The following is a 57,671-nucleotide window of genomic DNA, read 5'->3' on the forward strand; positions in this document are numbered from 1 at the left end:
TGGATAACACCACGACCTGATGTTGCTGAACAATATCTTGTATTTGAAAGAGAGGAACGCCCATTTTGATGCCCAGCGCTTTGGCTTCATTACTTCTTGCCACAGCACAGCCATCGTTATTGCTGAGCACAATCACAGGTTTATTGTTTAGACTGGGATTAAATACCCGCTCACAACTGACATAGCAGTTGTTAATATCAATCAGGGCATAAATCCGCTCGTAGCTGTTCATCTGAACTTCTTGATCACACTGGTGACCACACCCCAAATCAGCATGGTTTGATTATCTTTCAAATGGATATCAGCAAAATCAGGATTGGCTGCCTGCAACCAACATCGATCACCCTCAATCATCAAGCGTTTGATCGTAAAATCATTGTCAATCAAAGCCAGAACAATATCCCCATGCTTGGCTTCAATACTGCGGTCAACAATCAGCTTGTCATTCAGATCAATCCCTGCATCACGCATGGATAAGGATTCCACTTCAACGATAAAGGTTGCCTGTTGGTTTTGAATAAGGAACTCGTTTAGATCAAGGGTCTTATCGATATAGTCCTGAGCAGGGGAAGGGAAGCCTGCAGCCACTTTTTGCAAGGCAACAGGAATTTCATAATTCGTTTTTGCCTCTAGCAATGTGATGGAAGAAATATCGTTAAACTTTGGAGTGTCATTTTTCTTCAGGTATTGCTTGATTTCCAATACACGAGACTCTGGCACCCGAATGACCTTGGTCGGTTCATTATAGGCAAAAGGGCGGCCTGACCCTTTACGTGTACCACCATGCTTATTTTGCGTCATTTTTATTATCAATCTTGATTATGTAACATAATTAGGATTATAGAAAACTCAAAATATAAAAACAATATGAGTCGTTCTCTAAATTTATTCAGCGATGGGATCACTCAGCTGTTCAGGGAGAGAGGTGGTAGTTCAGTTGGTGGTTTTTGTATTGTGATCTACAGGGTTGTTTTGTACTATCGATTAAACTCATTCCGTTGATTCATTTATGTCAGAGATCCAACTAACTATTACTGGTACTGCAATACCAATCGCGGTGATCCGTTGTATTCCATGGATTAAGAAGTCAAGATCAGCATTCACCAATTAACCAAGACAATCCAAAAAAAAGTCGTAACAGGTGAGTGCTATTATGTTTGGGGCGAAAATATGGTGTGGCTTCTTATTACTAGACTTATGTGTAAAAATGGCTAATAAATCTATTGATTTAAATATTATAAATATCTTTTTTATCAAGATTAGTTGCTGCTTTGTAGCAGAAAAAACAACTCCTCTTTGATTGTAAAGAAGATAGATAATTTGGATTAACTTAGGGGGCAGCGTGTCACAGCAAGAAAATTACGATTGGATAAAAGCTTTTAAAGAACTTAAAGAGTTAGTAAAAGGTTATCGTAATAACCAAAAAGGACTCATTAAACTTCTTGAAACGGCTGGCATTGATGTTCCATCTGATGAGTACCCAGAAAAAAATAAGGTTCCATTGGAGCACATGGATCCATTTTCTTTTTTATCTTTAATTAATAAACATCCAAATGCTTATAGACGGTCAGAATTTGTCAATAAAATTTTAGGTAAAGAGATCCTTAATACAGAGCTTGAGCACTTTGCTGGTGTACCGACGTCACAGGGCACAGCTGCGCTATTTTTCCCTTATAGATACCATCGAAAAGATGGAGACATAGAAAAACTATGGGATTTGTTTGAATGTATGGATGACCCATCCAAAATTACAGCGCAAATGTTCCAAGAGGTTTTGTCTATCCACTCTGTTGGTTTTTCAAAGCTGACACAGGGTTTATTTTGGTATGCACCAGAGCTTTATCTACCTATTGATGGACAGACCACACCTTATTTAATCGATATTAACTTTCCACAAGCCTATAAAATTAAGAATGCGAATAGCTACAGTGTTGCATGGCAAGAATATCAGCGCTGTCTCAGTCAGATTAGACAAGCATACACACAGCCTTTTGCTAAAATTTCCTTTGAGGCGTGGTTGCAAAATGGGAAAAAATATTCTGCGGCACAAGCCATTCAATATTTGGAAAAAAGGTATGGAGCACCAATCGGCTCAACGCATATTCAAGTTTTTAAAAATAGACTAAACCGTGAAATTGCTGTAGACCCTAGCCTAAAAAGTGTCAAAATTTTTATTGAATTAATGCCAACAGTCGATTTTTTCCCCAATATCGATCGGGTGTATGGTATTTCGGATAAGCGTAATCAACATTTAGATACGTATAGTGAACATCTTGGTACTGTAAACTCAGCGGTACTGTTGAAAAATTTAACTGAAGAGACGCTTAAGCTTTTGTGTGACTGGTACGAGCGACCTGAATCTGGTGGTTTAAAAGAACGAGTCGATCAATTCTTATCGCAATGGGCTGTGTCTAGCATTTCAAAATTAAAATTTAAAAATTATTACCAGTTAAACCAATATGACAGTTTCGCAAGATGGATTGATCTCTTTGATATCAGTATGGGGGCGACCTATGGAAATAACTTCCATGTATGGCAACCTCAAGATGAGAAAAAAGAACATCGCGAGCATATTGTTTATCAATATGAAAATAAATATGCATGGCAGAAATCATTTGGTCAAACCTTTGATGAGGCTTTTGAAACGGTTAAACAACGTGTACAAGCCGTAGTAGAATTTGTGAGAAATGGTCAATTTATTGAGATTGAAAAAATCGAGTTAAATGACGCATTAAAGTGGAAAATTGCATTTGTCTATCAAGATTTTGCAAAACCTAAGGTGTATCCATTCTTTAGTAAAGAAGACCTTAAACGTTTAGGTTATAAGAGCATTGTGAATTCATCTTCGTTTAGCTATATGGCAGCTTATGAACAGTTGGACGTAGATAGACAAGGAAAAGACTACTTTGAATATGTAAAGCAACTCAACCAAAGAATTTTAGAAGCTAGAATGCATGAAATGGGTAAGAAAATAGCAAAAAAAAATAATATAGATGAAGGTCAGCAAGATATGAACAAAATAAGTCATGCGTTAAATCGTATTCTCTTTGGTGCAGCGGGTACAGGCAAAACTTACAACACGGTTAACCATGCTTTAGCAATATTGCAAGGTACAGATATTGAGACCATCAGAGAAAAAGAAAGAACGGATGGACGACAGCAGCTCAAGAAGGACTTTGAAAAATTTCGAGCTGATGGCCGTATTGAATTTGTGACCTTCCATCAAAGTTTCAGCTATGAAGATTTTGTGGAAGGCATTCGAGCTGAAACCGATAATGGCAGCATCAGTTATAGCGTCCAACCGGGGCTATTTAAAATTATTTGTGACCGAGCAAGAGAAAATAAGAAGGTCATGAAAGATTTAGGAGTGCGATCTGAAGCGAATGTATGGAAGCTTTCAATAGGGGATCTATCCACCCGTCAATATTGTTTTGCTCATAATGAGATTCGAGTCGGTTGGGGAGAGACAGGCGATTTATCTCTTAAAGAAACCAAATATAGTCAGGGATACACACAGTTTAGTTCAACAGATCACCATACCTTAGAACAGTTTATCAGTGGTGTAGAGATTGGAGATGTTGTTGTCTGTTTAAAGAGTACCAGTGAAATTTGTGCTGTTGGGGTAGTCACAGGGGATTATTTTTTTGATACACAGCTTCCAAGTGAGGTGAGAGAAGATTATCTACACTGCCGTAATGTGAATTGGATTTTAAAAGATTTGGAATTCAATATTCGGGCATTGAATGGAGGTGTTGGGCTGACTTTAAAAACGATGTATCGCTTGTGGCGTTTTACATGGAATGATTTATTGCAAGCATTAAATCAGGAGGGATATCTCTTAAGTCAAGATAATGAAAATCCTGAGCCTTTTGTACTGATTATTGATGAAATTAACCGCGGTAATATCTCTCGTATCTTTGGCGAGCTTATTACCCTGATTGAGGATTCAAAACGTGCAGGAAATGAAGAGTCTCTTTCGGTTAAATTGCCGTATTCTAAAAAAGAATTTAGTGTGCCGAAAAATCTATATATCATCGGTACCATGAACTCTTCTGACAGATCTTTAACAGGGCTAGATATTGCTTTGCGCCGACGTTTTACCTTTATTGAAATGCCACCGAAGCCTAAGCTTTTAAAGAATGTAATTATAGAAGGAGTGAATATTGGTAAGTTACTAGAAGTTATTAATCAGCGTATTGAGGTGCTATTAGATCGTGATCATTGCATTGGTCATGCCAATTTTATGAGTTTAAAAGAAAATCCAACGCTAGAGCATTTAGCTGGTATTTTTAAACAAAAAATCATCCCACAGCTACAAGAATATTTCTTTGATGATTGGGCAAAGATTAATTTAGTATTCTTTAATAATGGAATGATTGTGGAAGATAAAGAAATCAATATTTCAGGGTTATTTCCCGCTAATATAGAACAAGATATGCATTATTCTGAACAAAAGAAAATTTGGAAAATAGAAAGTGAGGCATTCAAAACTATTGATGCTTTTACTAAAATTTTAGGATCAAAAAGCTAAAAAGTTATGCCTGATTTTACCGTTCGAGAATATGCTTATATCAGCATTGTCTATGAAGGCTGTCCTAAATCGTGTTTGGAGCATGCTTATATCCCTGAAAAAGCATTTGAATATTTATGTGGGCTATCGGCCTCTTTTTCTAAACATGGAGCTAAAGTATTTGAACTAGCTGGGCGTAGAAAACTCAAACTTGATCAATTTGTAGGTGTTATCGAAACACCTTGTGGTACACGCATTGAGATTTTGCCAAAGCATATAGTAGTGGATGAAGATCAACAGGTAGAAGACGTCGTTCAAAAAGAAAGACGTCTTCTACAGGCAATGCTCCGTACAGCATTGGATCTCAATTATCGAGAAGCGGGTGAGGCATCTTTAAATAAGTTTGTTCAGCCTTTGCATGAGTGGATTATCAGGCAATTTTTGAAATGTTTTGAAAGTCTAGTCCAGTGGGGTTTACGGTTTGACTATAACAGTGTGCAAGAAGACCAAAAGTTCTTACGTGGACAATTGCAACATGCTCGTTATATGCGACAACCTCCATCACAACGTCATATCTTTCCAATTGAGCATGATGTCTATGAAGTCAATCGACCCGAAAATCGACTAATACGTACAGCCTTAGAAGTGGTCTGTAAAAAGACCAAAGATGCAGCGAATTGGAAGTTGGCTCAAGAGCTACGCTTAATGACGAGTGAGATTCCCAAAAGTAAAAACATTCAACATGATTTTAGACAGTGGCAGTCAGGGCGATTGTTGGCGTTATATGAGCAGATCAAGCCATGGACAGAGCTGATACTCGGTGAATATATGCCAGTCTCTACTCAAGGAGTAGCACAAGGAATGAGTCTATTGTTCCCAATGGAGAGACTTTTTGAAGTGTATGTCGGACGTAAAATGCAAAGATTACTGCCTGAATGGAATGTCTCTTTACAAAAGCAAGATCGCTATATGTGTGAGCAAGATGGGCGGTCTATGTTTAAGTTAAAACCTGATATTTTCATGCAACATAAATTCGGACAGAGTCTGAAGGTTGTAGATACCAAATGGAAGTTGCTCGACCAGTTAGATCGCACAGCAAAATTTGGAATAAAGGATAGTGATATGCAACAGATGTTTGCTTATAGCGCTTATTATTTAGGCCTAGAGCATGAAGTCGTTATGATTTATCCGGCACGCAAAGGTATGTTTGACCAAGCTTTGCCTGTGATGAAGTTCAAGCACGGTAATTCAAAATTGAGAGTGATTCCGTTTGATTTGGATGGAAGTCTTGAAGGAAAGCATTTTTCATTTATTAAAGCCTTAATTTATTGATATCTTAGATATTAGACCTCTTGCGAAAGTATTATTTTTGACTTTGATATTTATTTAAAAATCAACGTTTATCACTGATTAAATTTTGACTAACGCAAGAGGTATATTCATAAGTGAATTTTTATAATTAACTTAAAGTTGCAATTAGAGATAGGGTAGTTATTTGAAATAGCATACTTTTTCTAGACAGTAAGTTTTTAGGAGGTTCTAGTTTGAAACTACTTCGGCTTCTGATGGTTAATATTGGAAAGCTAAAAATTATCAGTTTAAATACTAGTACATGGTCTCTTATAGAGGCAGATCAAAACTTAAGTTTAGATTCGACTTCTGATAGCTGTACATTGATTCGTAATTTGCTTTGTAGAGCCATCTTCAAATAACAAGGTATTTTCGGGAAAACGTAAAGCACAAAGTTGGTTTGAAAAGGCGCGTTGCTTATGACGATCTAAATATCGTTTTCCAACGGAGTAGTCCACACAAAAAACATTTTGATTTAAACCAAACCATTCCAATGGTTCTATATATTTAAAAAGCCCATGCTTTTGATCTGGAGAATTAAAGTTGCGCCAATAATGCCCAATAACGACAGGAATATTATCCTGATAGTGATCCCACCAAGCTAAACGATCGACCATCCGCCATTTCCCACCTGCAAAAAAAGGTTCTTTTGCTAAAACTTCAGCCCCAGAAGTCAGGACTTTAAAAGGATTCATCATTTGCTCAAGTAAATCTTGCTGTCCTAGGTTTTTTAATAAAGGCAGTGTGGCTAATGGATTTTTTAGCTGAGAGCTATATTGCTGTTTTTCATGTTGTGCCCGTTGGGCAACATCTGAATTTTGAAGATATCTTTCCGTTTGCTGGACAAAATAATCATAAATTTCTTTGAGTGAGCGCATTTGGGATTGCTTGAGTGTGTCGATAGACTGTTGATCCCAACAAGCATGTACAATTCTTAATTGATCTGATTCCAGTACCAAAGGCAGGCTATTTAAAAACTCGATAATCCATACTCGATCTGTATCAGATGCAGGCAGAGATTGAAAAGGTTTCTCATCATCTTCGTGTGGCGATCCAAAAAACCATCCATTGCCTTCACGTTTGGAATTGATTAATAAATTTAACTCGTGATTTCCCAAAACACATTGCGCATTGCCATGTTCGATTAATGTTTTAACCAATTGAATGACAGCAACACTTTGTGGGCCACGGTCACATAAATCACCAACAAAAATGAGTTTACGATGTTCAGGATGGTTACCTTGTTGATCATAACCAAGCTTGGTTAGTAAACTTCGTAATGCTTTGATTTCTCCGTGAATATCACCAATAATATCTAAATTGGCATTAAAAAGTGTTTGAGAGATTTGATACGACATTTTATTCCTTAATTTATTTATTCAGTCATTTTCAAAAAAAATAGGAGAATAAACCAGCTGAGCAACACATTCTCGATATTCAGTCTCATCATATACAACCTGACCAAATTTGGAAAAAACATCAGTGTCAGGATGGTTTAAAGTGAGTAGAATTATTTTAGGTATACGTGAGCTGAGCAGGCTTAAGTCGATTTCTTTGATATCAGGATAATATAAGCCATAGCCTAACCAATATTTTACAGCAATATTTAGAACTATATTATTTTCCGCAGGATATTCTGCTATCAATGCCGTGTCTGATGGCTCTAAAATTTTGATTTTAGCCTCATAATCATCATTACTATCAACATGAAATTGTCTGATTTGAGATTTATTATTTGAAACTGCAAATGCATTAAATATTAGCATTTTATACTTCTCACGTTTGAGTTAGTACCTAATTTGGTTATTTATGGCAATTAGCCTGTTCTAGAGTTTTATGATCTCAGGTCGTAATTGAACATCTTGTTAATAGGGAATTAAAATTAAACAGATCAAAGACAAGCTAAGTTTTACAATTGACTTTAACATAATTATATCAAAAAAACTGCCATAATAGGATCTTTGCGACAAAATGTGTCGCTTTGTTGAATTGATGACACTAGGTGCACAAAGCAATTCTGAACAACTTACTTTCCAAAATAACTTACCAATATAAATATTTATTCTACTTAAATCAGTGTGTAATTTGGTTTTTGCTGGTCTGAAAGACGTGGTTAAATCAATACTTTAAATTGGTTGGGCTCAGGCTGATTCGGTTGTGTGGTGCGTGAGTAAGATTTTTTAATAAACTAAGAATATAGAGTTTTCCATGAATTTTTATCAGATTAATTTACGTTAAACCAGCATAAAATATATTAGGAGTTTTAGGTGTAGGTAGAATAATTATTTTAGCTGAGTCGAGAAATTATCGTATGTTAGGTTTACTTTTGAGCATAGAATTATTTTTTAAATAACTAATCTTTTTAATATAACTTCAAAAATTTTGTTGACTAGTAATGTGTAGATTTTGCATTTATAAATGATATTTTTTGAATATAGAAAAATTGTGACATCAGCTGTCAACCTTAAGCGAAATAATAGCTTTGGACATTACAAACTAAAAATACTTTATAGAGGTTATAAAATTGAAGGGAAAAATTTTAGACTTTTCCATTCAAACCAATAGTGGTTTGATCGCGGGTGAAGATGAAAAACGTTATACATTTTTTGGTAGTGAATGGAAAGAAAATACTCCTCCGCAGCGAGGAGTGTACGTGGACTTTGATCTAAATCAAGTTGGGCAAGCCATTGGAGTATATAAAGCATTAGCTCAACAAGCTGTACCAGTGAGTTTTAATGTTGAAGATACAGAGGAAAGCCAATATCAGTTTTTGGATTGGTTTATTAAATGCATAAAAAATTATGTGAATTTTAGTGGTCGAGCAAGACGAAAGGAATATTGGTTTTTTCGCTTAACCATCTTTTTATTAACTTTAGCGATCGTGTTCGTTGAAAGTGCTCTTGGAACAGATGGAATATTCTTAGGATTATTTTTGTTAGCAACCTTTTTACCTGATCTTGCTGTCACTGTGCGTCGTCTACATGATGTTGGTCGTTCTGGTTGGTGGTTGTCGATTGTATTCGTACCTATTATTGGTGCAATTTTAATACTCATTTGGTTTGTCACTGAAGGGCAAAAAAATGAAAATCTATATGGAAGCTCTCCAAAATAAATGCATCGAACTATACATTTTTTATTTAATGAAAGCCGTATTATAAGTATTTAGAAAAATAAGTGCGAGAGATACGGCCTACATTTTAGAGATTATTGATGGGGTAGAAATTTTATAGGGTGGGTAGTCTAGCAAGTAGTTTTTGTATTGTGATAAACAGTGTTGTTTTGTACTATCGATTAAACTCATTCTATTTATTCATTTATGTCAGAGACCCAACTAAGCCTTAGTGAATACCTTGCCAGTGTACAGGAAGTCGTTCAGCTCACTTTCAGTGAAGCAGTGTGGGTTAAAGCTGAGATTCGTAATTTAAGTATTAAAGGTGGTCATTACTATCTTGAATTGGCTGAGAAAGATGAAGAAACCCATAAGGTGATTGCTAGCTGTAAAGGCACCATTTGGAAATTCACGGCACAAAAAATTGTTTTAAAGTTCGAACGAGAAAGTGGTATTGAGCTGGCTAAAGATCTAAATGTTCTGATTAAGGTTAAAGCGAGATTTGATCCTCAGTACGGTTTTTCTGTTAATGTCGAAGACATTGATTCCAGTTTTACTTTAGGTGATATTGCCAAACGCTATCAGCAAATCATTCAGCGACTGACTCAAGAAGGTTTACTCACTAATAATAAACAGCTGCCAACACCTTTTGATGTTCAAAATGTTTTGGTCATCGCACCAGAAAACGCAGCAGGTTTGGGTGATTTTAGAAAAGATGCTGATGCCTTGGAACAAGCTGGTGTCTGTTATTTTGTTTATCATACAGCGACTTTTCAGGGCAATACGGCGCCGATTAGCATCATACAAGCATTGAGTACTGCATTAAAACAATGGGCTGCCGACTATTCAATCGCTCCAGATTTGATTGCGATTATACGTGGTGGGGGAGCAGTGAATGATTTGGCCTACCTGAATGACTATGATCTAGCGGCACTGCTATGTAAAAGAACTGTGCCGATTTGGGTGGGTATTGGTCATGAAAAAGACCGTACCATTTTGGATGAAATCGCTCACCGATCTTTTGATACGCCAAGTAAGGTGATTGCAGGAATCCGCAACCTGATTGTGGAACGAGTCAATGAAGCTAGTACGGCTTTACAAACGATTAAACTGTTATCACAGCATCAATTGACCGCTTATCAGAGTCAGAATGATCAGTGTCTTAAAACCATCAAAACCATGGCACAAAACCAAATCAATGAGGCTCAACGTAGTGTTGATCACCTAAAAAGTGACACCCAATATCTTGCACAACTGCAAATTAAACAGGCTTCGCAGCGTACAGAATCACTGATACGAGAAACCCTGCTACAGAATCCACGCAATGTCATGGCTAAAGGCTATGCCATTATTCGTAGCCGAGGGAAAGCGATCCGTTCAATTCAAAAGATAATTGACCCGCAACTTCAGATTGAACTACAAGATGGCATCATTCATGCCACCGTGACAGAGGTAATAGCACATGAATAATGAAGAATTAAGTTTTAAGCAAGGTTATGAGATTCTGAAAAAAAATGCAGAAAAACTCGAATCACAGGAAGAGCCAGATATTGATAATCTAATGGCAATTGTTGAAGAATCAATGAGTGCCTATAAAGCTTGCAAGTCTCGTATTGATGCTGTTCAACAGGCATTGAATGATACTTTTAAAGAGTAAATGGATATATGTAGCAGGGGGCTTAAATATTTTTAAGCCTCAAAATCAAATTTACGATGTTCAGTGTTTGAATGCATGGTGCGCAAGTTGATCATAAATTTGAAGCCACTTTTGAATACTGTAATTTTTTCAATCTTTGTGTAATAAGGCTAGTTTAAGTAGGAAAGCCGAGTATAAGTTGGCGTTTCGACTTGTTGAAAGTTGAGATTGAAATATCTAGAGAGCAAAAAATTTAGTTAAAAATTATTTAATAGAGCGACGTTTTATGACGTTTTGAGCTTTTATGCTTATTGAAAATTTAAAAATATCTTTTAAATTTAAACCATATTTTTCAAAAGTTCGAAAATTATCAGTATCATAGATTAAACTTAAAGTACCATATTTAGCAATTCAGTCCAACATAAGCAAATGAGTTGACTATCTTAGCCATCCCAAGAGAATTTATGTGCGTTTGTTTAGGTGATTTTCTGACATGTTAAGTGATCGATAGTTTTCGGATTTATAGAGTTAAGTTATTTAGGGGATCTGAACCGTACCGGGTTTGTCGGAGAGTCAATATTCTGAGAGACTATTCCGATGAAAAAACCAAACTATACCCCCGAAATCAGAGAAAGAGCGGTTCAATTACTAATTGAATCTGAAAAAGATTATCCTTCTACTTGGGCAGCAATCACAGCTATTGCTCCTAAAATCGGTTGTACTCCTGAAACATTGCGTGTTTGGTATTTAAAGCATATGGATCAACTAAATCCTGCCAAAGTACAACAGATATCTGACCAAGAAAAAATGAAGCAAATGGAACGTGAAATTAAAGAATTAAAGCGTGCCAATGAAATTCTACGCAAAGCAGCCGCTTTTTTCGCCCAGGCGGAGCTCGACCGCCCACACAAATAATGGTGGATTTCATCCATAACAATAAAGACTTATATGGAGTTGATGCGATTTGTAGGATTTTACCGATCGCAGCTTCAACCTATTACCGAACTTTAGATCTCGCTGACAATCCAGAACATCGAGCGAAACGAGATCTACATGATGAGCATCATGCTGAACAAATTAAACGAATTTGGAAAGAAAGTTCAGGTCGATATGGTGTGCGTAAGGTCTGGCAACAATTAAAACGTGAAGGTTATGTTATCGCACGTTGTACAGTTGCTCGATTGATGCAGAAGCTAGCTATACAAGGTGTTTGGCGTGGTAAGAATAAACAAACCACCCGTAGCCGAGATGATCAAAAAAGAGCAGATGATTTAGTGAAACGTAATTTTAATGCTGATCATCCTGACCCTTGCTAAGCAGTGCTCAGGTGAGTGACTTTACGTATATTCAAACTCATTCAGGCTGGGTCTATACCGCCTTTATTATTGATGTGTTCTCACGAGTAATTGTTGGATGGAAAGTATCGACACGGATGAATACAGATATGGTGCTCGATGCATTAGAGCAAGCATTGCACGATCGAGGCATGCCAAAGAATGTGATTCATCATTCCGATAGAGGTGTTCAATATCTTTCTATTCGCTATACCAATCGTTTAGAAGCTGCAAATTTACGAGCATCAGTCGGTACGACTGGTGATTCATACGATAATGCTTTGGCTGAAATAGTGAATGACTTATACAAAAAAGAGGTGATTGAATATTTAAAAGCAGATTGGCAAGGTTTAGCAGATGTACAACTTGCGACACTAAACTGGGTAGATTGGTTCAATAAAAAGCGTGTACACAGTGCACTGGGTTATGTATCGCCTTTTGAGTTTGAAGCAATCTACTATGATAAGATTAACCTATTAAGTCAGGTGGCCTAACTTAAATAAAAAAGTCTCCGACAAACCCGGTACGGTTCATTATTTTTCAAGTCTATTTCTTATCCGCGATTCGGGTTAGAATAAAGATTGAATTTTAATATCTATGTTTAATTAAGAATTTTTTATATGTTAGATTTTTTGCATTATATTGCTATTTTTGTCATTGCTTGTTTAATGGTTAATTTCTTACTGCAAGATAGGAAATCTAAAAAAGCTAATCCCCAATTCCCAAGTTTGTTAATTACAATAGGGATAGGTTTCACATTTTTAGGGGTGGCTTTAGGGCTTCGTAAATTTAATATAGATGATCCAACAGCAAGCTTATCAACATTAGTTGATGGAATTAAGACAGCCTTTTGGGGGTCTTTAGCAGGAGTTTTTGCATCAATAATAATGAAGTTTCATTCATTAATTGCTTTAAAAGAGCAAGAGAGTGAAAAAGAAATAGAAAATCAGATAGATAGTTTTTATAAAGAACATAAGGAACTGGTTGATAATTCAGGATATTTGGAATCTATTAATACAAGCATTAATGAAAATAACTCTAAATTAATTTCAGCAATTCAGGAGTTCGGAGTTAATTTAGATACTAGTAATAAAAGTAGTCGTCAAGATATATTAAATACGGTCGTAAATAGTTTGAATGGAATAGAACAAATTCAAAGAAGTACTCAAAGTCTAATTGCAGGTGAAATTTCTGAATTAAGAATTGAATTTTCCCAGTTTGCACAGAGGCAGGCTGAACAAAATACAGAAATATTTATTCAAGCTTTAGAGAAGGCAATAGATCGTTTCAATGAGAATTTAGCAAACAGTCTAGGGGAGAATTTTAAACAATTAAACCAATCTGTTAATCGTTTGGTGGAATGGCAAAAAAATTATTCTCAGCATGTGGAGGATCAAACTAATAAATATACTGAAATGGTGCTTCAAGTTGAAAAAATAAAAACTGATTTTTCTCAATTACTTAAACACACTGATACATTTGCAAAAGTACTAACCCAACTTGAGATAACCTTGCAATCAATTGATGATAGAAATTCGGAATTTAATACTCGAATTGAAGGTTTTTATGGTGCGCTAGATTCAAAAGTAGTTGATATTGAAAATACCAGAAAAATTTTAGAAGCTAGCTTTAGTAAAGTTGAAGAGCAAATGAATTTCACAAAGCAAACTTCTCAAAACATTTTCAAAGATATCAATAATTTTATTGAGAATAGTCACAAAAATAGTCTCGAACTTCAAAGACAAACAGATAAAGAAATTCAAAATTTAACTAAACAAATGCAAAGTAGTTTTGAGCAGACCCAAAAATTGTTGAATGAAAGCTTGGGTACTATAGAAAGTAAGTTACAGAGTACATTAAATCAATCATTAATGACTTTAGGTCAGCAGTTAGGTTCTTTATCATCTAAATTCGCGAGTGATTATGAACCAATTACTGTCAACTTGAAAAATATTTTAGATACATTTGATAAAGGGGTAAAATAATGCTTCCTTTTTTCAGACAGAAATCGAATAGTGCTGACCATTGGATTAGTTTAAGTGATATAATGACTGCTTTGATGATGGTTTTTTTATTAATTAGTATTATTTACATGATACGTGTGAAAGAATCTGTTGATATACCAAGAATTTTTAAATCAGATGAGCAACAATTGTATTCTCAGTTACAAAATAAATTAACCACCAAACTAACTAAATGGGGAGCTACTTTAAGCCCAGATTTGACAGTTAGATTTAGTAATGAAGATATCCTTTTCAAAGTGGGTTCAGATGAGCTACAACCTGAATTCAAACAAGCCTTAAATGAGTATTTCCCTGTTTATCTAAGATCCTTAATGCAAGATAAATTTATTGATAATATTAAAGAAATTAGGATAGAAGGTCATACTTCGAGTTTCTGGGCAAAGGGCGCAAGCAGTGAAATAGCGTATATAAACAATATGCAACTGTCACAACAAAGAGCACAAAATACTTTAATCTACTTATTAACAAGTTCAAATCTTACGACAAATGAGAAAGAGTGGTTGAAAATAAAGTTTAGGGCTATTGGTTATTCATCTGCATTAACTTTAGGGAAAAATGGCAAGCCTTCTTCTATAAATAATCCAGAAGACTTTGGAACATCTCAACGTGTTGAGTTTAGAGTCGTAACAAATGCTGAGGATAAAATTAGAGCAGTAGCATACGGTAATTGATATGCAGTTATATGATTTCCTTCAAGATGAAAATTTAAATTCTATCCGTGAAGAAATGAAAGCCCCTCTTATTGATGCTTCTGAATTACCTTATAGACCAGGTTTAACTTATGCTGATGTATTTGAAATCTTTGATGAACCAGAAAGCAACTTTGAAGAAATTGAAGTTAAACAAAATGGTCTTCTATATTATAAAGGTGTTTTAATTTCTTTAAATATTAAAGATGTTAATCAAACAACAGGAGAGGAAAATTTACCCAAATTACATATTTCTTTTTGCAAAGCTTTACACAATATGAAAGCTGCAGGTAGATTTAAGCGTTATATCACTTCTTGTAAAACTACTTCTTTTAGGAAAATTAGATTTGTTTCAGAAAGTTATGTGAATAGTTTGAAGATAGTTGATTGTAAGCTTGATGTCTGCAAATACTGTTTAGAAAAGATCCAATGGAAACAATATACAAAAACAATGTCTCATGAAGAGAAACAATTTATAGTGGAAAATTTCGATTTGAAGGAATTTTATCAAACATTTGAACCTCAATTTTATACCGACTTTAAGGGGATTCTTTATAAAGAGGAAGATAGGAGTCCAGTTAATATTTATCAAAAAGATTGGGGTTATATTTCTTATCGTTATCGAAAGTCAAAAAATTGGCATTGCGAACTATGTAAAAAGTCTTTTGAAAAAAACAAAGCTTATCTGCATGTACACCATATAAATGGAATTAAATCTGATAATAACTTAGCTAATCTTAGAGCTCTGTGCTATGTATGTCATTCAAAACAACCACACCATGAGCATATGCAGATTAGCTAGGTATATCATATTTTTTAATTAAAATGTAAGAAATAGTATTTCTAAGGGATAGTATTTATGATTTATTTTTTGGGTTTTATTGGGGTGTTAATTATATTGTTAATGCTATATATGACTATTAAAACTCGAGGGCGGTATCCTGTTTACAAACTAATGTTGATACTTTGGCGAGTAATGCGGTTAAAATATTTCTTAAGTCCTCAAATTAATAAAATTAAGAAGGAACATGGTAAACTTTATATCACTCCAGAAACTATTTGTTTTATGGATGTTTTATGTCAATTGCGGTTTCGTGGGTTGGATTTTTTAGATCAACGCGATATAGCAGTTTTATATTTAGTTATTCTAGATATCCCTAAGGATAAAACTGATAAGTTTTTTCAAATTTTTTTAGATTGGAGGGAGAATAATGGAATTGAGAATCATGATTATATTTTTGATAAATACTTAAAGATTCTAGGTGAAGAGTATCATGTACATCGTAAATTTTCCCATTCTTTTTATGATTTTAATTTGAGTATGAAGAGAAATGATAAATTTACGAGTTTTTTAAATTATCTCATTGTTGAAATGTGATGAAATTAATTCATCTTTCCAAACTATGTTGTTAAATGAGTTAATTGTTTAAAACTTTAAATAAGACAGGTTGTAGATCTTTAAATGTGCGAATCATAGACATCATTTCAATATAATGGGTGTCTATGAACAGAGAGATTCAACAAAGACTCGTATGGGTTAAATTATTTGAAGAGACCAATGATGCTGGCCTGGTTTGTCGGAGATGTGGCATTTCTAGACTCACGTTAAGCCAGTGGTGGAAGCGATAGTCTATGCAAGGTTTGCAAACAGAATTAATGAGGATGCACTGAGTCTCGTTGTCCTTAGCGACTATTCTCCTGCAATTAAGTCTTAATCAATCGTGAGAATCTCTCGACATTGATTGATTCTCATCCTTAATTTTATGTCCCATCACAAGGGCGCAAGTTCGAAATCAAACTAACTCTGATACATTAATTCAATGCTGCCTCATGATGAAATTGCTATTTCTGGTCTCTTCGCGCATGATGACAGGCTTTGTGCAAAGTCTAATAAAACTCTGTGGCTAGACACTCCCTAATATCAATGATATTCGTATTCCACTCTCTGCAGATGATAAAAGCATATTGATATTTCAATTCGTGATAAAAAAGCAGTGATAGACTTCATCTATTCAAAGTTTTAAAATTTTTAGTGAAGTAGCAAGATTATACCGATTCTGTGTTATTTTAACTCATTTAGGTGTTGAAATAGTTGATTCAAGATATTGTTTTCTTTAGCTTTTATATTTATTGTACTTAGGTGGCTTATTAATCTTTAGAAAGATATTTTAGATTATGAATAAACGACTTATTTCCCCTGCAAAGGAAGCGTGGAATAAATTACGACAGCCTTTAGAAGCTGGTGAAAAAAAATTTATTGAATATTTAGATGCTCATCTTCCTCACGGGTGGGAGATATACATTCAACCTCATTTGAATGGCTTATGTCCTGATATTGTCATTTTGCATCCAAAAATTGGTATTGGTTTATTTGAAGTAAAAAACTGGGACTTCAAAAAGATGGAATATGGAGTGGAAGAATTTAATAATGGGAAGAAGCATCTATATGCGATAAACTCACTAGGAGAAAAAATCTCATATGTGAAAAAAAATCCTGTTGATCAATTACTATTGTATCGAAAAGAGATTTTAGATCTTTATTGTCCTATTTTAAGTCGTTTAGGATATGGTGTAGTCGTTTCTTGCGGATTGGTTTTACCATCGGCTTCCGAAGAGGATATTAAACAATTATTCCTACCGATATTTGAGAGTCGGAATCGTAAAACATTTAAACTAAATGAAAAAGATAAACATAACAGTTATGTTATTTTTGGAAGAGATAATTTTAATAAGGGAATTGTAGAAAATTTTCCTTCTGGTATATCGCGTTATACTTCTAAATACATGAATAATATCATTGCTGAACAATTAAGAGTATGGCTTCGAGAGCCAGAATCAAGTAAAGAGCAGCGTGAGTTATTAAATTACAATCCACAACAACTTAAATTTATTAAAGAAAGAACAGACTCTGGTTTTAGACGCTTAAAAGGGCCAGCTGGATCCGGAAAATCAGTTGTTGTCGCTGGGCGAGCAGCAACTCTATTGAGCGAAAATAAATCTGTCCTGATTGTGACTTTTAATATTACGCTATTAAATTATTTACAAGATTTAGCTGTTCGTGAGTATCCTCACATTCGTAGAGATGCTACGTGGATTAATTTTCATTATCTTTGTAGACGTTTATGTTATGCAGCTGGGTTAGATCGCGAATATGCTGATGTTTATATACAAGCTAAGCAAATGGCACAAGAAAGACTTAAGCAAGATCCCAACGCAAAAGTTTCGGATTTTCCTGATTCTGCTGAGCTTTGTGATGTTGTAAGAGACGCAATAAAAATCAGTGAGCCTGAAAAATACGATGCGATCTTAGTCGATGAAGGCCAGGATTTTAATCCTGAATGGTGGGAGATATTAAAAAGCCTCTTAGCTGAAGGTGGTGAAATGTTACTCTGTGCTGATACTACACAAGATATTTATGCATCAGCCGATCTTTGGACTGATGATGTCATGAAGAATGCCGGTTTTCGAGGTGCTTGGGCAGAGCTTAAACAAACCTATCGATTGCCTGATAATTTAATTCCACTAGCAAATAAGTATGCTGAACTATTTTTACCACTAGAAAAAGTTATTAAATCTGAATCTAAAAATGAGCCTCAAGGGTCATTAGATTTTGGAATTATTGAAGAAGCTAAACTGATTTGGAAAAATATCGCTGAAATTAATGAGGCGACCTTTTTAGCTGAGTTTAAAGAGTTTAGAAGTCAGGTTGTTCATTTAGCACTGAGTAATTCAGACATTACTATACTCGTCCAGTCACATGAAATCGGTATGTTAGTTTGCCAGGCTTTAGATCATTTGAAATTGAAATATATAGACATTTTTTCTAAAGACCCAATTGAGTCACGGCAAAAGAAAATGTTTTTCTTTAAGGGTGATCTACGTATTAAAGTATGTACTATACATAGTTTTAAAGGTTGGGAAGCTAAGGCACTTTTAGTGGTCTGGGATAAAGTGCATCAAACTAAAGATCATGCTTTGTTTTATACCGCAATCACGCGCTTGAAAACGGGAAAAGGTAGTATTTTATACGTTGCAAATGCAGAACCAAGTTTGGTTGAGTACGGAAAAGAATGGAGTTAATAAACTAAGTTTATTTTGGTTGATTTTCTTAATTTGTACTAGCTCAACAGTTCCCTTGTTCTCAACTAGAACCAAAAACACAGGAAATACCTAATGAGTCAAAACAAGCAGCATCCAACACAAGAGCAACTAACTCAGTTCGTGGACAGTCAGTTGAATCTAAGGAAGGAGAGAACGACTCCACTAAGCGAGATGGAGAAAGAACTAATAGAAAAGATAAAGACAGCAAAAACATTAGAGGAAGTGATGGATCTAATCAAGCAAGCTCCAGAAATATAAAAAGTATTACTCCTGTACCTTATGAGGGGAGTGTCTCTATAGATAAAGAAGGTAAAACTATTACTTGGTTTCATGGAACCAAAGACGATTTTACTGAATTTGATCTTAACCATCCTAATAGTAAAGATCACGGGTGGTTAGGTACAGGTGTTTACCTTACCGATTCTGAAGGTGTTGCAACGGAATACAGTAACCGTAAAAAAGGGGAAGGAAAACCTCGTGTATTAAAATTAAATGTAGATGAATCCAAGTTACTTAAATTAACTATGGAAGATCGTAATTTAATAGCTAAGTGAACCGTACCGGGTTTGTCGGAGACCACTTTTCTTGAGATGAGAAGCATTGCTTCGCAAGACGTAGCGAAGCGTAGTGTCCCGATGAAAAAAGTAAAATACACCCCTGAAATCAGAGATAGAGCGGTTCAATTATTGATTGAATCTGAAAAAGATTATCCATCGAATTGGGCTGCGATCACAGCTATTGCTCCTAAAATCGGTTGTACTCCTGAAACACTACGTGTTTGGTATCAAAAATATTTAGATAAACAAAATCCAGTTAAAGTACAGCAGTTTTCAGACCAAGAACGTATCAAACAACTCGAACGGGAAAATAAAGAACTGCAACGCGCCAATGAGATTCTACGTAAAGCAGTCGCTTTTTTCGCCCAGGCGGAGCTCGACCGCCCACACAAATAATGGTGGATTTTATCCATGTAGCGTGTCGTGAAATATAAACATCTATATGCATATATTCAAAGAAAGCCTGCAACTTGCAGGCTTTCTTATGTCTTGGATTTTAAAAAATTAATACTTAGTTGCGAACCACATTTAAGAAATATAAATGCCGTTCATATTGTTCCAAAATATCTTGAAGTAAGTCTTCTTGGGTCCATTCCATCACATTGTAGTTTTTACCGCCTTCCCGTAAAAACACTTCAGCAATATAAGACTGCTGAGTATCTTCATTTTGATCTTGAAGCATAAAACTTGGAGCGAGAGTTTTACTTACAGCTACTTGGTAAATAAAATTAATTTCATCATGATGATTGACTTTGAATAGTAAGCCTTGATCACTTTCGACAATTGATACATCTTGTTGGCGACGTTGAAATTCACGCTTTAAATTCTCAAATGCTTGACGTACATCCTGTTCAATATAGGCTTTGACTTCGGATTCGCTGTGAGGCGAATGCATAATTAAACTTAAACGCTGTTGCCAGCTTCTCGGATTATGTATAGCACGTGGTGTGATTCGAGCACTTTGTAAAGCTTGCATCTTAGTTACATCTAAACGTAAGGCTTTAATGAGTCCGATGCACAGTAGCAGCATAATAAAAGTGAACGGTAGGGCACTCATAATAACTGCAGACTGCAAAGCTTCTAAGCCACCTGCAATCAATAAAATAATAGAGAGCACAGCAATGGTTGCTGTCCAAAACAGTCGTTGCCACGCAGGAGAATGTTCAGTTTTTGCTGTTAAATAATCGGTGATTAAAGACCCAGAATCTGCAGAAGTCACAAAAAATAGAAACACTAAAACCGTTGCAAGTAAGCTAGAAGCACCAGAAAATGGCAAGTGCTTTAAAAACTCAAATAAGGCAACAGAAGAGTCTTTTTCTACAGCAGCAACTAAACTTGTCTGATTTTCAAAAAGAATACTAAATAGCGCGGCATTGCCCATAAAACCCATCCATACCAAAGTGAAACCTGTGGGAATGAGTAATACTCCTACAATAAATTCACGGATGGTACGTCCACGGGAGACACGAGCGATAAACATACCAACGAATGGCGACCATGAAATCCACCAAGCCCAATACATGATGGTCCAACCACCAATCCAGCCTGTAGGCTGATAGGCATACAGATTAAAGGTCATTGCAAATAAATTGGAAACGTATTGACCAATGTTCTGAATGGTGGTTTGTAAAACATAAATACTTGAACTGGCGAAAAATACAAATGCGAGTAGTATTACGGCCAAAATGATATTTAGTTCAGAAAGTCGTTTAATGCCTTTATCGAGACCAAGAAAAACTGAAAATGATGCGAGCGCACTGACTAAAATAATTAAGATAACTTGGGTTTGAATACTATTTTCAAAATCAAATAAATAGTTTAGCCCAGAGCTAATTTGAGTTACACCAAAACCTAAAGTGGTTGCGATACCGAAGATTGTGCCTATGGTTGCAAAAGTATCAATTCCATCGCCAATCGGGCCATAAATTCGCTTGCCAATAATTGGATATAAGCCTGAACGCACCTTTAAAGGTAAGTTATGTCTGAAAGAAAAATAAGCAAGACTTAACCCCACTAAAGCGTAAATAGCCCAGGCATGCAATCCCCAGTGGAAAAAAGTAATACGCATGGATTGCTGAGCAGATTGGATGGTTTCAGGTGTTCCTGTCGGTGGGCTGACATAGTGCATAACAGGTTCGGCGACACCAAAGAACATTAAGCCAATACCCATTCCTGCGGTAAATAACATGGCAAACCAAGAACTATTTTTATAATCAGGTTCGCTATGATCTGGACCTAATTTAATACGACCCATTTTAGACAAGGCGATACAGGTGAGTGCGATCAGAAAAATGGCGACAGCAAGTACATAAAACCAGCTAAAAGAAGCTGTGATCCATTGGTTTAACTGGTTTGTGAGCAAGTTGAAAGCATCTGGTGTAAATATCACTAATGCTAAAAAAACAGAAATAATAATCACGGTGCTAAAAAATACATTTGGATTGACGTTATCAAACCAAGATGCTTTTTTGGAAGGCATAATTCCCCCGTATTTTTTCGTAGTTTAGTGCAATAAGATAAAAAATTTCACATTGAGTGAAAAGATAGGAAATCATTCCTTTGATGAGTGTTCTTGGTACAGGGTTATCGGCAGAATAACTGGTTTTCGATTGTACCATTGAGTTTGCCTTTTAGTAAAATTTAACATTCTGGGGGTAAAAATGCCTTTCAGTATTTTATAACGGTAATTTTTTAGGCGACAGCTTGCGTCGTTTTTGAAGATTTTATCTCATTAAAACTTTTAAATTGAATGATCCTACTTACTAACGACACAATATGACGTGCCGAAATTTGTGTTTATTGAAAATTCCCCCAAATAATTTAAATTACTGTAATATTTTCCAATAGTTAAAACATTGCCAGCATCATCATTAACTTAAATGTACTATGTTGCAGGCAAAAAATTAAGACATCAGGAATAGCTTCAGCACCATGACCAATAATAACTTTTCACAAATCGCTTCTTTCATTTGGTCGGTGGCCGACTTGTTGCGTGGTGACTTCAAACAGTCGCAATATGGCCGCATCATTTTGCCATTTACACTATTGCGTCGTTTGGAGTGTGTGCTAGAAAGTAGTAAAGCAGCAGTGTTGGCGAAACATGAAGAAGTCGCCAAGATGAACCTACCCGAAGAAGCACAAGAAAAGTTTTTGTTGAGCGCCACCCAAGGTCTGGCTTTCTTTAATAGCTCACCCATGGATTTAAGTAAAATGGGGCAGAGCGATATTAAAGCGAACCTGAGTACTTATGTGCAAAGCTTTTCCAAAGATGCCCGTGAGATTTTTGAATACTTTAATTTTATCGAATTTGTCGGTTTATTGGATGATGCGAACCTGCTGTATAAAGTGGTACAGAAATTTGCGACAACCGATCTTAGCCCTAAAAGCATTTCCAATCATGACATGGGTTTGGTGTTTGAAGAACTGATCCGTCGTTTTGCCGAAGGCTCGAATGAAACAGCAGGTGAACACTTTACCCCGCGTGACATCGTGCGTTTGACTACAGCATTGGTCTTTATGGAAGATGACGATGTACTGACCAAAGATGGCATTATCCGTACCATTTATGACCCAACTTGCGGTACGGGCGGATTCTTATCATCAGGGATGGAATATCTACACGAATTAAACCCAAATGCTGTGATGCGTGCTTTTGGTCAAGAGCTGAACCCTGAGTCCTACGCCATCTGTAAAGCCGACATGCTCATTAAAGGTCAGGATGTAAGCCGAATCAAACTTGGCAATACCTTGTCGAATGACCAACTCGCATTGGATAAATTTGACTATATGCTTTCTAACCCACCTTTTGGTGTGGACTGGAAAAAGATCGAACAAGACATTAAAGATGAGCATGAGCACAAGGGCTTTAATGGTCGTTTTGGTGCAGGCTTGCCACGGGTGTCGGATGGTTCGCTACTGTTCTTAATGCACCTAATCAGCAAAATGCGCGATACCAACAGTACGGAAAGTGGTAGCCGTATTGGTATCATCCTCAATGGTTCGCCATTGTTTACGGGCAGTGCAGGCAGTGGTGAAAGTGAAATCCGTCGCTATATTTTAGAAGCGGACTTACTTGAAGCGATTATCGCTTTGCCAACCGATATGTTCTACAACACAGGCATTGCCACCTATGTTTGGGTACTTAGCAATAAAAAAGCCGCTGAGCGTAAAGGCAAAGTGCAGCTCATTAATGCGGCAAATCTCAGTACCAAAATGCGTAAGTCGCTCGGCTCAAAACGCAACTATTTAACTGAAACAGAAATTGCCACCATTACCCAAAACTACGGTGCGTTTGCTGCGGTAGATACTTTAGCCAGCGATGGTGAAAGTGAACAGCAAAAACCATTCTCCAGCAAAATTTTTAACAGTTATGAATTTGGCTATCGTCGTGTGACCATTGAACGTCCATTACGTTTGTCGGCACAAATGACCGACGATGCGATTGCGTCTTTACGCTTTGCACCAAAACCATTCAATGCCGTGATGCAAACCATTCATACACAATTAGGCACTGAATTTGGCACTGCATGGACAGAAGAAAATTACGGTCAATTGCAAGATGTTGCTACCGAAGTTCGTGCGCTGATTAAAGCCGAATTCCCTGAGTTAAAAGAAAAAGACATTAAAGATGTGCTAGATAGCAAAATTTGGTTATTTCAAAAAATGCTGATGCGGAAAGCCCAAGCCCTACAAGCGGTGATCGGTACAGCACAGTTTGATGACTTTAACCAGTTTGATGAGCAATTAAAAAATGCCTTAAAGCAGACCAGTATTAAGCTAGATGCCAAAGAGAAAAAACAACTGTTAGATGCGATTACTTGGAAAAACCCTGAAGCTGAGCCTGTGATTAACAAAGTGGTGAAACAAGCTGAAAACCCGTTATATGGTCAGTTTAACTACCAAGGCAAAGTGGTGGAGTTTGTGCAGGATGGGGATTTGCGTGATGCCGAGAATATTGCGCTGAATCCAGAAATTAGCACCACAGAATTGATTGAGTCTTACTTTAAGCGAGAGGTTCAGCCGCATGTAGCGGATGCTTGGATCAATGCCGATAAGCGTGATGAACAAGATGGCGAGATTGGTATTGTCGGTTATGAAATTCCGTTTAACCGCCATTTTTACGTGTACCAACCACCGCGTGACCTAGCTGAAATTGATGCAGATTTGGATGCAGTTAGCCGTGAAATTATGCAGCTTCTTCAAGAGGTGCATTCGTAATGGTGAATGCAGTAGCAAAGTATCAGAAATATGCTGAATATAAAGATTCAGGGGTTGAGTGGTTAGGTAAGATTCCGAGTCATTGGCATTTATTTTCTTTAAAAAGAGCAATTGATAAATGTACAAATGGTTTTTGGGGTGCTGAACCTGATGGTATTAATGATCTATGTGTTTTAAGGGTCGCTGACTTTGACAGAGATAATTTCAACATTAACCTTGATAAATTGACTTATAGATCAGTGCTTCCTAAAGAAGCTGAGAATAGGCTCTTAAAAAAGGGAGATCTATTAATAGAAAAATCAGGTGGTGGTGAAAAAACTCTTGTAGGTTGTGTCGTTCAATTTAATGAAGATTTTGATGCTATTACTTCAAATTTTGTAGCTAAGATGACTCCTAATAAAAATATGGAGAGTCGATTCTTAACATATGCTTTTGCTCATCTATATGCTGGCAGGGTGAACTATCCTGCTATTAAGCAAACGACAGGAATTCAGAATTTAGATTCAGAAGCGTATTTGATGGAAAATTTTTGTTTTCCATCGTTAATTGAGCAAACCCAAATCGCCAATTTCCTCGACCACGAAACCACAAAAATTGACAGCGTGATTGAAAAACAACAACAACTGATTGAGCTGCTTAAAGAAAAACGCCAAGCGGTGATTAGTCATGCCGTGACTAAAGGACTTGATCCAAATGTGCCGATGAAAGATTCAGGAGTGGAGTGGTTAGGGCAAGTGCCTGAGCATTGGAAAGTTATACAATTTAGAAGAATTACATCACTTTCTCAAGGGTTACAGATTCCCCAAAGTGAAAGACTACATGAACCAAATGATAATAGCGTTGAATACATAACAATCAAATCATTAAATGCAAAAGATGATGCTTATAAAGAGTATATTTATAAAGCATCGGATCGTGTTACTTGTGATAAGCATGACGTATTACTTGCTAGAACGGGGGCTACAGGTGAAGTTGTTACTAATATTAGTGGGGTATTTCATAACAACTTTTTCAAAGTTTCGTATTCGAGTGATATTTTAAGAGATTTTTTAGTATATCTTTTAAAAGTTAAAGAGCTGAAATCTCATTTACTTATGCTTGCAGGAACAACAACTATTCCTGATTTAAATCACGGGGCATTTTTGAGTACACACATTGCATTAGCATCTTTAAAAGAACAGCAAGAGATTATTGATTTCATTGACAATTATTTAGAACGAAGCATGATATTAGAAAACAAAGCTAAATCTGCCATTAAGCTTATGCAAGAACGCCGCACCGCACTTATTTCAGCGGCAGTCACAGGCAAAATTGATGTGCGAAACTGGCAAGCGCCTAATGCGACTGAGCGAGAAATGGAGGTCAGCACATGAGTCTAGATGCAACCCGTGAAAGTATTTTTCAGAATGACATCATTCAGCAGATGTTGGCTCAAGGTTGGCAGCTTGGCACACCACAAGGCTATAACCGCGAAAATGCCTTATATGAACAAGACGTTTTAGACTTTGTGCAGCAGACCCAAGCGCAGGACTGGCAGAAATTTCAGCGTATCTTTCCGCAGGATACTGAACGTCACTTTATTGATGCGGTCGTGGCACAGCTTAAAAAAGCTGACATCAATGCGACCGATGAACAATCACGTACCTATGGCACTTTAGGCGTATTACGACACGGTATTAAAACCCGTAGCACACGTTTTTTTCTGTGCCAATTTAAACCAGAGCATGCACTGAATCCCGACACATTAGCCAACTACAAAAACAACATTTGCCGCATTGTGCCTGAATTGGTATATAGCCCTTATGCGACTGCCAGTGAGTTACAAGCAACGGGCAAACAGGCAAAAAAGTGGCGCATTGATTTAGTCCTGTTTATTAACGGCTTTCCTGTAGCAACACTGGAACTTAAATCTGAGTTTAAACAGGCAGTGCAAAATGCCATGGCACAGTACAAACGTACTCGCTTGCCCAAAGACCCAGAAACCAATAAGCCTGAACCATTGCTGACCTTTAAACGTGGTGCATTGGTGCACTTTGCGGTGAGTCAGTACGAAGTCTATATGACAACCCAATTGGCAGGTGATAATACTTATTTCCTGCCATTCAATAAAGGGACGCACGAAGGCGGTTCAGGCAATGACGTACCTGAAGATACAAACCAATACGCCACAGCCTATTTGTGGAATGAAGTGCTCACACCCGCCAATTTATTGAATATCATTGGGCGTTTTGTGCATCTGCAAATTGAAGAAAAAGAAGATTGGGAAGGACGCAAGTACAAAAAAGAATTACTGATTTTCCCACGTTACCATCAGTGGAATGTGGTCACTAAACTGATTGATGCCGCCTTAGTTGAAGGCACTGGGCAAAAATATCTGATTCAACACAGTGCAGGTTCAGGAAAATCTAACTCAATTGCTTGGACAGCACACCAGCTCTCCACCTTGTACGATCAACATAATCAAAAGCTGTTTGATTCAGTGATTGTGGTGACAGACCGAACCATTCTTGATGCGCAGTTACAGGACACGATTTATCAGTTTGAACATGCCGATGGCGTGGTCGGACGCATCAATAATAAAGAAGGCGATGGCTCCAAATCGGAAAAACTGGCCAAGGCACTGGAAACCTCACAGCCGATTATCATTGTGACCATCCAGACTTTCCCCTTTGTGCTGCGTGCGATTGAAAACAGCACTAACCTGAAACAGCGACGTTATGCGGTGATTGCCGATGAAGCGCATTCTTCACAAAGCGGCTCTACGGCACGACAACTGAAAGAAGTGTTGATGCTGGAAGAGCGCGAAGAGGATGCAGAATTGTCCTCGGAAGACATTCTGGATGCGGTGGTGGCTGCACGTAAGGGCAGTAATAACCTCAGTTACTATGCCTTTACCGCGACACCGAAAGACAAAACTCTGCAACTGTTTGGTCGTGTACCCAATCCGGAACTACCGCCATCCAAGCAGAACAAGCCGGAAGCCTTCCATGTTTACTCCATGCGCCAAGCCATTGAAGAAGGCTTTATTTTGGATGTGCTGAAAAACTACACCAACTATAAAGTGGTGTATAAGCTCAAACAAAAAATTGAAGAAGCCGACAAACAGGTCGATGCCAAAAAAGCCAAGATCAGACTGAATCAGTGGGTGCGCCTGCATGACCACAACATTTCTCAGAAAGTGAAAGTCATTGTCGAACATTTTAAAAATAACGTGATGGGCTTACTCGGTGGGCAAGCCAAAGCCATGGTGGTCACCAGTTCACGTAAAGAAGCGGTACGCTACAAACTCGCTTTTGATAAATACGTGGCAGATCAGGGCTATACATCCATTCAAGCCATGGTCGCTTTTTCAGGTGAAGTTGAGTTTACCGACAAAGATGCCGACAGTAGCGGTTTAGTTGGACAGAGTTTTAATGAACGCAACATGAACCTAGGACTCAAAGGCAGAGAAATGCGCAAAGCCTTTGACAGTGATGATTATCAGGTCATGTTGGTCGCTAACAAGTTCCAAACGGGTTTTGACCAGCCAAAACTATGTGCCATGTACGTGGATAAAAAACTGGGTGGGGTGGAATGCGTACAAACCTTGTCACGTCTAAATCGAACCTACCCAGGTAAAGCAGAGTCGGGCACGTTTGTGTTGGACTTCTTTAATGCGCCTGAAGATATTTTGGCTGCGTTCCAACCGTATTACCAAACTGCAGAACTGGCAGATGTGTCCGATCCAGATCAGATTTTTGACCTGTTCGATAAACTGAAAGCGGCTAAGATTTTTCTGTGGAATGAAGTTGAACAATTTGTTGAAGCTTTTTTTAGCAAAAACAAATCCAATGCCGCCATTAGTAATATTTGCAAGCCTGCAGTGGAACGCTGGCAGAAGCGATATAGCCAAGCGGTTGAAGCCTATAACTCCACACGTGAAATGCTAGAACGCTGCAAGAAAACCAATGATGCGGTACTGATCGCCAATGCCGAAAATGCTTTTAAAGATGCCAAACTGGAAAAAGACAAACTGGAAATCTTTAAAAAAGACTTGGGTAGCTTCACGCGCTTTTATGAGTTTATGTCACAGATTGTGGATTACGATAATAAAGAACTGGAAAAGCTCAGCCTTTATGCACGTAATCTACGTCCATTACTGCGTGAAACGACAACACAGGATGATGAGGTTGACCTAAGTAACGTCAGCATGAGTCATTATCGTCTTTCTAAGATTCGACAACAGGATCTTAAACTGAAAGAAGATGCTGAGGATTCAAAGATTGAGCCAGGTAAAGACCTTGGTGCAGCCAAGCCACGTGACAAGAAAGAAGAATTTTTGTCACAGATTATTGAACGCCTGAATGAGGTTTTCATTACGGACAACCTGACCGATGGTGACATGCTGAATTATGCTTACACTGTCCGTGACAAGCTGGCAGAAAATGAAATTGTGATGAAGCAGATTGCCAACAATACCCGTGAACAAGCGATGCTCGGTGATTTCCCGAAAGCTATGGATGATGCCATTCTAGGCAGTAGTGCAGCGCATCAGGAACAGATGATGCAACTGCTGTCTGACCCAGCGAAGGCAGGTATGTTCGCACGAGTCATTTTTGATATGTTGAGTCATCGATGATTTTTTTGGCATTGGCGGTACAACAAGTCGTTTTATATCAATACTAAAGAGCCTAATCATCAAAGCTCTTTTATTGAAAGATAAGCATTGGTTATCGGGCAGTTGGAAACCAATGCATATAAAAAAACCATAGCTACACCTCGCAGCTATGGTTGCTTTGACTTGATCAAGATTAGAATGCGAACTCAGTGTATTCATATTTCAATGAGCTTTCACCGAATGGACGTAGCCAATAATCCGTGCCCACTAGATACATTTTCAGCTGGTTCAATTTGCTGCCTATTAGCGACTGATCTAGGTCATAAAAATTTAATGGTGCTATCGGCTCTGGGTAGGTATGAAACAGTGCCCGTACCAGTGTGGGATCAAGAAAGGGGAGTTGTCTAATATCGAGCTGCTCTGTAGTGCTGTACCCCACAAATGGCTGTAGATCCTGACACAAGATCGTTTCATTAAATGGCACAAAGTTAGTATCGTCCTTTTTGACAAAGAAGATCAAACGCTTCGTGAGTGTGCCATCTAAATGCATTTCCCATTTCGCAAGAATCGAAAAAACGTGATTGTTATTACGATTTTTCCATACTGCTTTGATGAGTGGCTGAGAAACTTCATTCAGAATATCAGTGTCTGTGTAGTCCTGAAACCCATCGCCATAAGCTCTAATCGTGGTATTTTGATCGAATCGGACTTGCTTCACTGTGATCGAGTAGATTTCAAACATCTTATTCGACTCGAAAATATTTCGCTCACAGAAACGATCATATTTGCTGCTCATCTGCTTGTATGAATTGATCCATCGTGTAGTTTTACTGCGTTGCTCACGGGTTTTCAGTTTAATTTTAAAGTCCTGCATAAAGTAATCGAACGCGTGTTCAAGTGCTGGGCTCACGAATCGAACACCCACCAAATTGTATCTTTGAAACATTGCATATAATAACTCCACAATTGGAAGCATCCTGCAATTGGGGATTCCAGGGTTGAAATACTGGTTACAGCTCATGTCATCTGAAAGTTCAAAGAATGATTGACCAAGTCTGGTAGGCGTGAACATAGTTTGATAATTGGAATCGGCTGCGTGGAGCGTTACAAGTTTTGATGTTTTTCGCTTTGCTAGTAACTTGGCGAAACTTTCATACACATCTAGCTGGCACCACTTAATTCTTGGTTGAACAGTCACGCCGACATTATGAGAGAATGCCTGCGTAATGTAATTTAATGCAATCAGTGAGTTGAGTCTATCTTGTGCGGTTTTCATCATTGTGACCTCAAGTTAAGAATTTGAATGAGTTGAAGGTTGGTGTTTGCGTGGTCTACCAGCATTCGATTTCTTTTTAACAACACGACTAATTTGGAATGAACGAGCCGCCTTCATGTTGGTGAACATAAAGTACTGATCAGTTTTGCAAATGTAGTCAAAGGTCTTGATGAGGTTTTCAAGCATTTGTTGATCGTTGTGGTGAAGCATCCCAATGGCAAGGTCTTTATATTTGTGTTTTTGCATGTTGCAGATAAATGTAGAGCCTTGACCACCACACAGCTTTTTCCAGTAATCTTTAATATATTGCCCAAGACTCATGTCCTGTTGATGTTTATTGCCATCAAAGAAGAAGTAAGCATGGACATGAAAGCCAGTCCGAACTGTATATTCAAAGCGCAAGATGTAGCCTTCAATATCGTTCAGAATTTTATTGTGGCGAGCATTATTTAAAAACTTGTTTACATAGTCCTTCAGTGCTTTCAGGTCATCTTTTGAATGAAGCTCACATAGGGTTTTATTCCGCATTTTAATGGTAATAGGGTCTCTAACCATTGAAAGATCGACACGAACAACCAGTACCTTAGAAAAGTTCGCTATCAAGCTTCGAATGAGCTGAATGCAACTCATTTTATTTCTGTTCAGGTTAGAGCGACGATCCGCCAATTTCTTTTTAATCTTAGGTAGTCTGAAATAAGCGCGAATCGATTCTATAAACCGATTGATGATGTCTACTTTTTCCTGAATGCTAGTCTGGTCAAAATAGTAATGTCCAAAAATATGAGGATTGCGAATAATCTCAGCATCTGTAGAGGTGAGTTGATCTCTTACCCATAGAAATGCTTCGATTTCAATGCCAAAGCTGCAGATCTTCTCATCAGGGAATGGTCTAACCATAATTTCAGCTAAATTGCATAATTGGTCTTGATACCAAGGCTTGATCATTAACTGATAAGCTCCCTGCTTCGATTTCAAGTGATTCGGGTTCCATTGAAAGCTCGCTACATCACCTTTGTGTTTGTTCACGAGAGAAACGAATGAAGCCGCCTTAATGAGAGGAGCTGAGTACATATCCATATCGTGGATAAACATGAAAGGTTGATTGTGCTCGTCGCAATAAAAATCAGTGCTTTTTAGAAGCTGCTTCTTCATTTGAAGGATGCTGAAATCATCTGCATCATAATTCAGGTTTAATTGATTAATGCTCATTGAGCTATATCTCCAGAAAATGTGCCAGAGATAGCCATGATTATTAAAGATGAGTCTTCCCTTGGACACTGTATTAGAGCAGTGTCCATCCATATACATTATTGAATATAAAGTATTTAGGTCATTACGCTATTGCTTGCTATGCAATAGCTCATCAGTATGTATTTAAGTAATCTGTTAATTATGTTACCTAAGTAAATGATTTAATACCTAAATTGCTCAATCAAAAATCTGCTATGATTCGTGGGAAGCGCAAACTTTAATGTATCGGCTACACAAACACGTGCAAAAAAATTGAATGTACGAAATTAGTCCGCTTAGACAGACTGATTACGCAACACAGCTTTAGACTCGATCCAGTCAAGCACTTCGCTTAGTCGCCAGCGACTTAGACGCCCTAATTTAATTGGCTGTGGAAAGGTTGGATCGTATCGTTTGGACTTTCGACTGAGTCGGTCATAAATTGTTGACCGTGACAGTCCTAGTAGTGTTTCGAGCTGTGCTCGGCTGATCATTCTTAACTCGGGGTTGTGAGTATCCATTGGTTACCTACCTAATTAAAAAGGTTAAAAATCACGTTGTCGGTATGAAGTGAGACAACGTAGAACCAATTTAGAAAATCAGGAGGAGGTTTAAAAACGAACTGCGTGGAGGAAAAATGCACTTTTACAAAAAAAGTGAAAAAAATTTATGCGGAGCCTTATTTTGAGGTCGTGGAGGCAATTTTACTTTGCCATTTGTAAGTAAAAAGGGGGCAATTTTTGAATGCTGTTGACAACTCAGGGGCTGGCTTTTAGGTAGCTCGCTTAACAATAGTTAGTGAGCTACTAATATCATCACACTCATCTAGTAAGCGAAACTGAATGGGTTGCAGCTGTTAGGCTATGTGTGAGCTGCTTGAAAGGTTGCTGACGTTTAAAACGCCCCAAATTGAAGAACTACAGGCATATCAGCTAGACACCTGACCTAAATTTAAAAAATAGGCATAGGCTTCAGGTCTCACTTAAAATTAAGCTTTCAAGTTTTTGTTTTAGTTCAGGATGTTTGTTTAAAAAAACTTTGGTATCTGGAAGAAAACTGTACACGTATTTAGGAGGCTTTGTTTTCAATTTAAACTTTTTTCTAAATACTTGCAGTCGCTGTAGTTTCAATTTCTCCAGAATTCGTAGTTTCAATCGGTTCAATCTGATATCCTTTTTACTTTCTTTCTTCTTTTTTTTTCTATTAATGTTTTCATTATCCTCAAATGTCCTAGCTTCAATGAGATTTTCGAGAATTTTTTTGTATTTAGATCGTAATCTGATCTGATTATTTTTAATTTCTTCCCACAATGCCTCTCCAAGGAATGGTCCGGGGTATATTACCTCTACTTCTTTACATCGCTGAGACTCAGGCACTCTACAATGCCTAAATTTTATACATTGCTGAGATTTTTTACACAGCTGAGATTTCTTACACTGTTCAGATTTCTTACACTCATTTTGTTCTTCGCACTGCTTAGATTCTACACACTCCTTAATTTCTTCTAATTTTAGACTTTCTATTTTATTTAGTGTTAAGGGATCGATTATTCTTATAAATCTTGAAGTTTTCTTCCTGCTTTTTTTTGAACTTGGCTTTCCATGTGAATAATTTAGAGGGGAGATATGCCTTATTTCGCGTTTATTCATTTGATAGATAACATTGCTATACTCAAATACAGTTGTTAGAGTCCATGGTACGATTTCTAAAATAATCGGATCTATATGAATAATTTGATCCAAGCCTTTGATCGCCATGTTATAGCGTGGTTCAAGGCTTTTATTCCATGACCACTGTCCTGATACTTGATTAATTTGATGAATGTTTTTCGTTAAATTATTGATAAATCTCTTATAATTATTTGAAAAGTCTCTTTGCAATTCAGGAAAAATAATTTTATTAATGTAATTGGTTAGAAACTCAAAACGTTCATAGTGATTTTTTTTAAGCTCGCGTATTTCTGCTGACGAAAGTTTCTTTTCAGGGTTTTCATTGAGTATATGTTGACTGTACGTTTTTAGTTCTTTGATATTATTTTGGGTGAGTCCCAATAATACCCAAAGTGATTCTTTGTTGTCTTTGTATTTTAGATAAAAATTTTCCAACCACGTCTTATATAAAGCATCCTTTAGTTTATTGAGATCATGAGATAGGTTACTTAACTGAATTTTTTCAATTTTATTTAATATTTCATGAATTCTCTGGAGATACTTATAGTCGGTAATTACATACTCTTGTTGTGGTTCTAGCTGAATTTCGGGTTCACTCACTGAATGGTCTTGTGTTAGGTTTTGCTGAGAATCTAGGTCTGAGTTTGATTGCTGCTCAGTTTGCAGATTTTTATCCTGAACTACATGCTTGAAACGTAAACCTTCAATATGATTTGCAAAAATTTTAAAGATGTATTTTCGCTGTTTTTCAATTTCCTGATCAGAGACATCTGTATCTAAGAGTTGATTGAAGTCTCTTATTGCGGATAGCAAATCATGAAAATGGGTTGGCAACATCTCATCGGGATGCTTGTGAATGACTGACTGATCTTCTACATGATATTTAATGGGACTCTCTCTTTTTTCTCGGTCGGCTTCCGATTCTTTGAAGATGCCTTGATCAAGTAATTCATACACCTCTTTTTTAAAAACCTGCATATTCGGTGCGGATAAAAGAGCAGGTTTTACGGTACGAAGTGGGGAAGCGAATGATGTTTGTAGGCGATAAAAAATATATCCCTCAATTTCGTTTACATACTCGATTGCTTGCTCACGTTCTGATTTTTGTGCGCTAGTAGAATTTTCTGTCATATTTATTCTCAGATTAATTTTGCCTCTAAATTATGTGCTGCTTGGGCTAGATTTCACTGTACAACATGTCAATTTTTTTGTACGGACTTGACATTTTTTTATTAATTATCAGTTGATTGCTAGGGTAGTGTTTTTGGGCGATATTTTCACTGTCCACTGGCTTCAAGTGCTGGGTATTTGCCAAGAAAAACAGCCAAAATTTCTACCCAAGTTGGCATGTTTTACTGCAGTTTGATCCTAAGCAAAACATGAGCGAGCACCCTAATAAATGTAACCGATATTCGATGAGTGTGCCAAGATTTTTGACTGAATTCCAGTGGGAGGTATCAATGAATTCGCTGATACCATATTGGATGGATAGACTAAATAAGCGGCTATTTGAAATATTTGTTTACAAATTGAGTGTCGGTTCTTATTCAATGTTGTTGGATGTTTTTGATCTGTCTAGGTCACTCTAAGTCATTCTTTATTATGAATTATCTTTTTGACATCGTGTGTTAAATATCAGTATATTTCTGTCATCCAAATAGCAAAGCTCTACTATTAGTGCAGGGCTTTACTGTAATGGTAAATGGCATTTTATTGGGTAGTCATTCATTCATGCGTCAAATTTGTGAGGTTTGGCTACCCTTGTGTAGTTGTTGTAGGACACGCGGAGGAGGAGGAGGAGGAGTTATGTGGCATGGCGGTTGGTGCACTGTGTTGCTGCCGAACCATGCAAGTTACAGGATGAGCGCACAGGGTTTCAGTCTAAGTTGATATCCGTGAACCACTTGTAGCTGTGTAAGCCGCATGAGAGTTGTGCTCTGTTGCATGACTTCATATTTTTTTACATTGGATCACGTCTGTACTGTATTCAGCTGGTGAGGCTGCGACATGTCTGGTGTGTTGTCAGTATATGTTGTGCTGTTCGGTATCTGTTTATGCCTTGTATAAACAGAGGAGTAGCAGCTGTTGTATTGTCTTGCAATTGCTTGTCCTTTGAGGGGGCTGAATGGCAATCAGGCAGTATGGGCTTCTTGGCGATTTATGCTAAGGTTTCGAAAACTAATTTTTATAGTGTGGATTTGCTGTGCGAACATTTCATGATGTACTCAATCCTGAAAAGGCGCTGATTTGGCGCATAGTTCATCGTGACAATATCCCTTGGATATTGGCGAATGGTCTGCATTGCAGTAACAGCAGTAAACTCAATGAACATTGGGTGCCAATTGGCAGTTCTGAGCTGATTGAAAAGCGTCAGCAGCATCGGGTTCCTGTGGGCACTGAGGGTGTGTTGGGTGATTACATTCCCTTTTATTTCACACCGTTTTCACCCATGCTACTGAATATAAAAAGTGGTCGCGGTGGTGTACGTCAGCGTGCGAATGATGAAATTGTAATCTTGGTTTCTAGTTTGCATGATCTTAAAAAACAGCAGATTCCTTTTGTTTTTACCAACAGCCATGCTTATTACCAATGGACTGAATTTTACACGGATTTATCCGACCTTGATAAAATTGACTGGTCAATTTTGCAGACACGAGATTTTAAACGGGATATGGATGACCCTGCGAAATTTGAGCGCTATCAAGCGGAAGCTTTAATTTATCAGCATTGCCCGACAGCAGCGTTGCTTGGAATGCTATGTTATAGTGAGCAGGTCAAAAGCCAATTAGAGTATTGGTTGCAACAAGCTAAAATCAATATTCCTGTGCATGCTCGACGAGGAGTGTATTTCTAATGATTCGATATACCACGGGTAATCTACTCGATGCACCTGTAGAAGCATTGGTGAACACTGTCAACACCGTGGGTGTGATGGGGAAAGGGATTGCCTTGATGTTCAAGGAGCGTTTCCCTAAAAATATGGCAGCGTATAGTCAGGCATGTAAAGCGGGTCAGGTTGTGACTGGTCAAATGTTCGTGACTGAGACTGACGAGTTAATTGGTGCGCGTTGGATTATCAACTTTCCGACTAAGCAGCATTGGCGTGACAAATCTAAAATTGAGTGGATTGATACAGGGCTACAAGCACTTAAAGCATTCATTATTGATCATCAGGTTAAATCTATTGCGATTCCGCCTTTGGGTGCAGGTAATGGTGGCTTAAGTTGGAGTGTGGTCAAGCCTCGAATTGAAGCTGCCTTGTCAGAGCTAGATGGGGTCGAAATCATCATATTTGAACCTACCTCCCAATATCAAAATGTTGCAAAGAAAACAGGGGTAACTCAACTGACACCTGCTCGTGCAATGATCGCTGAACTAGTGCGTCGTTATTGGGTTTTGGGGATCGAATGCAGTCTGTTGGAAATTCAAAAATTAGCGTGGTTTTTACAGCGGGCGATTGAAAAACAGAAATTGTCCAATGAGCTGAAGCTGAACTTTCAAGCGAATTTCTATGGCCCTTACGCTGTTAATTTAGGGCATTTACTGAATGCCTTGGATGGTAGTTATTTAAAATCAGATAAACGTATTCCTGATTGTGATCCACTGGACGTTATTTGGTTTAATGACCAACAGAAACAGAATGTGCAAACCTACCTTTTGACTGAAGCTAAAGGCTATATGGCTGCAGTAGATGAGGCTGCGACTTTAATAGAAGGCTTTGAGTCTCCCTTTGGCATGGAATTATTGGCAACCGTGGATTGGCTTATTCACAAAGAGGGGTGTCAAGCGAATGTTGATGCAATTCAGCAAGGGTTAGCACGTTGGCCAGCTGGTGAACGGTGGGCGCAGCGTAAACTGGACTTATTTAAACCAGAGCATATTCAGTATGCACTGGATAAACTCAATCACTTTGAGCCTACCCAGACGGCATAAGCAGTATTGCATCAGAGTTAAACAGACTTTGAAAATGCATTACAAAATTTAGCCCAATCATTCATTAATCCTTTACGCTTTTCCAGATAGGCACCACGTAAATAGGCGGCTTCCACTTCATCTGGTAATTTATGGGCAAGCACATGCTCACAGACTTCGCGTGGGTAATCGGTTTTGTCGGCTGACCAATCACGGAATGTGGAGCGAAATCCGTGTGTCGTGATTACTCGGTATTGTTTTGGATCAATATAGCCTAAGCCATTTTCTTTAAGCTTCTGCTCATGCATACGTTTGATCAACGTGGTCAGAGACATATCTGAAAGCATGCCATCGTTACGTGGAGACGGGAAAATAAAATCTGATGCCTTGGGATTAAAATGGATTGTATGCAATATTTCCAGTGCTTCTTGAGATAATGGTACGCGATGCTCTTTGTCTGCTTTCATGCGTTCTTTCGGTATAACCCAAATTTTTGATTTAAAATCAATTTCCTGCCAAGTCGCCCCGAATACCTCACCAGAACGGCACGCAGTTAAAATTACAAACTGTAGCGCTTTGGCTGAAATGCTTTGTTTTTGCTTTAGCTGATCTACAAATTCAGATACATGCTCGTAAGGCAAAGATGGGTGTGGTCGAGGGGTTTGCTTGAGATTACCTAAAATTGGTTCTAAATTGCCTTTCCATGCTGCAGGGTTATCTCCAACAAAATATTCCATTGCTTTTGCATAGTCAAAAATCATTTCTAAGCGACCACGGATGCGTCTAGCGGTCTCATTTTTATCGAGCCAAATTGCTTCCAGTACAGTAGCAATATCAATTTTATTGATGCTGGAAATGGGTCTGTGCCCTAGGGTTGGATATACATAGGTTTCTAGGGTTGTAGACCATTGTTGAATGTGCTTTTGGTTTTTGAGTTCTCGTGTTTTGTTGGCAATCACAATTTGCGCACAATCAATGAAGGTTTTTTCTCGCTGTTTCTGAATACGCAACTTTTCAAGTTCTTCTAGTTTCTGCTTAATTGGGTCGATGCCATTGCGGATTTGCTGCTTTAACTCTCTTGCTTTTTCTCTTGCCTCAGCCAAAGAAACTTCAGGATAGGGGCCTAGACCAATATCTCGACGATGGGTTTTAATTTTTCCGTGATCATCTATGCGCTGTCCAACAGAGACACGCAGTACCCATGATTTAGAATTATTGAAAATACGAAGATGTAAACCATCAACGCCACCTACTGCATGTCTACCATTTTCTTTTAATCTTGAAACGCTCAGTGCTGATAATTCTTTTGCTTTGATTGGCATAGTCTTTGTCCCACATACTGACCCACATAAAGTATTAGAAATGATTAAGCATTGCAAGATTATATCGGAATGTGTTTAATTTAATACTATGAAAAATATAAATATATTGTTTTAATTTGGATGTGGTAATACACTGCTTTTACGGACACCGCTTCCGCCAAATATCAATGACTTAGCCCTGACATATTCAGGGCTTTGTTGTTTCTAGGGTTATGCAACGTAAGCCTGTAGTAAGCAAAAAATATTTAATTTTGAAATACTAATTATCAAATTGCTTGAATTGTTTCTAATATATAAGATGTGCTTATCTTCAGAACAACAATTTAGAAGTTAAGTTATGGACATTTTTGAGTTTGTTAGTAGTTACAAGAATCACCCAGTTTTATTTGTGGGTACTGGTCTAAGTCTTCGATATTTAAATAACTCTTTTAATTGGGAAGGGCTTTTGAAGTATGTAGCTATTGATCTCTATGGCACCGATGAAAAATTTTATGATATGAAGAACAAGGTGCATAAGACCCATGATGGCATACGCGCCAACTTAAGGCTTAAATTGTTGAAATATATTATAATTATCGCTTGAAAAATAAAAAAGGTGGTTGTATTTATTAATGCGCTAACACAAAACACAACTACCGTGGCGTATCATGATTCATTTTCAACAGTTATTACAAGTACTTCCTTCAAATATTGAACAAATGGCGATCAATTGTAATGCTTTTCAACGGGCTAGAAAAATTAAATGTAAGCGTCCGCTGAACCCCATGCCTATTTTTTAATTTGAGTTGGATTTCCAGCGATGTGGCAGTAATTCTTCTATTTGGGTCGCTTTATGCGTCGGCAGCCTTTTCAGTACAGTAAGCATCCGCTGAACCCCATAGCTTTTTTTAATTCGATTCAGGTTTCCAGCGGTGCGGCAGCAATTCTTCAATTTGGGTCACTTTATGTGTCGGCAGCCTTTTCAGCACATCACTTAAATAGGCATACGGATCCAAGCCATTCAGCTTTGCTGACTGGATTAAAGTCATGATGTTTGCCGCTCGCTGACCACTGCGCAGCGAACCTGCAAACAGCCAGTTCTTGCGCCCCAACGCCCAGGGACGCATCTGATTCTCGACCCAATTGTTGCATATCGGTAGATTGCCATCATCCAGATAGCGGCTTAAGGCTGGCCAACGCTTCAGAGTGTAATTGATGGCCTTGGCGGTGGGAGAACTCGATGGCACCGTCAGATTATGTTGGTTGAGCCATTCATATAGTTGTTGCATCACCGGTTGGCTATGCTGTTGTCGGTATTCGCGGCGGTCTTCCGCTGTACCATCCGTCTTTTTCCTGAGTTCTGCTTCTATGGCATACAGTTTCTGAATCAGCACTAATGCCTGTTCAGCGACCTGACTTTTCCCGGTCACATGCAGTTCATGGAATTTACGACGTGCATGGGCCATGCAGCCCACCTCAATGACCTGGCCTGATTTGAAGCGTGCTTTATAACCACTGTAATCATCACAGACTAGATAGCCCTGCCAGCCTTTCAAGAACTCTGTCAACGGCAATTTAAAACTGACCCCTTTGATCTCGTATTAAGTTTCAACCTGTGGCTGAATCCCTATTCTTTTTTTATCCTTCAAACGATAACTCTCACCCGATGGAATTTAAAACTTTAAAGCCAGCATTAAAAAGTTTTATTGGTACTTTATTTGAAGATAATCCGTATCAATTCCAACCTGTTTTTCGAGGTTTTTATTTTACCAGTGCTTTACAGGAATGCAGCATCGAAAGCCCGATGACAGAAAGTATTGCACAAGAATTTCAACTGCAGCAGCTTGCAAGCCCTTTTCAGGACGAAGAAAAAAGTTCGATTGCCCCAAATCATGGTTATTTTTTACAAGGTTTGTTTTCCAATGTGATTTTGCGTGATCAACATTTGGTGAAACAACATATTAATCCTGCGAAAAAACGTCAGCGATATATGGCGTTTACTGCTGCATTACTTGGTGTTGGATTGTTGCTCAGTGTTTGGGTGTGGTCATATCGTCATAACCAACAACTCATTGCCGATGTTCAGGCAGACTTAGATCAAGTTATACGACTGGAAAAAACTTTTGGACAGGTTTTATCCACACAACTCGAAAGCTTATTAATTTTACAAGCACGTCTGCAACAGTTGGATGGGTTTTCCGAACAACGTCCACTTAAGTTCAGTTTTGGCTTATATCAGGGCAAGAAGTTACGCGAACAGCTCAAAGTTGAATATCTAAAAGGCGTTCAGCAGATTGTATTGTTGCCAACCCAGCAAAATATCGCGCAATACTTACAGCGTGTCCAACAAGATGCGGCAACACTCAAAGCGCATCATATACATGCAAAAACGCAGCAAGTTGCGAAAACTCAACCATATTTAGAGCCTTCCGTGCAAAATCCGCAAGATGCTTATAATGCGTTAAAGGCTTATTTAATGCTGACGAATCCTGAATATCGGGAGAGCAGTCATTTAAGTGATCAGATTTCACGTTTTTGGCGCACTTGGTTGGATGCCCATCGTGGAGAAATGCCACGTACGGACATGATTCAGCAGGCAGAAAAAATCCTGTCTTATGCCATGACACTCGCTCATCAGGACGATTTTCCTGTACTGGAAAGCGATGCACAAATGGTCGATCAAACTCGTCAAGTGCTGTTGTCGGTCATTCAGGGAATGCCTGCACGAGATCGGGTATATAACGAAATAAAAATGCGTGCAGCAGTACGTTTTCCTGCACTTACGGTCAGTCAAATTGTGGGGGAGCAACACAGTCGCATTGTTTTAGGCAGTCATGCTTTGCCTGGTATTTTTACGCAGCAGGCGTGGAATGAATATGTCGAACAAGCCATTGATCAGGTAGCCAATCAGCCAACGGACAGCAAAGATTGGGTGCTCAATAGTCATCAGTCGGATGATCTAACTTTTTCAGGAAGTCCTGAACAAATCCGTAAACAATTGCTGAGCTTGTATCAGCAAGAATATGTGAGTGAATGGAAGAAATTTCTAAATGGCATCCATTATGCAAAAACAGATCAGTTCAATCAGCAAGTGAAACAGCTTGATCTGTTGGGAGAGCCGCAAAACTCGCCAATTCGTAAGTTATTGCAACGTATTGCAGTGGAAACCAATTGGGATAATCCAATTGTGCAAGCTGAACTTGCTGTGCCTGAACAAGGATTTATGGCGTGGTTTAAAGACAAAGTGCTGCGTCAGTCTAATGACAAAGCTGCAGCACAGGCGACCCTAAAAGCGCAAGGTGCGATTTCCCAAGAATACCAAATGTTTTATCAATTGCTGCGTAAACGTGATGATTTACAGGATCAATCTCTGTTTGATGTGTATATGAACAACCTTGCACAGGTACGCAGCAAGTTAAATGATCTCCAAACGGCAGGGGAAATTGGACCAAGTGCAATGGCATTGTTCAAACAAACCATCCATGATCAAAACTCGGTCTTTAATACAACGCAAAAATATGTCGATGAAAAAATGATGGTGGGTTTAAAAGAGGCTGACCAACAATTATTACAAAAACTGTTGATGACACCGCTAACTCAATCTTTTGCAAGTTTAATTGTACCGACACAAGATGAAATTAATAAATTATGGCGTATTCAAGCCTATCAACCGTTTGCAACACATTTAGGTTAGAAATATCCATTTCATTCAGGGGGGACTTTACAGGCAACCAGTCAGGAAATGGGACAAATTTTTGGTGAAACAGGAAGTATTGCTGGCTTTGTCAAAGACACTTTAGATCCGTTGTTGATTCGTCGTGGTTATGTCTTAACTTCAAAAACATGGAAAGATTTAGGCTTAAATTTAAATCCTCAGTTTGTGATGGCATTTCCGCAATATGTTGCGCCAATTCATGGTATGGCAACAGGACGTTTAGATCAGCCTGCAACATCTGCTGTTTCAAATCAATCCAATTTCCAATTTTATCCATTACAGCACCCACAATTTTTATCGTATAGCATCGATATTGATGGTCAGCGAATGCAGTTTGAAAATGGAATTCAACAATGGGTCAACTTTGTGTGGCCCAATCCAGGCGCAATTCCCGGCGTGCGTATTAGTGCAATCGATTTAAAAGGTCAGTCGCATACTATTTTTGAAGCACCGGGCGAATATGGCATTAACCGTTTAATTGATGCTGCACAGCGCAAAGAGCAAAACGGTCACTTTGAAATGACTTGGGTCAGTAAAACGGAACCATCTTTATCTTTAAAAGTGAATTTCCGACTCATTAGCGGACATAGCTCGGGCAATATTGGTTCAAGTCGTGGTTATGTGGGGTTGCAGTTGGTCGATCAAGTCACCACGACCAAAGCACTTCTTGTGGTTGCTGCACAAACGACAGCAATGAGTCCCGCACAAACAGCGGCTACGCAGTCTAAAACTACAATGTCTGCACAAGTGGGAGGCGTTCCGCAATGATCAAGAGAAATAACACTTGGCAAAAGGCGTGGTGGGTATGCAAGCAGTAAAAACCGTACCTTTATATTATGGAAAAATACCTGCCCGTGGTGATTTTATAAAGTCTAAAGGGCAATCGGAACTCATTCAGCAGCTCGATCAGTGGATTAGTAATGCAATGGAACATGCCATGCAGAGCGCAGATTTTAAACAGCGTTATGCAACTTTGCCTGCTTTAGATTTTTTGATTGCCCATCCAGCAGAACCAATGTTTTTAGCTGTTAATTTAAAGGCGAGCCAAGATAGCTCGGGGCGGGCATTTCCAATGCTACTGGGTCAGTTGTTTGAGGTCGGAAATCCCAGTCAAAATTTGTTATTTGCGCCATTTTCTTACAAAGCTATTTGGACTGATTTATTGCAACGCAATCAGGTCTTAAGCAATATCTGTGATCCCAATATGTCATTTGAACTGTTGAATCAATTGCCGAATAGGGTTCAACTTTTGAGTGCAGAAGAATACCAAGACTTTTATGAAAAACACAGCACGCATTCATTGGCACAATTAATGAAAATCAGTGTCAATGACTTGGCTCAGAGTATGATTGGGTTGGGACTTTTACTGCAACCCGTCCTCAAAAATGGCACTCGTCGTTTAAACAAAGTGATGATTTTACCGCTGAATCATCCGCGATATTGCTTTGAAATCGCAGCATTTTGGATGGGCATGATCGGGCGGTTTTTAGGCGCGCATCATACTGAAATTTTGCTGGGGATACTACATTTTGAGGCACCCATTTTGATCATTGATTTTCAGGGGGCTGATGTCATGACGCTGCGCGATCTATTTATTCAAAATATGCAGGGTGAACATTGGGTTTCTTTAATTCAAGCCACTTGGATTGATGCTTATTTAGAACAAAATGCAGGTCTTGCAACATTGGAACAATTACTTTGTCAGCGGCAGTTAAATCTTAACCAAGCATTAAAGCTGTTTAGACAAACTTTTTTAGATGAATAAATATGAAAAATAATCAAAAACGTATTCGCGTAAGTCTACTTATTGGCTTGTGTTTTTTAGTCCAAAGTCATTTGATCTATGCAGCGCCCATTGTTATAGAAGGTGTGGTGCCAAACGAAGCAAGTAAACAAGCCATTTTGGCGAAAATGCAAGCTGTGTATGGTGAATCGCAGGTGTTAGATAAAATTCAAGTCCGTGCAGTTGCTGCACCGAATGGTTGGGATGATTCAGTCACTCGTATGATTACAGCAGAGTTAAAAAAGATTTCTCAAGGGCAGTTACGTGTGAAAGGGACTCAAGTTGATTTGAAAGGAAAAGTGAATGCTGCTCATCAAATTCAAGCCACGACAGCAAATTTTCAGGCTTTGGTACAGCAGCCTTATCGTTTGAACACACAGCTTTCGGGGAGTCAGTATGAACAAAAAATGCTGGATGCTGCGCTCAAAAACAGGATTGTTGAGTTTGAATCGGGCAGTGCAATTTTGACTGACGTAGGGCAAAAAATTCTGGATGAAATGGCTGTGGCATTGAAGCAAGTTGGCACCCAAAAAGTGAAAATTGTTGGACATACAGACAGTTCGGGCGATGCGCATAAAAATATAGTGTTAAGCCAATCACGTGCAGGCGCGGTAAAAAATTATTTGATCGATAAAGGTATTGCGATAACGCATTTAAGCACCGAAGGTCAAGGTTCTAATCAGCCTGTCGCAGACAATACAACGCCACAAGGACGTAAGAAAAATCGACGTATTGAATTTGAGGTGCTTTGATTAGTTGATATTGAGCAAGGCGGAAGTTGAGCGTCATGTCCTGATCTTTAGAGCATCTGTGTGTAAACAGATGGCATAGAAAATAAAAACAGCATCAATCATTCAGTAATTTCCACAGTGAGAGTGCTTTGTGCAATTTAAAGCACGAATCTTGAATACATTGATCTGAAATAGAGGCTTTAAATCAACATTCGGAAGTTTTACTGCCGAAACGCGCCAAGAAAACCATTTTCCATCTAGCTGATTATGGCATTTCACAGTAGAATATGCGCTCTCTTCAAGTCACATTGTGGCATGGTCCAAAAGATCAGCCCGTGGAGCCAAAATCAGCATGTTTATCGTTGCCGGTGCACCTGCACATTCATCTTTTAAGAAAACTCAACTCTTAAACCGTTTAGCGTCAATGAGTTCTGTTCAATCTTTCGATAGCCAATGGGTTTATTTATTTGACCAAGCGCTCGACGAGCAACAACAGCAATCTGCTTTACAGCTTTTAAACGATGGTGCATCTTTTGAATTACGCCAAGCTGCAAGTGATGAAGTTCAAATTTTAGTGACACCACGTGTGGGCACAATTTCTCCTTGGTCATCAAAAGCAACCGATATTTTTGCCAACTGTAATACGCCTGTACACCGCCTAGAACGCGGTGTTTTGTTTACCTTAAAAGGTATTACAGACGTTTCAAACGAAGTAAAACAAGTATTGCATGACCGCATGACCGAAAGTGTGTTTAACCACATTAACGATGCTGCAGCGTTATTTGTTGAAACTGAACCAAAACCTTTAAATAGCATTGATATTTTGGGTGAAGGCAAAGCGGCATTGGTAAAAGCCAACAGTGAGTTTGGTTTTGCCTTGTCTGATGAAGAAATTGATTATTTAACCGAAGCATTTATCAAGTTAGGCCGTAATCCGCATGACATTGAATTGATGATGTTTGCACAAGCCAACTCTGAGCACTGCCGTCACAAAATCTTTGGTTCTGAATGGACAATTGATGGCGAAGTACAGCCATTGTCATTGTTCCAAATGATCAAAAATACTTATAAAGAATCACCAACAGATGTATTGTCGGCTTATAAAGACAACGCTTCGGTGATTGTTGGTTTTGACACGCAGCGTTTCTATCCGAAAAAAGATGCTGCAACAGGTCACTACGTTTATAAATATAAGAGCCAAGCTGCCCACATTCTAATGAAAGTGGAAACGCACAACCACCCAACTGCAATTGCACCATTTGCAGGTGCTGCGACAGGTTCGGGTGGTGAAATCCGTGATGAAGGCGCGACAGGTCGTGGTGGTAAACCAAAAGCAGGTTTAACAGGCTTTACAGTATCGAATTTAAATATTCCTGGTTTTGAACAGCCTTGGGAAGAAAACTATGGCAAGCCTTCACGTATGGCATCGCCATTACAAATTATGATTGAAGGCCCATTGGGCGGTGCAGCGTTTAACAACGAATTTGGTCGTCCTGCGTTAAATGGTTACTTCCGTACTTTCGAGCAAAACGTGAATGGTGAAGTAAAAGGCTTCCATAAACCAATCATGATTGCAGGTGGTTACGGCAACATTCGTCCAGACCATGTCGAAAAAGACCCAATCCAGCCAGGCGATTTATTAATCGTTTTAGGCGGCCCTGCGATGTTGATCGGTTTAGGCGGTGGCGCTGCATCTTCTGTAGATAGCGGAACCATGGGTGAAAACCTTGACTTTGCTTCAGTACAACGTGAAAACCCAGAAATGGAACGTCGTTGCCAAGAAGTAATTGATACGTGCTGGCGTTTGGAAGATGCTAACCCAATCGTATCAGTGCATGACGTGGGTGCAGGTGGTATTTCGAACGCAATGCCTGAGTTGGTGAATGATCACGAACTAGGTGCTGTACTTGATTTGCGTAAGATTCCGTCTTTAGAACCAGGCATGTCACCAATGGAAATTTGGTCAAACGAAGCGCAAGAGCGTTATGTATTGGCCATCCGTCCAAGTTCTTTAGAATTATTTGAATCAATCTGTGCGCGTGAGCGTTGTCCGTTTGCAGTATTGGGTGAAGCGACAGAAGCGCGTCATTTAACGGTTGAAGATCCACTGTTCAATAACAAAGCTGTAGATATGCCAATGCAGGTCTTGTTAGGTGGTACGCCACGCATGAGCCGTTCTTATGAAAGCATTGAGCGTCAAGGTGATGATTTTGATGCAGCTCAAGTTACTGATCTGAAAGATGCGATTTACCGTGTCATCAAGAATCCAACTGTTGCTTCTAAATCATTCCTAATCACGATTGGTGACCGTTCAATTACAGGTATGGTTGCACGTGATCAGTTGGTTGGCCCATGGCAGGTGCCTGTTGCAGATGCAGCAGTAACCACTACCAGCTTGCAAGGCTTTACAGGTGAAGCAATGGCGATGGGTGAACGTCCACCTGTAGCTTTATTAAACCCTGCAGCATCTGCGCGTTTGGCAGTGGCAGAATCTATTTCCAATATCATGTCAGCCAAAATTGACCAGATCAGCGACATTAAATTATCTGCAAACTGGATGGCAGCAGCAGGTCAAAAAGGCGAAGACCAAGCTTTGTTTGAAGGTGTAAAAGCCATTGGTATGGAAATGTGTCCTGCGCTAGGAATTGCAATTCCAGTAGGTAAAGACTCATTGTCTATGCGTACCACTTGGAATGACGAAGGTGTTGATAAATCTGTAACTTCACCAATGTCAGGTGTAATTACTGCATTTGCACCAGTGACCGATGTACGTAAAACACTAACCCCTGAATTGAAAAATACCGATTCAGTATTGGTACGTATTGACTTGTCTAAAGGTCAGTTCCGTTTAGGCGGTTCAATTTTAGCGCAAGTGTATAAAGCTATTGGTTCAGTAACACCAGATGTCGATAACTTTGACGAATTCAAAGCATTCTTTGCTTTGGTACAAGACTGGAATAACCGTGGCTTGATTCAAGCTTATCACGACATTGGTGATGGTGGTTTATTGGCAACTGTAACAGAAATGATGTTCGCTTCACGTTTAGGTGTGGCGTTAGAAGATCAATCTGTTGCGGCATTGTTTGCTGAAGAAATTGGTGCAGTACTACAAATCTCTAAAGCAGACTGGGCTAACTTAGCTGCTGAAGTTGCTGCATCTACTTTGAAAGATGCGATTTCGGTAGTCGGTACAGTTAATAGCACAGACCAACTTGCTGTAAATGGCTTGGTGCTTGAACGTGCCGATTTGCAAGCGGCTTGGAGTGAAGTATCACACCAAATCCAGCGTTTACGTGACAACTCAGAAACTGCTGATCAAGAATTTGCTTTGATCACAGACAAAAACCACAAAGGCTTAATTGCTCAACCGACATTTGACTTAAATGAGCCAGTTGAAGCGCCATACATCAACACACGTCGTCCTAACATGGTGATTTTACGTGAACAAGGCGTAAACGGTCATGTAGAAATGGCGGCAGCATTTGACAAAGTCGGCTTTAACACCGTTGACGTACACATGAGTGACTTGCTTGCAGGGCGTGTCGATTTAGACGACTTTGAAGGCTTGGTTGCGTGTGGTGGTTTCTCTTACGGTGACGTCTTAGGTGCGGGCGGTGGCTGGGCAAAGTCAGTCTTGTTTAACCCGAAATTACGTGACCAGTTTGAGAAATTCTTTAACCGTCAAGAAACATTCTCACTGGGTATCTGTAACGGTTGTCAAATGTTGTCACAATTAGCACCACTCATTCCAGGTGCAGAAGCGTGGCCACGTTTCCATCGTAATACCTCAGAAGTGTTTGAAGCGCGTAGCGTTAATGTACGCGTGGAAAAATCGAATTCTGTATTATTGCAAGATATGGAAGGCTCGATTTTACCAATCGCGGTGGCGCATGGCGAAGGTCGTGTCGTTGCACCTGAAGCTAATTTGGCAGCCTTAAATGCAGGTAACCAAGTGATTTTACGTTATGTCGATAGCCACGGAAATGCGACTCAACATTATCCAATGAACCCGAATGGTTCGCCAGAAGGTATTTCAGGCGTAACTTCAAAAGATGGTCGTGCAACAATTATGATGCCGCACCCTGAACGTAATTTCCGTGCGCTTCAACATTCTTGGAAACCTGAAGAATGGACTGAAGATGGTGCATGGTTACGTATGTTCCGCAATGCGCGTAAATTTATTGGTTAAGATTTCACTCGCTTAATCTATAGCAGTCAGCCACCTTCGGGTGGCTGATTTTTTTGCTGTGAATATGCAACTTTTATATAGACGTGCATGTTTCCACCTAAATGAATCGTCGGCTTGCTGTTCAACAAATCTGCATTAATCTCAACAATCATAGTCATCCTAGACAACTCAAGCTATCATAAACAAGCAAACACACATGGGATGGCGTTATGAAAATCATTGCAGATGAAAATCTGGCATATACCGATTATTTCTTTGCAGATTTGGCAGAAATAGAGCACAAGGCTGGACGCCGTCTAACGCATCAAGATGTGCAAGATGCTGATGCGCTGCTAGTTCGTTCCGTCACCCAAGTGAATGCAGCATTGATTCAACAGACCGCGCTTCAATTTATTGGCAGCGCGACCATTGGCACAGACCACCTTGATATCCCAGCCATCGAGCAGCAGGGCATTGCATGGTCAAATGCGGCAGGTTGTAATGCGCAGGCGGTGAGTGAGTATGTGATTACCGCATTGCTTCATCTCGAGCCTGAATTACTACATGCCAATCAAAACTTTAAACTTGGCATTATTGGACTGGGCAATGTCGGCTCGCGCTTGGTCAAAATGGCACAATTATTAGGTTGGGATGTCATCGCATACGATCCATTTGTGCAGTTGCCCAATGTGCAGCAATGTGACTTAGATGCACTATTACAACAGGCAGATGCAATTTCCATTCATGTGCCATTAACAGAAACTGGTGAACATCCTACTCATCATTTAATTAATGCAGCGCGTTTGGCATGTATGAAGCCTCAAGCCATTCTGATTAATTCAGCGCGTGGGCCAGTGGTAGAAGAAGCGGCTTTAATGCAGGATATTCAACATACTCAGCGTTTAGTGGTATTAGATGTTTTTGAATATGAACCTGAAATCTCTGCAGAATTATTAGATTTGCTTGCTTTGGCAACCCCGCATATTGCAGGGTATAGCCTAGAAGGCAAGGCACGCGGCACACAAATGATTTATCAGGCTTTTTGTGAAAATTTTGGTTTAGATGCCACAAAACAATTTGAAACTCAATTGCCAAGCTGCGCGCAATATTTCAAAACCCAAGATTTGAAAAATAGTCTGCATGCACATTTAAGTCAAATTTATGATATTGCACAGGATGATGCCAATTTACGTGCCTGTGTCAAAGCGGGCAAAGTTGAGCAGCAGGCTTTTGATCATTTAAGAAAAACCTATCCTCTGCGTCGTGAATGGGCAGCACACGGAGGCCCGCAAGCATGAGTTCAAATCTCCAATATCAACCAACTTGCGACTTAAACAGCATGCGCGCACGTGCACAATTGTATGCACAAATACGCCAGTTTTTTGCGGAACGTGAAGTACTTGAAGTTGAAACGCCAATTTTGTCACAGGCAGGAGTGACAGATGTGCATTTGGCTTCAGTGCAAGCACAGCGCCATGTGCAGGGCAAATTGCATACGCACTATTTACAGACCTCACCTGAATTTGCCATGAAGCGTTTATTGGCCAGTGGTAGTGGTGCTATTTATCAAATTTGCAAAGTCTTTCGTGATGATGAGCATGGACGTAAACACAACAGCGAATTTACCATGTTGGAATGGTATCGTCCCGAATTTAGCCTGAAAGAGCTTATATTTGAGGTGACAGATTTACTTAATCTGACGTTAAAACAACGCTTTGGCGAAGTACGTCCAACAGTGTTGAGTTATAAACACGCATTTATGGATCGTTTGGATTTAAATCCTTTACAGGCAAGTCTGCAACAATTGAAAGACTGCTGTCATCGTGTGGGTTTGCATCTGGATTTGGGTGATGACCGTCTAGGCTACATCGACCTATTGTTTTCACATTTTGTAGAACCAAGTTTGGGCTTTGATGCTCCTGTATTTTTAACCGATTTTCCACCTGAATTAGCATCTTTGGCTAAAACCAGAACAGATGATGATGGGGAATTGGTCGCAGCCCGTTTTGAGCTATATATCGAAGGTTTAGAGCTTGCCAATGCCTATGATGAATTGATTGATGCTACTGTGCTGCGTTCTCGTTTTGAAGCCGATAATGCAGAACGCGCACAACTTGGTTTACATGTGATGCCAATTGATGAATATTTATTGGCTGCGTTGCCGAACATGCCTGAATGTTCAGGTATCGCCTTGGGCATAGATCGCTTATTGATGATTGCAACTGAGCAGATGCGTTTAGAGCAAGTGATTAGCTTTCCTGCGCAGCTTGCCTAAAAGCAAAAGACAGTTTCTTATTTCAAGAAGGATTTATTTGAGCTAAAAAGCCGTAGCTTCTATATTTTAGAAGATTACGGCTTTTCGATCAGAAATTTAGGCTGACTTAAATAGGTTAAGAATGATAGATCAAAGAACGCATGTAATGACGTTCTATAGACTTAAATAGCCTAAGCAGTAGCAGCCAAGTGACGTGCCTTTAATTGCTCAATCGCTTTAATGCGTCGTTCAATCAGCATTTCACCAATATCGGGGCCTTGGACATCGGCAGGTAAGTCTTGCGCCTTAATGCTGCGTACCACTTGAATCGCTTCCAAAATATAGCTCGCTTGCGGATAGTCACGATCTTCCAAACCTAAACGCCCACGAGAGTCACATTCACAGGCTTGTACAAAGGCTTCTACACGCTCAGGACGACGCAAGACATCCAAACGCTGTAATAAGCGCCATAACGTGCCAGGCTTTAAGCTCAATGCTTGGTGGCATTTTAAATGCTCTTTACATACAGCAAGTGCAAGTTGTTTGGTATTGGTCGGTACGCGCAGGCGTTCACACACTTCCGTTACAGGTCGAATCCCACGTTCTTCATGCATAATGTGCCGTGGTAATTCATCGGCAGGGGTCAAGGCCTTGCCTAAATCATGCAATAACACTGCAAAGCGTACATCGAGTGAGTAATTGGCACGACAGGCTTGTTGTAGTGACATCATGGTGTGCACACCACTGTCAATTTCAGGGTGATATTCAGGACGCTGTGGAATACCGAATAAAGCATCTAATTCAGGAAATAAAACTTTTAAAGCACCACAGGCACGCAATGTTTCAAAATAAACATCGGCACGTGCTTCCATTAAGGCACGTGAAGTTTCTTTCCATACGCGTTCAGGTGTCAGCGCATGTAACTCACCAGATTCTGCCAACTCTTGCATTAATAACAAGGTTTCAGGTGCAACCACAAAGCCTAAAGCATGATAACGTGCTGCAAAACGAGCAATACGCAGCACCCGTAACGGGTCTTCTACAAAAGCATTGGAAACATGGCGCAGCACTTTATTGCACAGATCTTGCTGTCCACCGTAAGGGTCGTAGACATTGCCATCACTATCCATTGCCATGGCGTTAATGGTTAAATCACGACGGATTAAATCTTCTTCTAAGGTCACGCTTGGGTCGGTATGAAATTCAAAACCGTGATAACCGTGTCCAGATTTGCGCTCAGTGCGAGCAAGTGCATATTCATCTTTGGTTTCAGGATGAAGAAAAACAGGGAAGTCTTTGCCCACAGGTTGAAAGCCTTGAGCCAAAAGTTGTTCGGGCGTTGCGCCAACGACAACATAATCTTTTTCGTGATAGGGATGCCCGAGTAAGTGATCTCGAACTGCACCGCCTACTAAATAAACTTGCATGAAAAAACCTCTATTCTTCAAGCAATCATGCTACAGAATAGAGGTTTTCTCAAGTCTATAATTCTGAGTCAGTCACTCAGAAATATAGGTTTATGCTTTAACTTGTGCTGTTTGTTGAATTTCAGCAACAGTGAGGGCAGTCATATTCACAACACGACGTGTCGTTGCAGTCGGAGTCAAAATATGTACAGGTTTTGCTGCACCTAACAAGATAGGGCCAATCGTAACATTGTTACCTGAAGTCGATTTCAACAAGTTAAATGAAATATTGGCAGCATCTAAGTTCGGCATAATCAACAAGTTTGCAGAACCTTTGAAGCGTGAGTTCGGGAAAGCAAAATGACGGATATTTTCGTCTAATGCTGCATCACCGTGCATTTCACCTTCAACTTCAAGCTCAGGTGCAATCTCACTCAAGATTTCAAAGACTTTACGCATTTTTTGTGCGCTAGAGTCTTGTTGGTCAGAACCAAAACTTGAGTGAGAAAGTAGAGCAACGCGTGGTGTCATACCAAAACGGCGTACTTCTTCAGCCGCTAAAAGTGTCATTTCAGCCAACTGTTCAGCAGTTGGGTTTGTGTTGACATAAGTGTCGGCAATGAACAAGTTGCGATCTTCAAGCATCAATGCGTTAAGGGTAAAGAAGTTAGTACGACCTTCTTTTAGACCAATCACATTTTTTACGAAATCAAGGTGAATATCGTAGCTAGAATAAGTACCACACAACATACCATCGGCTAAACCATGTTTCACTAACATTGCTGCAATGAGGGTAGAGCGACGACGTGCTTCACGCTGCGCGTATTCAGGTGTAACGCCTTTACGCTGCATGATGGTGTAGTAATCATCTGCAAATTTTTCGTAGTTCGGGTTGTTTTCCTGATCTACAATTTCCATATTCACGCCATGTTCCAGACGTAAACCTAGCTTTTTAATGTTCGCTTCAATCACTGAGGTACGACCTACAAGGATTGGTTTAGCCAAGCCTTCATCCACTGCAATTTGTACTGCACGAAGGACGCGTAAGTCTTCACCTTCTGCATAAGCAATACGCTTAGGGTCAGTTTTTGCTTGAGCAAAAATAGGCTTCATCATAAATGCCGAGTTATATACAAACTCAGACAAACGCTGACGGTATGCAGAGAAGTCTTGAATTGGACGACTTGCTACACCTGAATCCATTGCCGCTTGAGCAACTGCAGGTGCAATTTCAAGAATTAAACGCTGATCAAGTGGACGTGGAATTAAATAGTCACGACCGAATGATGCAGATTTTTCACCATAAGTCGCAGCATCTGCTTCAATGTGTGCCATGCGTGCAATTGCGTGTACACAAGCAATTTTCATTTCTTCGTTGATGGTAGTTGCGCCAACGTCTAATGCACCACGGAAAATATACGGGAAGCAAAGTGCGTTGTTAACTTGGTTCGGGTAGTCCGAACGACCAGTCGCCATAATCACATCTGGACGTACTTCATGCGCATGTTCAGGTAAGATTTCTGGATCTGGGTTAGCCAAAGCAAAGATAATTGGATTTTCAGCCATTTCTTTGACCATAGCTTTGGTCAAGATACCCGCTGCAGAAAGACCAAGGAACATATCCGCACCGCTAATTACATCAGCAAGTTGCGTTCCTTCAATGTCTTGCATATAGCGTTTTTTCGAGTCATCCAAACCTTCACGTTTGGTGGTGATTAGACCGCGCGAATCTGCAACAATGATATTTTCTTTTTTCGCGCCCAATGCACACAACAGGTCTAAACAAGACAGTGCGGCTGCACCTGCACCTGAAGCAACGATTTTGATTTCTTCAATCTTCTTGCCGTTAAGTAACAAGGCATTGAGTAGGGCAGAACCTACAATGATTGACGTACCGTGTTGGTCATCGTGGAACACAGGAATATTCATGCGTTCACGAAGTTTTTGCTCAATGTAGAAACATTCTGGTGCCTTGATGTCTTCAAGGTTAATACCACCAAAAGTTGGTTCTAGTGCTGCAACAATATCTACAATTTTGTCTGGATCATTTTCAGCAATTTCGATGTCAAATACATCGACACCAGCAAACTTTTTAAAGAGTACGCCTTTACCTTCCATCACAGGTTTAGACGCCAAAGGACCGATATTACCTAAACCTAATACTGCTGTACCGTTACTAACGACAGCAACCAAGTTACCGCGAGCGGTATAAAGTGCAGCTGTTGAAGGATCACGTTCAATCTCTAAACATGGTGCTGCGACACCTGGTGAGTAAGCGAGCGCTAAGTCACGTTGGTTGACCAGCTGCTTACTTGGAGTAACGCTGATTTTTCCTGGTGTTGGAAATTCGTGATAGTAAAGTGCCTGCTGTTTTAATGATTGATCGTCCATCTGAATCTCGTGTGTGACAAGTTGGCCAGCGATGCTGGTGGTTTTTTTATGAATCTTATCGAATATACCATTACTTGCCCCCTTAGCACAGACGTCACTGTTTATTTTTAGAACAAACTTAGAGCTTTTGGGTCTAGTTTCAGATTAAGGAGCGATAAGCGCGCGATACTAAATTGGCTTTTAGAAATTGGGTCGCTTCACTTTCAGGCAAAGGCCTAGAGAATAAATACCCCTGCGCAATATCACAATTTAAATTCTGCAAATATTGCAGTTGTTGCTCAGTTTCAATCCCTTCAGCCACCACACTCATGCCCATGGCTTTGCCCATAGCAATCATGGCACTAACAATGGCTTCTTGTTTGGTATTCCCAATTTTAGAAACAAAGCTACGGTCTATTTTTAAACTGTCAATTGGGAAGTCTGTTAAGTAAGAAAGTGAAGAATAGCCTGTACCAAAATCATCTAAGGCGATATGAATATCACGTTGTTTAATTTCATCTAATAAAGACTTCACGGTTGTGGAGTTTTCCACTAAAGAGGATTCGGTAATTTCTAATTCTAAGCTTGCACCTGAAATTTGATAGGTATTAATCGCATCATCTAAATCTTGCAGCAATTGACCACGTTGCAGTTGTTGTGCAACTACATTAACCGATACTTGGATATGATCAAAACCTAACAGATTCCATTCACGAATTTGCTTGGCAGTTTGTTGAATTACAACCCGACCAATATCGGAAATTAAACTGGTTTGTTCTGCAATAGGAATAAATAGGTTGGGTGGAATAATGCCTTTGGTTGGATGCTGCCAGCGCACCAATGCTTCAAACCCGATCACCTGATAATTATGGAAATCAATTTTAGGTTGATAATATACAATTAATTCATCATTTTTAATGGCTTGGCGTAAGTCACGCTCTAAATGTACATCCTGCTCTAGCAGTTTGGTGTTGTCTAAAGTGTAATATTTAATGGTATTGCCACCTAAACGCTTAGCCTCAGACAAGGCTTGTTCAGCACAATTATTTAGATAATCCAACTGGCGTCCATGTTCAGGATAGAGGGAAACCCCCATCGATAGGGTAATAATATGTTCTTGTCCCTGTACATTAAACGGCAAATTAAAGGCTTTGGTGATACGTTCACAGTGCTCTTCGATTGAAGGGCGAATATGAGAAATTTCATAAACAATTGCAAAATCATCGCCATTTAAGTGTGCAACAAACAGCGCTTCGGCATTGGTGATACGTAAACGCTGCGCCACTTGGCGGAGTAATTCATCGCCACCATTATTGCTTAAATATTCGTTTAAAGGTCTGAAACGGTCAATATTGAGTCGAATGACCGCCAATTGCTGCAATGAATCTTGCTGTGAAATAAGATATTGATGTAGTTGATAATTATAATAAAAACGATTGGGGAGATCGGTCAGCGCATCATAATTTTCTAAATAGGATAAACGCTGTTCTTGTAGTTTATGTTCGGTTAAATCAGACACAATTCCAATATAATTAATAATACGGTTTTGCTCATCTTTGACTGCATTGATATGCATACGAACTTCTAATTCTTTTCCTGAGCGGAATTTTATATTCCTTTCAGTATGATATTCACCCTTGCTGAGTAATTGTTGAACAATTTCCTCTTGTGTCATGCGTGGATTTGCTTTGTTGGATTTGACTAAATCAAACAGATATTTACCTATAATATGGTCACGTTGAAATCCACTCATTTGTGCATAGAATGGATTGCTTTCAATATAGCGCAGGTTTTCATCTAAAATAAAAATACCTTCAGCCGCTTGTTCAAGTACGCTAGCAGTGAGTTTTAAGCGTTCTTGTGCAATCCGTTCTTGGTGAATGTCACGGCGAACCCCGACCATGCGTAAAGGTTTATTGGTGACAGGATCACGCTCAATTACTCGCCCAATATCATGCACCCAATACCATTGACCTGAATTATGTTGTATGCGATATGTGGCTTGATAGCGTTCTGTCTGACCACGTAAATGCTCTTTCATGGTTTGATGAAGGTGTGCAATATCATCACGGTGAATTAATTGCTGTAATTTATTCAGATGCTTTTTGGAATTTTTTAAACGAGTTTGCTGTGAGCCAGTGCCAAAGACAATGCTTCTTTCTCGGATATTCCAGTCCCACGCTTTAATACCTGCGGCTTCATGTGCCAAAATTAAACTATGTTGTTGTTTAATTAAGTCTAGATGGGTTTGTTCTAAGTCAAAGGTACGTTCTCTAATTTTTTGTTCCAGCATTTGATTGTTAAATTGCAGTTGCAATTCAATATCTTTAGATTTGTTCATTTCCACTTGCAATTGTTGGCGGAGTTGATCTGTCCAGTCAACTTGTTGCTCTGCGGCTTTTTTGAGTTGGTCGTTCTTAAAATAGACGCTCGATAAACGACGATGCATGTGCATTGAAGTATTGGCACAAATCAGTAAGGTAATTAAGGCAAAATTTGTCGCGAGAAAAAAGAAAGCGGAAGTTTCGGAGTGAACTAAAAACTGTGCGACAATATAGGGTGTGATCACTGGAATGAATACCCAGCAAAAATAACTCAAGCGCTGCGTTAAAAAGGTGAGGGCAAAGGTTTGACTCACAATAATTAATAAGGCCGCTAAAATAATCGCTTCATAGTTGCTCAGTTCAGGGTTTTGCTGAGGTAAAAAGTAATACAGTAAACTTACCCCAAC

General features: G+C 39.0%; 35 protein-coding genes, 7 pseudogenes and 1 other annotated feature (1 of these 43 running past the window's edge). Of the genes and pseudogenes, 27 read left to right on the forward strand and 15 right to left on the reverse strand.

The features are described from left to right. Together FTT70_RS09755 and FTT70_RS09760 are read right to left on the reverse strand one after the other, a co-directional pair. A pseudogene (locus tag FTT70_RS09755) lies at positions 1 to 232 on the reverse strand (DNA polymerase V subunit UmuC); the annotation flags it as partial. Then, the gene (locus tag FTT70_RS09760; protein ID WP_180168574.1) at positions 229 to 801 is read right to left on the reverse strand and encodes a LexA family transcriptional regulator; all 573 of its coding nucleotides are present in this window, start codon (positions 799 to 801) and stop codon (positions 229 to 231) included. The gene FTT70_RS09760 and the pseudogene FTT70_RS09755, both read right to left, overlap by 4 nt. Before the next feature lie 541 nt (positions 802 to 1,342). Between FTT70_RS09760 and FTT70_RS13640 the strand changes: the two genes are divergently transcribed. Both FTT70_RS13640 and FTT70_RS09770 read left to right on the forward strand, forming a co-directional pair. Further along, a complete protein-coding gene (locus FTT70_RS13640; RefSeq protein WP_180168575.1) occupies positions 1,343 to 4,531 on the forward strand; it encodes an AAA family ATPase in 3,189 nt (1,062 codons plus the stop codon). A 6-nt stretch (positions 4,532 to 4,537) separates the two neighbouring features. Then, positions 4,538 to 5,842 carry an McrC family protein gene (locus tag FTT70_RS09770; protein ID WP_180168576.1) on the forward strand — a complete coding sequence of 435 codons (1,305 nt, stop codon included), beginning with the start codon at positions 4,538 to 4,540 and terminating at the stop codon, positions 5,840 to 5,842. Between the two features lie 314 nt (positions 5,843 to 6,156). Here FTT70_RS09770 and FTT70_RS09775 read toward each other — a convergent pair whose 3' ends face one another. Both FTT70_RS09775 and FTT70_RS09780 read right to left on the reverse strand, forming a co-directional pair. Further along, positions 6,157 to 7,218 (reverse strand): metallophosphoesterase, encoded by a 1,062-nt coding sequence (locus tag FTT70_RS09775; protein ID WP_180168577.1) that lies wholly within the window; start codon positions 7,216 to 7,218, stop codon positions 6,157 to 6,159. A gap of 21 nt (positions 7,219 to 7,239) precedes the next feature. Further along, positions 7,240 to 7,626, reverse strand: a complete 387-nt coding sequence (locus FTT70_RS09780) for a hypothetical protein (protein ID WP_179996233.1) — start codon at positions 7,624 to 7,626, stop codon at positions 7,240 to 7,242. Positions 7,627 to 8,384: 758 nt separating this feature from the next. Here FTT70_RS09780 and FTT70_RS09785 point away from each other — a divergent pair. The 14 genes and pseudogenes from FTT70_RS09785 to FTT70_RS09845 form a co-directional block, all read left to right on the forward strand. Further along, complete coding sequence (locus tag FTT70_RS09785) at positions 8,385 to 8,972, forward strand: DUF805 domain-containing protein (RefSeq protein WP_180168578.1); 588 nt, start codon at positions 8,385 to 8,387, stop codon at positions 8,970 to 8,972. Between the two features lie 204 nt (positions 8,973 to 9,176). After that, positions 9,177 to 10,439 (forward strand): exodeoxyribonuclease VII large subunit, encoded by a 1,263-nt coding sequence (gene xseA, locus FTT70_RS09790; RefSeq protein WP_180168579.1) that lies wholly within the window; start codon positions 9,177 to 9,179, stop codon positions 10,437 to 10,439. Then, positions 10,432 to 10,626, forward strand: a complete 195-nt coding sequence (gene xseB, locus FTT70_RS09795; protein ID WP_168418088.1) for an exodeoxyribonuclease VII small subunit — start codon at positions 10,432 to 10,434, stop codon at positions 10,624 to 10,626. The genes xseA and xseB overlap by 8 nt, the downstream gene beginning before the upstream one ends. Positions 10,627 to 11,202: 576 nt before the next feature. Beyond that, a pseudogene (locus tag FTT70_RS09800) lies at positions 11,203 to 12,433 on the forward strand (IS3 family transposase). Next, positions 11,478 to 11,597: a sequence feature (AL1L pseudoknot), on the forward strand. It overlaps the preceding pseudogene by 120 nt. Positions 12,434 to 12,559: 126 nt before the next feature. Continuing rightward, positions 12,560 to 13,924, forward strand: a complete 1,365-nt coding sequence (locus FTT70_RS09805) for a hypothetical protein (RefSeq protein WP_180168580.1) — start codon at positions 12,560 to 12,562, stop codon at positions 13,922 to 13,924. Then, a complete protein-coding gene (locus tag FTT70_RS09810; protein WP_180168581.1) occupies positions 13,924 to 14,634 on the forward strand; it encodes an OmpA family protein in 711 nt (236 codons plus the stop codon). Before FTT70_RS09805 ends, FTT70_RS09810 begins: the two co-directional genes overlap by 1 nt. A 1-nt stretch (position 14,635) precedes the next feature. Next, entirely contained in the window at positions 14,636 to 15,454 is an 819-nt protein-coding gene (locus FTT70_RS09815; protein WP_180168582.1) for an HNH endonuclease, read from the forward strand. A gap of 57 nt (positions 15,455 to 15,511) precedes the next feature. Further along, positions 15,512 to 16,030 (forward strand): hypothetical protein, encoded by a 519-nt coding sequence (locus tag FTT70_RS09820; RefSeq protein WP_180168583.1) that lies wholly within the window; start codon positions 15,512 to 15,514, stop codon positions 16,028 to 16,030. Positions 16,031 to 16,155: 125 nt separating this feature from the next. Then, positions 16,156 to 16,278: pseudogene (locus FTT70_RS09825) on the forward strand (IS481 family transposase); the annotation flags it as partial. 156 nt (positions 16,279 to 16,434) lie between these two features. After that, positions 16,435 to 16,557: pseudogene (locus tag FTT70_RS09830) on the forward strand (transposase); the annotation flags it as partial. 270 nt (positions 16,558 to 16,827) lie between these two features. Next, positions 16,828 to 18,732, forward strand: a complete 1,905-nt coding sequence (locus tag FTT70_RS09835) for a nuclease-related domain-containing DEAD/DEAH box helicase (protein WP_180168584.1) — start codon at positions 16,828 to 16,830, stop codon at positions 18,730 to 18,732. A 93-nt stretch (positions 18,733 to 18,825) separates the two neighbouring features. Beyond that, on the forward strand, positions 18,826 to 19,011 hold the full coding sequence (locus FTT70_RS13590) for a hypothetical protein (RefSeq protein ID WP_218952780.1): 186 nt from the start codon (positions 18,826 to 18,828) through the stop codon (positions 19,009 to 19,011). Between the two features lie 38 nt (positions 19,012 to 19,049). Further along, on the forward strand, positions 19,050 to 19,307 hold the full coding sequence (locus FTT70_RS13780; RefSeq protein ID WP_373685750.1) for a hypothetical protein: 258 nt from the start codon (positions 19,050 to 19,052) through the stop codon (positions 19,305 to 19,307). An 81-nt stretch (positions 19,308 to 19,388) separates the two neighbouring features. Then, positions 19,389 to 19,723: pseudogene (locus tag FTT70_RS09845) on the forward strand (transposase); the annotation flags it as partial. Between the two features lie 98 nt (positions 19,724 to 19,821). Here FTT70_RS09845 and FTT70_RS09850 read toward each other — a convergent pair. Then, positions 19,822 to 21,789: a choline BCCT transporter BetT gene (locus tag FTT70_RS09850; protein ID WP_180168585.1), complete on the reverse strand. Its 1,968-nt coding sequence runs from the start codon at positions 21,787 to 21,789 to the stop codon at positions 19,822 to 19,824. Positions 21,790 to 22,241: 452 nt separating this feature from the next. On the opposite strand from FTT70_RS09850, the gene FTT70_RS09855 reads away from it, so the two are divergent. Genes FTT70_RS09855 through FTT70_RS09865 form a run of 3 tightly spaced genes read left to right on the forward strand, consistent with a single transcriptional unit; the run spans position 22,242 to position 29,145 of the window. After that, the gene (locus FTT70_RS09855) at positions 22,242 to 24,527 is read left to right on the forward strand and encodes a class I SAM-dependent DNA methyltransferase (RefSeq protein WP_180168586.1); all 2,286 of its coding nucleotides are present in this window, start codon (positions 22,242 to 22,244) and stop codon (positions 24,525 to 24,527) included. Beyond that, positions 24,527 to 25,900, forward strand: coding sequence for a restriction endonuclease subunit S (locus FTT70_RS09860; RefSeq protein ID WP_180168587.1), 1,374 nt, complete (start codon positions 24,527 to 24,529; stop codon positions 25,898 to 25,900). Before FTT70_RS09855 ends, FTT70_RS09860 begins: the two co-directional genes overlap by 1 nt. After that, positions 25,897 to 29,145 (forward strand): type I restriction endonuclease subunit R, encoded by a 3,249-nt coding sequence (locus FTT70_RS09865; RefSeq protein ID WP_180168588.1) that lies wholly within the window; start codon positions 25,897 to 25,899, stop codon positions 29,143 to 29,145. Before FTT70_RS09860 ends, FTT70_RS09865 begins: the two co-directional genes overlap by 4 nt. A 172-nt stretch (positions 29,146 to 29,317) precedes the next feature. Here the strand turns inward: FTT70_RS09865 and FTT70_RS09870 are convergent, their stop codons facing one another. The 4 genes from FTT70_RS09870 to FTT70_RS09885 all read right to left on the reverse strand — a co-directional run bounded on the left by FTT70_RS09870 (position 29,318) and on the right by FTT70_RS09885 (position 34,431). After that, the gene (locus FTT70_RS09870) at positions 29,318 to 30,403 is read right to left on the reverse strand and encodes a hypothetical protein (RefSeq protein WP_180168589.1); all 1,086 of its coding nucleotides are present in this window, start codon (positions 30,401 to 30,403) and stop codon (positions 29,318 to 29,320) included. A gap of 12 nt (positions 30,404 to 30,415) precedes the next feature. Next, complete coding sequence (locus FTT70_RS09875) at positions 30,416 to 31,609, reverse strand: inovirus-type Gp2 protein (protein ID WP_180168590.1); 1,194 nt, start codon at positions 31,607 to 31,609, stop codon at positions 30,416 to 30,418. A gap of 317 nt (positions 31,610 to 31,926) precedes the next feature. Then, entirely contained in the window at positions 31,927 to 32,151 is a 225-nt protein-coding gene (locus tag FTT70_RS09880; RefSeq protein ID WP_180168591.1) for an AlpA family transcriptional regulator, read from the reverse strand. A 450-nt stretch (positions 32,152 to 32,601) separates the two neighbouring features. Next, on the reverse strand, positions 32,602 to 34,431 hold the full coding sequence (locus tag FTT70_RS09885) for a hypothetical protein (RefSeq protein WP_180168592.1): 1,830 nt from the start codon (positions 34,429 to 34,431) through the stop codon (positions 32,602 to 32,604). 1,072 nt (positions 34,432 to 35,503) lie between these two features. On the opposite strand from FTT70_RS09885, the gene FTT70_RS09890 reads away from it, so the two are divergent. Both FTT70_RS09890 and FTT70_RS09895 read left to right on the forward strand, forming a co-directional pair. Continuing rightward, complete coding sequence (locus FTT70_RS09890) at positions 35,504 to 36,154, forward strand: DUF4433 domain-containing protein (RefSeq protein WP_004972057.1); 651 nt, start codon at positions 35,504 to 35,506, stop codon at positions 36,152 to 36,154. Continuing rightward, positions 36,154 to 37,233 (forward strand): macro domain-containing protein, encoded by a 1,080-nt coding sequence (locus FTT70_RS09895; RefSeq protein ID WP_004972055.1) that lies wholly within the window; start codon positions 36,154 to 36,156, stop codon positions 37,231 to 37,233. Before FTT70_RS09890 ends, FTT70_RS09895 begins: the two co-directional genes overlap by 1 nt. A 17-nt stretch (positions 37,234 to 37,250) precedes the next feature. Here the strand turns inward: FTT70_RS09895 and FTT70_RS09900 are convergent, their stop codons facing one another. Continuing rightward, positions 37,251 to 38,534 (reverse strand): site-specific integrase, encoded by a 1,284-nt coding sequence (locus FTT70_RS09900; protein ID WP_180168601.1) that lies wholly within the window; start codon positions 38,532 to 38,534, stop codon positions 37,251 to 37,253. Positions 38,535 to 39,421: 887 nt separating this feature from the next. Then, positions 39,422 to 40,075 (reverse strand): annotated as a pseudogene (locus tag FTT70_RS09905) (IS66-like element ISAba25 family transposase); the annotation flags it as partial. Positions 40,076 to 40,176: 101 nt separating this feature from the next. Here FTT70_RS09905 and FTT70_RS09915 point away from each other — a divergent pair. The 4 genes and pseudogenes from FTT70_RS09915 to purL all read left to right on the forward strand — a co-directional run. Next, positions 40,177 to 42,996, forward strand: a pseudogene (locus FTT70_RS09915) (ImcF-related family protein); the annotation flags it as partial. 37 nt (positions 42,997 to 43,033) lie between these two features. Further along, entirely contained in the window at positions 43,034 to 43,993 is a 960-nt protein-coding gene (gene tagF / locus FTT70_RS09920) for a type VI secretion system-associated protein TagF (protein ID WP_180168602.1), read from the forward strand. A gap of 2 nt (positions 43,994 to 43,995) precedes the next feature. Further along, the gene (locus FTT70_RS09925) at positions 43,996 to 44,763 is read left to right on the forward strand and encodes an OmpA family protein (RefSeq protein WP_180008701.1); all 768 of its coding nucleotides are present in this window, start codon (positions 43,996 to 43,998) and stop codon (positions 44,761 to 44,763) included. Positions 44,764 to 45,094: 331 nt separating this feature from the next. Next, positions 45,095 to 48,931 carry a phosphoribosylformylglycinamidine synthase gene (purL, locus tag FTT70_RS09930; RefSeq protein WP_179988931.1) on the forward strand — a complete coding sequence of 1,279 codons (3,837 nt, stop codon included), beginning with the start codon at positions 45,095 to 45,097 and terminating at the stop codon, positions 48,929 to 48,931. A 26-nt stretch (positions 48,932 to 48,957) separates the two neighbouring features. Here the strand turns inward: purL and FTT70_RS13650 are convergent, their stop codons facing one another. After that, the gene (locus tag FTT70_RS13650; RefSeq protein WP_257229398.1) at positions 48,958 to 49,089 is read right to left on the reverse strand and encodes a hypothetical protein; all 132 of its coding nucleotides are present in this window, start codon (positions 49,087 to 49,089) and stop codon (positions 48,958 to 48,960) included. A 51-nt stretch (positions 49,090 to 49,140) separates the two neighbouring features. On the opposite strand from FTT70_RS13650, the gene FTT70_RS09935 reads away from it, so the two are divergent. Both FTT70_RS09935 and epmA read left to right on the forward strand, forming a co-directional pair. After that, positions 49,141 to 50,208, forward strand: a complete 1,068-nt coding sequence (locus FTT70_RS09935) for a 4-phosphoerythronate dehydrogenase (protein ID WP_004972744.1) — start codon at positions 49,141 to 49,143, stop codon at positions 50,206 to 50,208. Continuing rightward, the gene (epmA, locus tag FTT70_RS09940; RefSeq protein WP_180168593.1) at positions 50,205 to 51,185 is read left to right on the forward strand and encodes an EF-P lysine aminoacylase EpmA; all 981 of its coding nucleotides are present in this window, start codon (positions 50,205 to 50,207) and stop codon (positions 51,183 to 51,185) included. Before FTT70_RS09935 ends, epmA begins: the two co-directional genes overlap by 4 nt. A 170-nt stretch (positions 51,186 to 51,355) precedes the next feature. Here the strand turns inward: epmA and FTT70_RS09945 are convergent, their stop codons facing one another. From FTT70_RS09945 to FTT70_RS09955, 3 genes are all read right to left on the reverse strand, one after another. Next, on the reverse strand, positions 51,356 to 52,591 hold the full coding sequence (locus tag FTT70_RS09945) for a multifunctional CCA addition/repair protein (protein ID WP_004972751.1): 1,236 nt from the start codon (positions 52,589 to 52,591) through the stop codon (positions 51,356 to 51,358). A 90-nt stretch (positions 52,592 to 52,681) separates the two neighbouring features. After that, positions 52,682 to 54,961 (reverse strand): NADP-dependent malic enzyme, encoded by a 2,280-nt coding sequence (locus tag FTT70_RS09950; protein ID WP_004972754.1) that lies wholly within the window; start codon positions 54,959 to 54,961, stop codon positions 52,682 to 52,684. Positions 54,962 to 55,100: 139 nt separating this feature from the next. Beyond that, a protein-coding gene (locus FTT70_RS09955) for a bifunctional diguanylate cyclase/phosphodiesterase (RefSeq protein WP_180168594.1) crosses the window boundary here: on the reverse strand, positions 55,101 to 57,671 show its 3' portion. Its footprint extends 306 nt past the window's final position; only the last 2,571 of its 2,877 coding nucleotides appear in the window; its start codon lies beyond the right edge, outside the window; the stop codon is at positions 55,101 to 55,103.

The organism is Acinetobacter sp. YH01003, assembly GCF_013420525.1.
Lineage (GTDB): Bacteria > Pseudomonadota > Gammaproteobacteria > Pseudomonadales > Moraxellaceae > Acinetobacter > Acinetobacter towneri.

What these genes read in the sequence shown, in the direction of transcription:
- FTT70_RS09875 (WP_180168590.1), bottom strand. Translation starts at nt 31,609, where the DNA reads ATGAGCATTAATCAATTAAACCTGAATTATGATGCAGATGATTTCAGC.
- FTT70_RS09935 (WP_004972744.1), top strand. Translation starts at nt 49,141, where the DNA reads ATGAAAATCATTGCAGATGAAAATCTGGCATATACCGATTATTTCTTT.
- FTT70_RS09860 (WP_180168587.1), top strand. Translation starts at nt 24,527, where the DNA reads ATGGTGAATGCAGTAGCAAAGTATCAGAAATATGCTGAATATAAAGAT.
- FTT70_RS09900 (WP_180168601.1), bottom strand. Translation starts at nt 38,534, where the DNA reads ATGCCAATCAAAGCAAAAGAATTATCAGCACTGAGCGTTTCAAGATTA.
- FTT70_RS09815 (WP_180168582.1), top strand. Translation starts at nt 14,636, where the DNA reads ATGCAGTTATATGATTTCCTTCAAGATGAAAATTTAAATTCTATCCGT.
- FTT70_RS09775 (WP_180168577.1), bottom strand. Translation starts at nt 7,218, where the DNA reads ATGTCGTATCAAATCTCTCAAACACTTTTTAATGCCAATTTAGATATT.
- FTT70_RS09870 (WP_180168589.1), bottom strand. Translation starts at nt 30,403, where the DNA reads ATGATGAAAACCGCACAAGATAGACTCAACTCACTGATTGCATTAAAT.
- FTT70_RS09855 (WP_180168586.1), top strand. Translation starts at nt 22,242, where the DNA reads ATGACCAATAATAACTTTTCACAAATCGCTTCTTTCATTTGGTCGGTG.
- epmA (WP_180168593.1), top strand. Translation starts at nt 50,205, where the DNA reads ATGAGTTCAAATCTCCAATATCAACCAACTTGCGACTTAAACAGCATG.
- FTT70_RS09950 (WP_004972754.1), bottom strand. Translation starts at nt 54,961, where the DNA reads ATGGACGATCAATCATTAAAACAGCAGGCACTTTACTATCACGAATTT.
- FTT70_RS09880 (WP_180168591.1), bottom strand. Translation starts at nt 32,151, where the DNA reads ATGGATACTCACAACCCCGAGTTAAGAATGATCAGCCGAGCACAGCTC.
- tagF (WP_180168602.1), top strand. Translation starts at nt 43,034, where the DNA reads ATGCAAGCAGTAAAAACCGTACCTTTATATTATGGAAAAATACCTGCC.
- FTT70_RS09850 (WP_180168585.1), bottom strand. Translation starts at nt 21,789, where the DNA reads ATGCCTTCCAAAAAAGCATCTTGGTTTGATAACGTCAATCCAAATGTA.
- FTT70_RS13590 (WP_218952780.1), top strand. Translation starts at nt 18,826, where the DNA reads ATGAGTCAAAACAAGCAGCATCCAACACAAGAGCAACTAACTCAGTTC.
- FTT70_RS09895 (WP_004972055.1), top strand. Translation starts at nt 36,154, where the DNA reads ATGATTCGATATACCACGGGTAATCTACTCGATGCACCTGTAGAAGCA.
- FTT70_RS09925 (WP_180008701.1), top strand. Translation starts at nt 43,996, where the DNA reads ATGAAAAATAATCAAAAACGTATTCGCGTAAGTCTACTTATTGGCTTG.
- FTT70_RS13650 (WP_257229398.1), bottom strand. Translation starts at nt 49,089, where the DNA reads ATGACTATGATTGTTGAGATTAATGCAGATTTGTTGAACAGCAAGCCG.
- FTT70_RS09760 (WP_180168574.1), bottom strand. Translation starts at nt 801, where the DNA reads ATGACGCAAAATAAGCATGGTGGTACACGTAAAGGGTCAGGCCGCCCT.
- FTT70_RS09770 (WP_180168576.1), top strand. Translation starts at nt 4,538, where the DNA reads ATGCCTGATTTTACCGTTCGAGAATATGCTTATATCAGCATTGTCTAT.
- FTT70_RS09865 (WP_180168588.1), top strand. Translation starts at nt 25,897, where the DNA reads ATGAGTCTAGATGCAACCCGTGAAAGTATTTTTCAGAATGACATCATT.
- xseB (WP_168418088.1), top strand. Translation starts at nt 10,432, where the DNA reads ATGAATAATGAAGAATTAAGTTTTAAGCAAGGTTATGAGATTCTGAAA.
- FTT70_RS09820 (WP_180168583.1), top strand. Translation starts at nt 15,512, where the DNA reads ATGATTTATTTTTTGGGTTTTATTGGGGTGTTAATTATATTGTTAATG.
- FTT70_RS09835 (WP_180168584.1), top strand. Translation starts at nt 16,828, where the DNA reads ATGAATAAACGACTTATTTCCCCTGCAAAGGAAGCGTGGAATAAATTA.
- FTT70_RS09810 (WP_180168581.1), top strand. Translation starts at nt 13,924, where the DNA reads ATGCTTCCTTTTTTCAGACAGAAATCGAATAGTGCTGACCATTGGATT.
- purL (WP_179988931.1), top strand. Translation starts at nt 45,095, where the DNA reads ATGTTTATCGTTGCCGGTGCACCTGCACATTCATCTTTTAAGAAAACT.
- xseA (WP_180168579.1), top strand. Translation starts at nt 9,177, where the DNA reads ATGTCAGAGACCCAACTAAGCCTTAGTGAATACCTTGCCAGTGTACAG.
- FTT70_RS09945 (WP_004972751.1), bottom strand. Translation starts at nt 52,591, where the DNA reads ATGCAAGTTTATTTAGTAGGCGGTGCAGTTCGAGATCACTTACTCGGG.
- FTT70_RS09885 (WP_180168592.1), bottom strand. Translation starts at nt 34,431, where the DNA reads ATGACAGAAAATTCTACTAGCGCACAAAAATCAGAACGTGAGCAAGCA.
- FTT70_RS09805 (WP_180168580.1), top strand. Translation starts at nt 12,560, where the DNA reads ATGTTAGATTTTTTGCATTATATTGCTATTTTTGTCATTGCTTGTTTA.
- FTT70_RS09780 (WP_179996233.1), bottom strand. Translation starts at nt 7,626, where the DNA reads ATGCTAATATTTAATGCATTTGCAGTTTCAAATAATAAATCTCAAATC.